We start from the raw sequence: 57,671 nt of genomic DNA, 5'->3' as shown, positions 1-57,671 counted from the left end.
AGAAGCCATCGGCAAACGACTCATGACAATCGACTTCAAATCGGACTTCCCCGACTTCCACGTCGCCGGAGACCATATGAAAAAAGACGCATTCTTAATCGAGGACACGTCGCGTGAGTCAATCGAGACGATAACGGAACGATTCGCGACCGTGAAGAAAGCGGACTTCTTGATTGGCCGTCAACTTCCGGCCGATGCGTCAATCCTCCAAAACGAAGCCGCGTTCCTCGCGCTCGTCGAGGACACGTTCAGCCGGCTCATGCCGATTTACCGTGACTTAGTCTTATAACCAAAACAAGGGCGGACCCATCTCGGGTCCGCCCTTCTGTTTATGACATCGATGCCTGTTCGGATGAGTCGCTCACTCGTGCCTCGCCGATGAAGGCGGCGAACGCCTCGTTGGCGAGCGGTAGCCCTGACTCGGTCAAGCGGACGTGCGTCTCCGTCGTCTCGATCAACCGTTTGGCTTCGAGTTCCGACAAGACGTGCCCGAATACTGAACGCATCGACACACCATACTTCGACTCGAACGTCGCAAACGACACACCTTGACGCATCCGGAGTCCGAGGAACAGTTCCTCTTCCATCTTCTCGAACGTCTCGAGCGTCGTCGTATTGCGCACCGGCAACCCTTCCGCTTTAATATAGTGCGGAATCGGGGCAATATTCGCCCGACGTTCACCGTTCAAATAACTGTGCGCGCCGGCGCCGAAGCCATAATACTCTTCATTGCGCCAATACACTTGGTTGTGACGGCTCTCCCGTCCTTCGAGGCTATAGTTTGAAATCTCATACTGTTTCAAGCCACGCCGTTCGAGCGTCTCCATCACTTTTAAATACATCGCGACTTCGATGTCTTCACCCGGAAGGCGCAGCTTCCCTTTTCGCTCCTGAATCGCGAACACGGTATGCGGCTCGAGAATGAGCGAATAGGAAGACACGTGTTGAATCGGAAGCTGGAACGCCAAATCGAGGTCGCGCTCGATTTGCTCGAGCGTCTGTTCCGGCAAGCCGAACATCAAGTCGATCGAGATGTTGTCGAATCGCTTCGCGGCCTCCGTCACGGTCGCGAACACGTCATCAGCTCGGTGTGTCCGGCCGATGCGCTCGAGTCCGCCGTCATCGAACGTCTGGACGCCGAAACTGACGCGGTTGACCCCTCCTTGTTTCATCGTGTCGAGTTTTTCCGCACTGACGAAGTTCGGATTCGCCTCGACCGAGTATTCTAAATTCGGGGACGCAAGCGGGAGCAGATGATGCGCGACCATATCCATAAGTCGTTTCATCTGCGCCTCATTGAGCGCCGTCGGTGTCCCGCCGCCGATAAAAATCGTCTCGATCGTATCGGTCGGGTATTGTTCGAGCGAGAGTTTGATTTCCCGTTCAAGTGCATCTAAATAGTCATCAACCGGTTGGTTCTTTAAGAACACCTTGTTGAAATCGCAGTAATAACAAATATGTTCACAAAATGGAATGTGAAGATATACGGCTTTAGCCATGGCGGCCACCCCTTTCTTCTCTTCCATTTATAACGCTTTTCACGCCGTGACGCCACTCTGCACGTTCAATCGAACCGATGAATGAACAGACCGCTCTTCAATTTCGGTTCGAACCATGTCGATTTTGGCGGCATTTGACCGCTCTCATCGGCGACACGCATCAGTTCTTCCATCGCCGTGGCGTGGCACGTCAACACGACGACGTCATCACGTTCAGCCAAGTCGGCGAGGCGCGCCGGGGCATCCTTGCCGCCGATGAAATCGATTCGTTTGTCCGTCCGCACGTCTTTGACATGGAAATACGGCTCGAGCACATCGCGCTGCAACGTCGCGACATCGAGCGCCGCTGTCACTTGCCGTTTTTTGAGCACGTGGTGTTCGCCTCGGTAAGACAAACCGAACGTGCCCCGCTCGTTCGGGACGTGTAAGGCAGGCATCGATTCGATCTCATATGAGAACGTCAAACCGTCAAGCAACGCTCTGACTTCTTCTGGCGCCACATCGTTCAGGATGCGATGGTACGGCAAAATTGTTAGCTCATCGCTCGGGAACAAGACGCCGAGAAAGTGGTCCCGCTCTTGTTTCGATTCCCCTTCATGAATCGGACTCCGGGCGACGACGGCAGCGGCTTTGGCCCGGTGATGCCCGTCGGCGATATAGATGGCCGGAATGCTGGCCCCGATCATGATGACGCGCGCTTGATGCTTGGATGGAACGGCAAAGCCTTCATGAAGCACACCTTGGCTGTCCTTAAAGGCGAACAACGCCTCTCCTGTCGTCGCGTCGTGCAAAATGCGGCGTAACCCTTCGGCCGGGGCGTGACTCATCAAAATGGGACCCGTGTGCGCTTTCGTCGCCGATACGTGTTCGACCCGTTCACGCTCTTTCACCTCACGTGTGTGTTCATGAATTTTGATCCGACCTGCCTCATAATCGGCGACTGAGAACGTCGCGACGAGTCCGGTCTGAACATGTCCGTGATCGGTGAGACGGTACACGTAAAATCCGTGGGTCCGCTCGGTCAACTCGCTCTCATAAAGCCGTTCGAGCTCATGACGGGCTCGTTGTCCCCACGCCTCGAGCGGCATGTCCGCCGTGAACAGTTCGGGTTTATCGACCGCAAGGAACGAGTCGGGACGCTGTTCGACGTCCTGACGTGCCTGTTCGACGCTGACGATATCGTACGGGTCGGCGGCGACCGCCTCAGGGTGTGTTGCCATATATGGGGCAAACGGTTTGAATACGACCATGGTCATTCCTCCTTAAAATTCGCGGACGCGCATGACGCCCTCGATGTCATATAGGGCGTGCACGGATAGTGTCTCATGTTTATGATTATCGATGTCAATCAATGTATAGGCCACATCGTTACGGCTCCGGTTGACCATATTATCGATATTGATGCCGTTCTCGGCGAGCCGGCTCGCGATTTGACCGACCATGTTCGGGACGTTCAAATGGAGTACCGCCAAACGTCGCTTCCCGACATACGGGAGTTCTGTGTTCGGGAAATTGGCCGAGTTACGAATGTTACCGGTCTCTAAGTACAGTTTGAGCGTATCGACGGCTTGAATCGCACAGTTCACCTCAGACTCGTGCGTCGACGCTCCGAGATGTGGGAAGGCGACGACTTGAGGATGACCGAATAGCGCCTGCTTTGGGAAGTCGGTGATATACGTCGCGACGTTCTCATCGAGCGCCTCGAGCAAATCAGAATCGTTCACCAGTTCACCGCGGGCAAAATTCAAGATGGTGACGCCCGGTTTCATTTGGTTGAACCAAGTCGCGTCAATCATGTGGCGCGTATCTTCGGTTAATGGCATATGAATCGACAGGAGATCGACGTCGGCGAGCAATTCGCTCAACTGCTTGGCCCGCTTCACTTGTTGCGAAATATTCCATGCGGCGTCGACCGATAAATGCGGGTCATAGCCGATGACATCGATGCCGAGGTGGAGCAAATCGTTCGCGAGCGACGCGCCGATCGCACCGAGACCGACAATCCCGACTCGTTTGCCCCTTAGCTCAGAACCGACGAAGCGCCGTTTCTCGTCTTCCATCGCCTGCTCGAGCGACGCCTGATCGGAAAATACATGAGTATTGACCCAGTTCGCCCCTTCTAAAATCGGTCGAACTGATAGCAACATACTGGCGAGCACGAGTTCTTTGACGGCGTTGGCGTTCGCACCCGGCGTATGGAACACGACGACCCCTTGACGGGCCAATCGCTCGAGCGGGATGTTGTTCACGCCGGCTCCGGCCCGGGCAATGGCCAACAAATAAGGCGGGATGTCCGCGTCGTGAACATCATGACTTCGAATGACCCAGGCGTCGGCTTGCTCCGCGTCATTGACGGCATATTCGCTTGGTTCGAAACGTCTTAGTCCGTCCTTGGCAATTTGGTTATACGTTTTTATATGAAACATCTTGTCCCTCCTGTTCAAACTCATGCATCACGTCGATGAGACGGTTCACGCCTTCGAGTGGCATCGCATTGTAAAGGCTCGCACGAAGACCTCCGACCGATCGATGTCCCCCGAGTTCAATCAACCCGCGCGTCTCGGCGAACTGTCGGAACGCTTCATCCGTCGTGTCATTCCCGGTCGTGAACGGGATGTTCGTCAGCGACCGCTCCTTTCCGGAAACGAGTGCATGAAACAATGATGACGTATCCAATGCGTCATATAACAGCTTGCTCTTCATTTCGTTACGACGTTCCATCTCCTCGACCCCACCTTCGGCCTCGACCCAGGCGAGCACACGCTCGGCGACGTATAGGCTAAACGTCGATGGGGTGTTGAGGAGCGTGTCGACGTGCTTGCTGTAGGCGAGGTATGACGGCAACTCACGGTCGACAATCAAATCGCGGCGGATGATGACGAGCGTCAATCCGGCCGGTCCGATATTTTTTTGGGCACCGGCGTAAAGCAATCCATAGCGCTTGACATCGATTGCTTCCGCCAAAATGTTCGACGAGATGTCAGCGACGAGCGGGACGTCCATGTCTGGGAACTCCGTATAGCGCGTCCCTTCAATCGTGTTATTCAACGTCACATGAAGATAGTCGACGTCTGAAATCGTATCAGGCCATGTGGGAAGTTCACGATAATTGACCGCTGCCGAACTGCCGGCGACGACGACGTCACCGAAGTGCTTCGCATCGGCAATCGCTTTTTTTGACCACGTTCCGCTGTCGAGATAGGCGAAGCGACCCGATTCGCAAAGATTCATCGGTATCATCGAAAATTGAAGCGTCGCTCCCCCTTGCAGAAACAGGACAGCGTAGTCGTCAGAAATATGCATCAATCGCCGCAGTCTCGTCTCGAGCTGCTCGACGATTGTCGCGAACGTATTGGAGCGGTGACTCATCTCAACGATGGACACCCCTTGTTTATAAGACAGAAACTCGGCTTGCACTTCTCGTAAGACAGGTTCCGGCAAGACACCCGGCCCTGCTGAAAAATTATACATCGGCACCGCCACTTCACTCCTCCTCTGTTTATCTGTAAGTGGGTACTATTCCGTACATGACGTGCCGAATCCTGCCAAATGACAAAAATCGCCCTTATCCGGAGATAAGGGCGACCGTTTATTCTTCGTCCATCGACAAGACGGACATGAACGCTTCTTGCGGCACTTCGACAGAACCAACCATCTTCATGCGCTTTTTACCTTCTTTTTGTTTCTCGAGCAATTTACGTTTCCGTGAGATATCGCCGCCGTAACACTTGGCGAGGACGTTTTTACGGAGCGCCTTGATTGTCGAGCGGGCCACGATTTTCGTCCCGACCGCTGCTTGGATCGGCACTTCGAACTGCATCCGCGGAATGAGCGCCTTCAATTTCTCGACGATGACTTTCCCACGTTCGTAAGCGAAATCTCGGTGCACGATGAAGCTCAAGGCATCGACAAGTTCGTTGTTGAGGAGAATGTCCATCTTGACGAGGCGTGACGGGCGATACCCAATCAAATCATAATCAAGTGATGCATACCCTTTCGTGCTCGACTTCAACTGATCGAAGAAGTCGTAGACGATTTCACTGAGCGGGATGTCGTACGTGATTTTGACACGCGTCGTATCAATATATTGCATATCGATGAAACTGCCGCGCTTCTTCTGGCAGAGCTCCATGATGGCGCCGACATAGTCGTTCGGTGTCATGATGGCCGCCTTGACGTAAGGCTCTTCAATCGACTCGACTTTTTGTTGTTCCGGCATTTTTGATGGGTTATCAACATGGACGACCTCGCCTGCCGTTGTCGTGACGTGATAGATGACCGATGGCGCCGTCGTGATCAAGTCGATCCCGAACTCACGCTCGATTCGTTCTTGAATGATTTCCATGTGGAGCATGCCGAGGAAACCACTACGGAAGCCAAAGCCGAGTGCTTGTGACGTCTCTGGTTCGAATTCAAGGGCCGCATCCGATAACTGGAGTCGTTCGAGCGCTTCACGCAAATCGTTATATTTGGCGGCGTCGATCGGGTACAGGCCACAGTACACCATCGGGTTCATTTTTCGGTAACCCGGGAGCTGTTCTGTCGAAGGGTTTTTAGCGAGCGTGATCGTATCACCGACACGGACGTCACCGACTGTCTTGATCGATGCTGATAGCGTACCGACATCTCCGACGTTCAACTCCTTGACCGAGACCGGTTTCGGTGTCGAGACGCCAAGGTCCGTCACGTCGAATGATTTGCCGGTCGACATCATTTGGACCTTGTCCCCGACTTTGACCGAACCGTTGACGATTCGAATCGAGGCGACGACGCCGCGATACGCGTCATAATACGAGTCGAAGATAAGTGCCTGAAGCGGTGCCGACGGGTCACCTGTCGGCGGTGGAACGAGTTCGACGACTTGCTCGAGGATCTCTTCAATCCCGATCCCTGCCTTGGCAGAAGCCGGTACAGCATCACTCGCGTCAAGCCCGATCACGTCCTCAATTTCTTGACGAACGCGTTCGACGTCAGCCGATGGCAAATCAATCTTATTGATGACCGGAATGATTTCGAGGTCGTTGTCGAGTGCGAGATACACGTTCGCGAGTGTCTGGGCTTCAATCCCTTGAGCCGCATCGACGACGAGGACGGCCCCTTCACATGCTGCGAGCGAACGTGACACTTCGTACGTGAAGTCGACGTGTCCCGGCGTATCAATCAAGTGAAGGATGTACTCTTCTCCATCTTTTGCGGTATAGTTCAATTTAACAGCGTTCAACTTGATCGTGATCCCGCGTTCCCGTTCAAGATCCATCGCATCAAGCGTCTGTTCTTTCATTTCACGCGCTGTGAGCGCACCGGTCTTTTCAAGAATCCGGTCAGCGAGTGTCGACTTCCCATGGTCGATGTGGGCGATGATGGAAAAGTTCCGTATTCTCTTCTGACGATTCTCTAATTCTTGTTTGTTCATATATGGGTTCACCTATCCTTCTCATGCATACCGTGTCATTATATCAAAATCCTAAGTTAATGTGTACGACCTACTACAACAATACCACATATAGTTTTCAGAATAATCATCAAGTGGTTGCTTTTCGAATAACCGTTTGCTACAATTGTGCTTGTTCTGTTGAATGATTACTTGAAGTAATGAGAACATACACTTTCTTGTTTCAGGAGGTGAAATAACATGGCAAATATCAAATCAGCAATCAAACGTGCAAAAACTTCTGAAAAGCGTCGCGTAGCGAACTCGCAAGAGAAAGCAGCAATGCGTACAGCAGTAAAACGTGTTGATACTCTCGTTGTAGAAGGTAACAAAGAAGCTGCTCAAGAAGCTTTCGTCCTCGCTACGAAGAAAATCGACAAGGCTGCAGCAAAAGGTCTAATCCACCAAAACAAAGCAGGTCGTGACAAATCACGTCTCGCAGCTCGCATCGCAGCTCTCTAATTAGAGACTAAAACGAAACAGCCGCCTCCATTAGGAGCCGGCTGTTTTTTTGGTTCTCATCACATAATGGGGTCCAACCCCTGGAATCTCGAACGCGTCACCAACCGTCACTAGGCCGTTCCGTTCATAAAATCGGACAGCGATGGCTCTGGCGTTGCACCACCACGAATTATTGACCGCTTCATGCAACGCCTGTAAAAAGGACGAGCCAATTCCTCGGCCAGAAAATGCCGGGTCCGTTGCCATCCCTCTGAGCTGATACGGCACCGTCTGACCGTCGAAGTCACGTCCCACTTCCATCACGGTCGCAATCGACACGACACGACCGTCTTCGACCCATGCATAGTGGCGTGTCGTCTCGGCGTCATCCCCTTCAAAATAACATGTCTCGACCGCCTGTCCCGGACGTAGCACTTCATGCCGGAGCGAAATCACGTCAACGAGCCTCACTTCCTGTAATCCCATGTCTTCACCTCACAGTAATGTCAATTGGCAGACGAGCGTATCGAAAACGATTTGCTTGTCGCCCCGTCCTGTCTTCATCGCTTCATCAGCGTCGGCGATCAACGTCAGCGCCCGACCGAGTTGGGCCTCCGAAAAATTCCGGCTCGCTTGTGAGGCCAGTTTCACTGTATATGGGTGTGCGCCGATTTTCGAAGCGATTTGCTTCTCGCCATACCCTTTCTCGGTCAACTGCTTGGCCAGATACATATTCCGATACTGCCGCGCGAGGAGCGACAATAAACCAATTAATTCTTGCCCTTGTTTCTCTAAATCCCGCACCAACCGAAGCGCAGCATCCGCACGTCGGGCAACTAAAAATTCAGACAGCTGGAACACGTTATCCTCGAGCGTGCGTGGAACCAAGTCGTTGACGATTTCAATCGGGATGTCGGCTCCGTCACTCGCATAAAGTTGTAACTTCTCAAGTTCTCGCACGAGTTTGCCCCAATCGTCCTGACAGAGGAACAACAGGCGCTCGACGGTCGCCCGCTCCATCTTTTGGCCGCGACGATTCAATTCGTCGCCGACGTAACGCATCAGTTCGGATTGGCTCGGTTTTTTCGCTTCGAGCACGATGGCCCGTTCTTTCAGTCGTTTGACGACTTTTTTTCGTTCATCGAGTTTTTCCGCTTCGATGACAAAGACGAGCACGGAGTAAGGCGCCGGTTGTAACGCATAATCCGTCAAGCGCTCGACATTTTGTTTCTGCTTTTCTTTCGCCCCCGTCAAGAACTGGGCATGTTTGACGATGACGGTCCGATACTCACTGAAAAACGGTACCGTCTCCGCTTCATCAAGCGCCGTGTCGAGTGACGTCTCGTGCAAGTCGAGCTGCATGACATCAAATTGGTCACCAGACGGGTTGGCGGCTTTGATGATTGCTCGTTCCCACGTCTCTAGTAAATATTTTTCTGTCCCGAATAGGACATATACGTTTGACAACTTTCCGTTATGCAGCCACGGTTCATTCAAAACACACACCACTTTCACAATTTATTCTTATCTAAACATAGATTATCCTCCGGTGATTCGCTATACTTAGGACGGAACCATTTCAAGGAGGGACTCACTATGCATATTAACTCTGTTCGCCCACAAAGCGAAAACCCGTTCGAGAACGACGTGCAATGCAAACGTAACGATGCCATCGATTCAGCAATCGGCTTCATCGTCCCGTTCGGCTTTTTCTTCACCATCTTCGCGATCGGTGTCCTCATCAAGTTCTTGAGCTTATAAGTCAGTCAGAAAGCGATTGCCCCGGGGGAGCAATCGCTTTTTTAGTTTATCATAGATTTCATGGAGTGACCCCTTTCGTTACAATCCCACGACAGCGATTCCCTTCACAAACGACCATCCCGTCTTCGTCCGTCCGCAATAACCGTCTACCCTCGATCCGATCTAGCGTGTCAGGGTGGGGGTGCCCGTATCGGTTGTTCGCCCCGACACTGACGACAATCCATTCCGGATCGATTCGCTCAATCAACTCACGACTCGAAGACGATTCCGCCCCGTGATGTCCGAGCTTAAACACATCGACGTCGACAGTCGGAATGCTTCCTTCCCTCGTGTCCGGTAAATCCCCGGTCAATAAATACGATAGCGCCCCGACGTTCATGAACAGCGACACCGAGTTCGCATTCTCATCATCACTCGACTCGTCCGGTGCGACGACCCACATCCATGGATACGGCCGGTCTCCGGCTGACAAGAGACGAACCGGTACGTCAAATTCGGCCAGGACGGCCAACAACTCGTCCCGCTTGTCACGATCAGCCACTTCCGCCGAGAGCCATACTTCCTCGACGGGCATCGCCTCGAGTAACCCGGTCAGTCCTCCGATGTGGTCATGGTCGGCATGGGTGAGCAGCAAAAAATCGAGACGGCGTTCCCCGCGCTTCCATATATACGGGGCGACGACGTCTGCTCCCGGGTCGTATGTGGAACGTTTTTGTTCATTCGGGTCTTGGTACACCCCACCGACATCGATGACCCCGGTCACCTCGCCATACTCGACGACGATGGCATCGCCTTGTCCCACATCTAAAAATGTGACACGGGGCTGCTCGGTCCATTCTAACGCGATGTGAAGAAGCAAAAGGGAGCCGAGCGCCAACGCCCACCCCGTCCACCGCTTCCATTCGAGTAAAATTAATCCGCCCCATAATACGATAGCGAGCGCCACAGCGTGCCATAACGTGAATTCGTGCAACGGGAACCATGGTTGCCAATCATGATGCAGTTGGAACGTACCATTCAAGCCATCAAGGACCGGATGCATGAGCGGTTCCGCACCTGGAACGATGTATATGAGAAATGCGAGCGGGATGATGACCCAGGCGATCAACAGCCCGACGAGCACGTTATAGACTGGTGCCAATATGGATAGAATCGATTGCACAGGCCATAGGAAAATGAGACCGAACCATTGCGCATAAACGGCCAATCCGAACGGTCCATTCCAAATCGACCGGGTCACGAGCAAGAACAACGTCATCACGATCGTCAATTGGAATCCCAAGTTCCATAACAAGTACGGTTGCATCGCGAGCAACATCGCGCCACACCAGCTAAGTAATCGAATCGGGTCACGGACGTAAATTCCGAACAGCGACAATCCGAGCAACAAATCGGCAACGAGTACGGCTCGTGCGACCGGCGGCGAAAACCCGGTCATCCAGCCGAACAGCGTAATTGCGGTGATGATGAGTTGTGTCTTCGTCTCCCGACGAAACGGCAAACCGCGCATCAGCCAACGGAACGCCAAAACGAGGAGCGCGATATGTGACCCGGAGATGACGAGCAGATGGAGCAGACCAGTGACCCGGTAAGAGAATGACGTCTCCTCGTCGAGCAAGCGGCTTTCCCCGAATAGGAGCGCCTCCATATAGAGTGCGACGTCCGATCTGTATGTTGCCTCGATTCTCGCAAGCTGTCGTTCTTTCCAGCGGATCATATGCCCGCTCACGTTGTCACTCGGACGACATGACTCGATGGCGACGTCACTCCCTTTGAACGTCAGACCGGCTCCGAGCGCCCACGCCGCCTCATTGAATCCGCCCGTATTACGCAGCGGTGCGAACGGGGTATGCGTGAACGTGACGAGACACGTCTCTCCGGGACGACCGAGCGCGAGGTCACGACCGGTCAACACACCTTCCCTTTCGTCGATTTGTCCATACAGCCGCACCGATTGGCCGTTGTCCCTCCGACTCTCGATGACGAACGTATATGGTCCGTCCGCCGGCAACGGTTCAGCGTCAGGATGCATGAATCCCCATAGGACGAGTAGGAGGACACCGACATGTGAATAGACGGATTGACCACGCCATGTCAAAGCAATCCCCACGGCGATCAAGATGCACAGGGCGACTGCACCGTTCATCCATGCGATTAGAAGGCTGATGGGCAACAATGGATAGAGTGGCATGTCACGGGACCAATAAATATCCTTTCATGCTCTCTAACGTCTTCTCCCCGAACCCTTTAACGTCACCGATAGCTTCGTATGACTCGAATGGCCCGTTCTGTTTCAAGTGATTGAGGATGGCTTCCGCTTTGGCCGGACCAATACCTGGTACGGTCATCAGCTCTTCTTTCGTCGCACTGTTGACATGGACTCCGTTCGTCCCACTGGACGTGTCCTCATCCGGTTGACTCACGAGCGTCTCGCCTTTTTTCGGGACCGTCACTTTCGTCCCGTCGACGAGCAATTGAGCCAAGTTCAATTGTTCAGGGTCGGCCTCATCCGTCAAGACAGCGAGTGACAATACGTCTCCGACACGGGCCCCTTGCGGCATCGTGTACATATCCGGTACCTCGACCGCCCCGGTCACGTAGACAACGATTTCCGTCACAACGTTTGGTTCGACTTCCGCTTCAGGCGTTACGACGAACTGATCGACCATCGGCGTCTCCGGTTCTTTCGAATAAAACATATAGCCCACCCCGATAAACAGTCCGATCAGCAGCACGACGATATACCGTTTCCCCTTTTCCATACGTCCCCTCCTCGAGCGAGTCTTTTCTATAGTATGAAGAAACGTTGGAACATGTGCCCGAGGCCGAATACGTCATTATACACGCGCCTATCGGACGAAGGCATGCGCTTCCCGTAAACAGTAAGACGACAAAAAAGAGACAAGCCGAAACTTGTCTCAGTGCTCTTCAAAATGTTGAACTTGGCTCGCGAGTGCCGCGGCTTGCCCTTCTAACTCTTGCATCAAGGCGAAAATCTGATCGAAGCTCGCTTGTTGTTCTTTCATCGAGGCTGCGACTTCTTCGTTCCCCGCCGCAAGTTCTTCGGTCACGCCGCTTACTTCCTCGACCCGTTTCAAGACGTTCGTCACTTCCGAACTGGACGCGACCATCTCACGTTCGATCGTGCTGACGAACGAGGCGACGTGGTCGGTACGGTCATGGATCCGGTTGAACGCTTGTTTCGTCATTCCGAATGCCTCGAGCTGTGCCGTCTGTTCCCGACTCGACTCTTCTACCATGTCCGTCAAGCGGACGACCTCGTCCTGAATCGTCTGGACGACACCAAAGATGGAGCGTGTCGCCACATTACTCTCCTCGGCCAATTTCTTCACTTCACTGGCGACGACTGCAAAACCTCGTCCAGCCTCCCCTGCTCGTGCGGCCTCGATGGCAGCATTCAAGGCGAGCAAGTTCGTCTGGGCGGCGACATCTTCTACGAGTTTCGCCATCTTTTCGATTTCTTCCGTCTTGCGGGCGAAATCATCCATCCGGTTGACGAGCGATGCGTTGCGCTCGCTCGAACGTGCTAAAATCGCTTCTTGGTCCGTCAACGTCTCGATGCCGGCCGCGACTTCGCGTGTCATCTCAGACGTCTGTTCGGTCGTCTGTTTCGTCTGGTTCAAACTCGTTTCGAATGAGGTCGCCATGAGGCCGACCGATTCGAGCGTCTCTTGTAATTCGGTCGCAATCGACTGGGCCCCATTTGCCATCTCATCGACCGCGTTCGTGATGTTTGATGTCGTGCTGACCACGGCTTCGTTCTCTGCGGCGGCCGTCTCTGTCATATCGTTCACTTTCATTGACGTGACACGAATTGAACCGATGACCGTTTGCAGCGACATCGTCATCTCGCGCATCGCTCGTTCTAACCGTCCGATTTCATCACGTCGCGTCGAATCCGGTAACGTGATCAATCGTCCGGCTGCGATTGCTTCCGCCGCCTCGACATTCCGTTCGAGCGGATGGGTAATCGAGCGGGCAAAGAAGAAATTGTATATACTGAGTGCGACGATGACGAAGACCGTCAACAGTACCGATACGAGCAGAAGACGATTCGTCTCGCTCGCCGCCTCGGCTTGTAGCGCCTCGTAGAATGTTCCATTTTTCAAGAGGAGCGTGTTCACATCGTTCAATACCCCTTCAAGCTTCGCCGCTTGAATCCGTGCGCCGATCCCGCCGGCCTCGGCCGTCTCAACCTCGGCTTCGATCCGCTCATACTTCATCGTCGCGCGCTCAAGATGATTGGCAAACTCAGGGATGAGATATGTTTGCTTCAATGTCGTGAACGTTTCCGTATTCGTCGTCCGAATCCGCTCGAGCTGCGTGAGCGTCGATTGGCTCATCTGCTCACCGAGCGATGTCCAAAGCGACTGTTCCTGCAAGAGCGACGTCTCGAGCTGAGACAATTCGATCATTTGCGTGCCGTATTGCTCGTTATATGTCTGCAGACGATTTAACGTCGATAAAACATAACTCATCATCAAGACAATCAACAAGACCGTGAACACGGTCGAAAAGATAAACCGTTTCCGTAAACTCATTTCAGCGTCCCCTCCATCAACTGTTTCTGAAACGCCTCGAATCGATTCGTCTCTTCGTCATCCCACTGGACACGACGAAGAGCGGCTAATCCGACACCGCCTTGATCGATACCGAGTTCGACGTGGGCGTTGAACGCCTTTTCTTCGACCCGGTCCGCAATCTCGACGATCGCCAAATCGACTTGTTTCAACATCGACGTGATGACGGCGTCTGGCGCGATCATCGATTGGTCGCTGTCGACACCGATCGCCTTGACCCCATTCCGTTCAGCCGTCTCTAAGACACCGACACCAGTCAGTCCTGCAGCCGCGTACAAGACGTCCGCTCCGGCTTCAATCTGCTTTTCCGCCAATTCGCGTCCAATTTCAGGTGAAGCGAAGTCATTGGCGTAATCGACGAGCATCGTCACGTCTTCATTTACGCTCTTCGCTCCGAGTTCGAAGCCGGTCTCGAATTTTTGAATCAGTTCGTTGTCGACACCCCCGATAAAACCGATTTTGTCCGATTCCGTCTCAAGACCCGCTACTGCCCCGGCGAGCGCACTGCCTTCCGCCTCTTGGAACGTCACCGACATAACGTTTGGTAACGTCGAGACTGCGTCAATCAATGCGAACTGTTGTTCCGGGTGTTCGGCCGCTACCGCTTCCAAGTCCGTCTGACAGGCGAACCCGAGACCGATGATGACATCATGTCCGTCCGCAACGAGCTGTTCGAACCCCTCTTTATATGTCTCCGTCTCTGCAAGTTCACGATAGTCGACGAACCATTTCCCCGTCTCACGTAGTTGCCCCATACCGCGCATTGCCGCGTCGCTGAATGATTGGTCCCCGAGACCAACATCGGACAAGACGACGCCCATTGATTGGCGTGCTTCAACGGTTTGTTCCGGTTGATCGATGACAGACTGACAACCCGGCAACCAAGTCACACAGGCGGCCAACAAGCCGATGATGAGTGATTTCTTCATAATAGCTACTTCCTCTCTCTAATGGTCTGACATCTCCCTTATCGTCAGAAATCACTCGAGTTTGAAGTCTTTGATTTTAAATTTAGGGGAATCCGTAAGAAACAAAAAAAGCCACAGACGACGATTGTCTGCGGCTCCAAACTTATTCTTCCGTAGCAGCGAACGTCGACTCGCTTAATTCGCGATTCGTATTCGGCTGAGCATTGCCTTTTCCGGCAAAGTTGTCGAGTAAGTCTTTCATGTCGATTCCTGACGACGCTTTGAGCGTCTGTTGGAGTGAAGCCATCAAGTCTGTGGCGTAACCCGTGACTTTGCCGGCTCCGCCGTCTTTGCCGCTACCCGTATCGACGACCGTGATCTTGTCGATATTGCCAAGCGGTGCCGCTATCTGCTTCGCGTAATCCGGAAGCATCTTGACGACCATGTCGAGAATGGCGGCTTGACCATACTGCTCGAACGCTTCGGCGATCTTTTGTTTCGCTTCGGCTTCGGCGAGACCCGTTAAGCGGATAATCTCGGCTTCCGCTTCCCCTTTAGCTCGTTCCGAGTCGGCTTCGGCCACACCGGCGAGACGGACGCGTTCAGCGTCGGCTTTTGCTTCCGCTTCGATGCGGTACTTCTCAGCGTCGGCTGAAGCGATTTGACGTGCCTTGTCTGCTTCGGCTGACTGCTCGATCGCATAACGGTCGGCGTCGGCTTTCTTCTTCACTTCAGAATCATACTGTTTCTCACGACGCATAATCTCTTTCTCTTCGAGTTCGATTTGCTTTTGACGCTCGATGATTTGGACTTGCATCTGTTGCTCGGTGACTTCTTGCTTGGCACGGGCTTCTTCAAGTTCATACGCTTGGTCGGCCCGGGCTTTGGCGACGTCTTGCTCGCGACGATAAGCGGCGATGCGGAGCTGGTTCTCTTTCTCGGCTTCTGCGATTTCTGAAGCCCGCTCGAGTTCTGCTTTCTTCGCGTCTTTCATCGCTTCCGCTTGTTTGATCCGTGTTTCTTTGTCCGCTTCAGCCGTCGCGATATCAGCATCCCGTTTCACTTGCGCGATGCGCGGCTTCCCGAGCGATTCGAGGTAGCCGTTTTTGTCGCGAACGTCTTTGATTGTGAATGACACGATGACGAGACCCATCTTGGCCAAGTCTTGCGAAGCGACGCGTTGGACTTCTTGTGAGAACTTGTCGCGGTTCTTATAAATCTCTTCGACCGTCATCGAACCGAGAATCGAACGGAGGTGACCTTCGAGTACTTCCTTCGCCTCGTTCTCGCGTTCGATTTTCGGCTTACCGAGGAACTGCTCGGCCGCCGTGGCGATCTCGCTGATTGAGCCACCGATTTTGATGATGGCCGTCCCGTCTGCCATGACCGGTACACCTTGCTCCGTATACACTTCCGGCGTCGTCACTTCAAGTTTGCTTGAGAGAAGACTGAGCGGTTCCGCTTGCTGGAATACAGGTAAGACGAACGTCCCGCCCCCGCGAATGATTTTTACGCGATTGCCTGATGCATCGCTATGGACGTTCTTTTTACCCAAATAGCTACCTGTGACGATGAGCGCCTCATCCGGGCCGACCGTACGATATTTCAAGACGAACACGAAAATCAAGGCGAGTAAAATCACCCCGACGATAATACTGGCTAAAATGGCTGTGCTCATAAGTTAAAACCCCTTTCGGATTGTCGGCTCGTCATATTCCATGACGACCGCAATGTTTCGTTCGACTTCGATGATGATGACACGTCGATCACTCGGGATCGCCTTGCCGTCCACACTTTGAGCGGTCTTTAAAATCGAACCGATGACCGATTCGACGAGCACTTCGCCGTATCCGCCTTCAGGAACCGGGACGGTCAACCGTCCGACGAGTCCGACGAGCGACTCATCGGTCATGCCGATCGATTCTTCGGCGTTCGATAACGGCAACAGGACGAATAAATACAGGAGCGTCGTGAGTGCGAATGAACCGACGAGGGCAACGGCGAGTCCAATCATCGGGGATACATGGGCGAGCGCGTTCAAAATCAGACCGATACCCGCACCAAGCGCTAAAAATGACAGGATAACGGCGGGATTGAACCACCCGTCGAATAAATCGAATGCATCTGAAAATAACATGTACAAAAAAGTACCGAGACCGGCAATGATGAGTACCCACCAATACAGCTGATCTAACGATTCCATTACCACTCCTCCTCGGCGCGACGCTGTCGTTCATAGGAAAGAACACGGCGCAAATGTTCGACTTCGAGTGCGAGTGCTTGCTCGATCGTGTCCCATTCTGACAAAGGCCGGGTCGGTTGCTCGACCGATTGTCGCACACGTCCTAACGTCTGTTCGAGACGTAAGCGATCGTAGCGATCGACCGCTTCCGAACGTTCTTGTCGCAATAGTGATAAATAATGATCGACTTCCGCTTGTAGCGCAATGATTTGTTCGGTCGCCGCGACCGACGATTCTTGCATCAGCAGGCGACGCACCCTGACTTGATGGGCGATCAGCTTAGCAATCCTGGCCTCTAGCTCGAGAATATGTTTATAGAGAGATTCCGCCTCATCTTCATCCGTGTCATCGCGCCACCACATCTCCGACTCACCTCACTTCTTTCTTTACTCACTCCTCTATACGTTTAGAGCGAAACTTTGGTTTCAAAATATCTAAAAAAAATGTAAGATGGATTTGCTAGAGTTAGAAAGGAAGTGCTCACGTTGGGCAATCAAGTCATCAAATTGTCGACCGCGGCCCAAGAACAACTCATTGCGAGTTACCGGGTGCATGCGGTCAATCCTCCGCCACACGCGCGGTTTAGCGCCAAGACACCTCAGTGTGTGATTACGGTCTATAATTCGGGTAAAGTCATGTTCCAAGGTCGCGATGCTGAAAACGAGGCCGCCAAATGGGGAACGAGTATTAAAAAAGAACCGAGCACGCCAAAAAACGTGTTGCCGGACGGTTTCTCGGACTGGTCCGTCATCGGGAGCGATGAAGTCGGAAAAGGGGACTATTTCGGACCGCTCGTCGTCGTTGCCGCATATGTACCAAAAGAAAAAATCGCCCTCGTCAAAGAGCTCGGGGTGAAAGACTCAAAACTGTTATCGGACACAGAAATCTTCCGCATCGCAAAAGACCTGCACGTCACCATCACGTATCAGAAGGCAACGTTACACAATCCGGCGTATAATAAGATGCAACGGACGATGACCCAAGGTAAAATGACAGCGATTGCGCATAACGCCGCCTTATCCGCCTTGTTACAAAAACTTGACGCGACGCCGGACGCGATTTTAATCGATCAATTCGCTGAAAAAAGCGTCTATTATAACCATTTACGATCTGAAAAGGCGGTCGTCAAAGACGACGTCTATTTCTCGACGAAAGCGGAAGGACTGCACGTCGCTGTGGCCGCCGCCTCGATTCTTGCCCGCGCCTTGTTCTTAAAAGAAATGGACAAGTTAAGCGCAACACTCGGGGTCACGTTACCGAAAGGCGCCGGCGCCAAAGTCGATCAAGTCGCTGCTGAGTTGATTATCCGCCATGGTCAGGAACGTTTGAATGAGGTGGCGAAAGTGCACTTCGCCAATACGAAAAAAGCAATCCGGTTGAGTGAGCTGAAACGATAGTCCTCACTTCGAAGATATGGTATATTATTTTTAGGGTTTAATGAACTTAAAAATTTTTGGGGGATAGCGTTCATGTTGCATTATAAAACGTACACATTAAGCGACGACCACCCTTGGGTCATCTTCATCCATGGCGCAGGTGGCAGTCTGTCGCATTGGTATCGTCAAATTCGGCCGTTCAAAAAAAAATATAACGTGCTCTTGCTCGACCTTCGCGGACACGGCGGCTCATACGACGCCGAACAGTCGTTGAACCAACCGCTGAACGCGTATACGCTCGACGTTGTCGTCGAAGACGTCGTCGAGGTCATGGACCACTTGAACATCGAAAAAGGACATATGGTCGGCTTGTCGCTCGGGACGATTGTCATTCAGGCGATGTTCGAGCATCATCCGGAGCGAATCGCTTCCGTCGTTCTCGGTGGAGCCATCGTCAAATTCAACGTCCGCTCGACGTTGTTGATTCGCCTCGGTAGTCTCGTACAAAGCTTCGTGCCGTACATGTGGCTATATCAGCTGTTCGCATGGATTTTGTTACCGAAGAAGCGTCATAAAAAATCACGTATGATGTTCGTCCGCGACGCGGCCAACCTTTGCCAGCGCGAGTTTATCCGCTGGTTCAAAATGACCGAAAATATGAATCCGTTGCTTCGTCACTTCTCGTCAATTGAGACGAACGTACCGATCCTCTATATTATGGGTGATGAGGACTACATGTTCCTCGAAGCCGTCGAACGGACCGCGAAACATCAACCGACCGCTCGGGTCCAGGTCGTCTCGGACTCAGGTCACGTCGTCAATGTCGACCAACCCGATCGCTTCAATTCGATCTCGATGGCGTTCATCGATCAACAAGTCGGCTCGCTCGCGGCCAGCACATCTTAATCGAAGACGTCCCTTCATCGGGCCGTCTTTCTTTTTTATCGGTTTTCAATTTTTTTCAAATAAATTTTCAGAAAATATTGATTATTGAAAATTATCGTGTTACTCTTAGACAAATCTTAACAAGCGGAGGAGCTGGCACTGATGAAAACCCATGCACAACACGGCCTACTGATTATTATTCGACTGAGGGACTGAAAATCGACTCGATAACCGAGACGAATTTTTGGGCCCTTGTTTCGATGGTTTCGGACGAGGCGCTCATGATTTGACCGACGCGCCTATCCAATCTGGATAGGTTTTTTTATTGGATTGACACACATAGAGGAGATGATGGAAGTGAAACAGTACGCAATGGATCGAATGATCAAAATATCAGCAGGAATGGCAAGCGCCGTCCTCGTCACGCTCGGGGTCGGACTCTTGATTGAAACGATTGGGAAGATGGCCGGGATTGAGACACTCGTCTTGATCGGGCAAGTCGCGAAGTCATTACTCGCCCCGGCACTCGGTGCCGGTGTCGCTTACCAGCTCGGCGGCAATACGCTTATTTTGTTCAGCTCGATGATTGCGGCAACCGTCGGTGGTGCGGCGCTCCAAGCGACCGAGAGCGGACTCGTGCTCGTACCCGGTCAACCAATTAGCGCCTTGATTGCAGCTGCGGCTGCGGTATGGTTAGGCAAACGTGTTCTCGGCAAGACGAAATTTGACATGATGGTCGTCCCGGTCACAGCCGTTCTCGGCGGCGGCATCGTCGGAGTCGGCGCAGCCGCCGTCACGACGCCGCTCATCAACTCGATCAGCGCGAGCATCACCGCCTCGGTCAATACGTCACCGATTGCGACATCACTTGTCATCGCGCTCGTGTTCAGTGTCATGCTCATGTCACCGGCTTCATCGGCCGCACTCGCCATCGCACTTCAGCTCGACCCGGTCGCCAGCGCCGCTGCATTGATCGGATGTACGGCCCAGTTCGTCGGCTTCACACTCATGGCGTATCGTCAAACGGATCCGGGCGGTTTGGTCGCCTCGTTCTTCGTCACACCGAAAGTGCAGTTCCCGAACGTCGTCAAAAACCCTCGAGTCCTTATGCCACCGTTCATCGCGGCGATGGTTAGCGCACCGATTGCAACACTCGTCTTCTCTCTCGAAGTCCCATACGAGATTGCGGGACTCGGGCTCAACTCGTTGATCGCGCCGCTCAACATCCTTGCCGCGCAAGGAATGGACGCGTTCCTCATCTTCGTCGGAACAGGAGTCGTCCTTCCAGCCGTCATCACGCTCGTCTTGTATAAAGTGACTTGCCTTGTCGGTTGGACAAAGTTCGGCGATTTGGCACTCGAAGTCCAGTAATCACAAAAAAGCGGTGTCCACGTAAAAGGGACACCGCTTTTTGAGTTATGCGCGAACTTCCGCACCATGGGCCGCTTGAACGGCAGTGAGAATCGCTTCATAGGACGCCGTCACTTCTTCATCCTGAAGTGTACGGGTCGGGTCTTGATACTTGAGCGAGAAGGCGATCGACTTTTCATCGTCTCCTACGTTTTCGCCGACATACACATCGAACAAGGCGAGATCGATCAAAAGCGGTCCGGCCGCCTGTTTGATCGTCGCTTCGACTTGACCGGCCGGGATGCCCCGCTTCAAGACGAGCGCCAAGTCGCGTGAAATCGACGGGAAACGCGGCACGTCTTCATAGACGAGTTGGGTCGTTTCATTCAATACGTCCAAGTCGAGCTCGAATACGTACACTTCTTTCAATCCATACACGTCCTTCGACACACCCGGATGGACTTGACCGACGTAGCCGATGACACGCCCGTCAACGAGGACGTTCGCTGTCCGGCCCGGATGCATGTCCGCAATCGTCGCCGCCTCATATGTCGCCTCGATGCGAAGCGTATGCAACAGCGTACCGACGATTCCCTTGGCGACGAAGTAGTCGACCGGGACACGTGTGCCTTGTGAACGATGGTCATACCAAAGCCCCGTCAACACACCGGCGACACGTTCTGTTTCACGTGGCAACGTCTCTCCTTGCTCCACATAGACGCGTCCTGTTTCATATAACCGCACGTTCGCTTGTTGGCGGGACGTGTTGTATCGTGCCGCTTCTAAGAGACCTGGGACAAGTGACGTTCGGAGCACTGAGCGCTCTTCGCTCATCGGCATCGCTAAGTTGACTCGACCCGAACCTTCTCCACTGAAGCGTGAGGCGTGCCCGACGCTCGTGAGCGAATACGTGATCGCTTGCGACAATCCTGCGCCTTGAAGGACACGACGGACACGACGGCGCAACACGTTTTCTTTCGGGAGGTACCCTTTCGAATATGATGCTGGAAGGCTCGAAGGAAGACTGTCATAGCCATAGAGGCGTGCCACTTCTTCCGTGATATCGGCTGGTAACTCCAAGTCAGGACGGCGTGACGGTACGTGAACCGTCAATGCCTCGTCTCCAGTCACCTCGAGACCGAGACGCTCTAAAATGCGGACGATCGTCTCTTGCTCGAGGTCCATTCCGAGTCGATGGTTGATATAAGCGACCGAGACGTCAATCGTCCGGGCTGCTGACTCTTTGTCCCCAGCGACGACGATGTCGCTAATTGTGCCACCGCTCACTTCGACGATGAGTTCGGCGGCACGGTCGAGGGCCAATTGCAACCGTTCCGGGTCGACCCCTTTTTCAAAGCGGGCACTCGAATCCGAGCGTAAACCGAGCGTACGGCTCGTCTTACGGACCGATGCCGGTGCGAAGTAGGCCGACTCGAGGATGATACTCGACGTCGTCGCATCGACTTCGGTGTTCGCTCCACCCATGACGCCAGCGATGGCGACAGGATGCTCGCCGTCCGTGATGACCATCATCGAGGTATCGAGCGTACGCGTCGCATCGTCGAGCGTAACAATCTCTTCGCCGTCATGTGCTTGACGGACGGCGATTGTCGTCCCGAGTTTCACCGTATCAAACGCGTGGAGCGGCTGGCCGAGCTCGAGCATGACGTAGTTCGTCACGTCGACGACGTTGTTGATTGGACGTACACCTTCAGCAATCAAGACGTTCTTTAACCATTGCGGCGAGTCTTGAATCGTCACATTATCGATGCGCCGTGTCGCATAGTATGGACAGTTGTCTGTCTCGAGACGAACGCTGACCGTGTTCGGTACATCTGTTGTCACATCTGCCGTCGGTAACGTATACGGCCGCTCGAGAATCGCCGCGACTTCATGGATGATTCCATAGAGGCTCAAGCAATCCGAGCGGTTCGGCGTCAATCCGAGCTCGATGACTTCGTCGTCAAGATCGAGTAAGCTGATGACGTCCGCACCGACCTCGACCGATTCGCGGAACGTGTGAATCCCGTCCTGTTCATCTTCACGAATTTGTTTCTTCTCGAAACCAAGTTCTTCGAGGGAACAAATCATCCCTTGCGACTCGACACCACGAAGTTTTGCTTTCTTGATTTTGAGTCCGGGGAGACGAGCACCTACCGTCGCCACGATGACGTGTTGACCGGCAGCGACATTCGGTGCGCCACAAACGATTTGGACTGGACTCTCGGCACCAATATCGACTGTCGTCACGTTTAACTTGTCTGCCTCCGGATGTTTCTCGCACGAGAGGACATGGCCGACGACGAGTCCCGACATCCCTTCGGCGCGGCTGACGACGCTCTCGACTTCGATTCCATTTTTCGTAATCAAGTCACCGAGCACTTGCCCGCTCAAATCCGATACATCAATATATTGATTCAACCATTTTTTCGATAATAACATATGTGATCCCCCTTAGAATTGCTCGATGAAACGTAGATCGTTTGTATAGAAGTGGCGAATATCATCCACCCCATGTTTTAACATCGCCATCCGTTCGACACCAATCCCGAACGCGAAACCAGACATTTTCGTCGAATCATAGCCAGCCATCTCAAGAACACGTGGATGGACCATCCCGCCTCCGAGAATCTCAATCCAGCCCGTCCCTTTACAAACGTTGCAGCCTTTACCGCCGCATTTGAAACAAGAGATATCGACTTCGACGGATGGTTCCGTGAATGGGAAGAAACTCGGACGAAGACGAATTTCGCGCGTCTCACCGAACAATTGTTTAACGAACACTTCGAGCGTACCTTTCAAGTCGGCCATCGAGATATGCTCATCGACGACGAGGCCTTCGATTTGCATGAACTGATGCGAGTGCGTCGCGTCATCCTCGTCGCGGCGGTACACTTTCCCCGGGCAGATGATACGAATCGGCTTACCGTCTGCTTGGAGCATCGTCCGCGCCTGAACCGGCGACGTGTGTGTCCGAAGGAGCGTCTCGTCTGTGATATAGAACGAGTCTTGCATGTCACGTGCCGGATGGTCTTTCGGTAAATTGAGCATCTCAAAATTGTAGAGGTCTGTCTCGACTTCCGGACCTTCAGCAATCGTATAGCCTAGACCGACGAACAAATCTTCCATCTCATCGACGATTTGTTGGAGCAAGTGGGTATGACCTGGCAGTGACGTCCGACCTGGGAGCGTGACATCAATCGTCTCAGCCGCGAGCTTCGCTTCGAGCTCGACTGCCTTCACTTCCTCGATCCGTGCCTCTAACGTGTCTTGGATTGTCGTCCGGACCGTGTTGACGAGTTCACCCACGACTGGTCGTTCTTCAGGAGACAGTTTCCCCATCCCACGAAGCACCTCGGTCATCGGCCCTTTTTTCCCTAAATATTTGATGCGGACATCGTTCAACTCTTTTTGTGACGACGCCGCTTGAATCTCCTGCAGCGCCTCTTGCTGTAATTGTTCTAACTGTTCTTTCATCCTTATTTCCTCCTCTACAAAAAAAGTCCCTCCAGTCGATGACTGAAGGGACGAATAATCGCGGTACCACCCTACTTGGCCGAAATCGGCCCACTTGAGAGCATCGGTATCGGGATGCTACCCCGGTGTTGTCTCCAACACGACTCGAGAGTGAATTCGGCGCCGACCAAGGCATCGGCTCGCAGTCTCGGCCCATGCTCCCTGTACTCGTTCGGTAGTTCGCGTACTATGCTCTTTCAACGTCTATTCGATATGTTGTTCGATGTTATAAACCTATCACGATTCAGCGGGGCTGACAAGATTATTGTAATGCGATCCGATACATGAGGATGCCGGCCGCGACAGCTGCGTTCAACGATTCAGCATCGCCGAGAACCGGGATATGGACACGGGTGTCGCATAGGTCGAGCACGTCGTTGTGGACGCCTTGGGCCTCGTTGCCGATGACGAGCGCGACTTTATCCTTAAAATCGACTTGTTCGTATGACGTCGCTTTTGCGAGCGCGGTTCCATACACATGGAACCCTTCGCTCTTCAATTCCGGCAACGTCTCGAGCAAGTCGACCGCGCGTACGTTCACGTGGAAGAGCGAACCTTGTGTCGCTCGGACGACTTTGGCATTGAACGGGTCGACCGTCCCTTTGCCGAGGAGGACCGTGTCAAATCCGGCCGCGTCCGCCGTGCGAATCATCGTTCCAAGGTTACCCGGGTCTTGAATCCGGTCGAGGACAAGCACATGCTTCATCTTCCGTTCAACGGGAGCCATCTTGACGACCGCGAAGACACCTTGCGTCTTCTCCGTTTCAGATAACAGGTCGGCCACATGGTCCGATAGTTCGAGGACAGGCATCTCATCGAGACGCCACGAACCTTTCGGAGAATACGATTCGCCCATAATCAGCTGAACGAGTCGTCCGGCGCGAATCGCCTCATCGACCAAATGCTCGCCTTCGACTAAAAATTGTCCGGACTCTTGTCTGCCTTTTTTCGTCATCAATCGCTTTAAGCGTTTGATCGTCTCACTTTTCGTAGACGTGATTTTCGTCATATTATCCCTCTTTCAACCATTGAACCGTTTCATGGTCGAGTCGTTTCGTGAGCGCTACGACCAAATCGACGGCTGCTTCATAATCTGCTTTGTGAATGATTGAGACATTCGTATGCAAATAACGGACCGGTACCGTGAGTGCGACGGCCGGCATCCCGACTCCAGACAAATGGAAGCGGCCTGCGTCCGTTCCGCCGCCCGGCGTCAAATCCAATTGGTACTTGATGTCGTTCTCTTTCGCCACTTCGACGATTAAATCGATGAGGCGTGGGTTCGTGATGGTCGTCGCATCGAAGAAGATGACTTGAACGCCTTCCCCGAGTTTCGACAATCCTTCTGCCGGTGTCATCCCTGGTGTATCTCCAGGAATACCTGTATCGACGGCGATGGCGACGTCCGGTTTGATCAAGTTAGCGGCCGTGACGGCACCGCGTAACCCGACTTCCTCTTGAACTGTCGCACCTGTGAAGACGACTCCTGGTGCGGCATCGTCTTTCAAGCGTTTTGCCGCTTCGATGGCGATGGCACAACCGATTCGGTTATCCCACGCTTTCGCCATCAAGAAATCTTCATTTTTCATGATTGTGAATTCACAGTGCGGGACGACCGTATCGCCCGGGCGAATGCCCCACTCCGCGACTTGATCTTTCGACGTCGCACCAATATCGAGGAACATATCTTTAATCTCGACAGGTTTCTTGCGCGCCTCGAGCGGAAGCACGTGCGGCGGTTTCGCTCCGATGACACCAGGGATTTTTTCGCCTGAGCGTGTGACGACGTCCATGCGTTGCGCGAGCAATACTTGGTTCCACCAGCCACCGAGCGCTTGGAAACGTAAGAAGCCACCTTCTTCGATTCGTGTCACCATGAAGCCGACTTCATCCATATGGCCAGCAATCATGACACGTGGGCCGTCTGCCTTGCCCGTCACTCGTCCGAACAGACTGCCTAGTCCGTCTTGTTCGAACGTTTCGACGTGTGGTTCTAAATACTCACGCATGAGTGAGCGGACTTCTCCTTCATTTCCAGGGACACCTGTGGCATCCGTCAAGCGTTTCAACATATGTAATGATTCGTTCATGGGGCATCGCTCCTTCACTTCGATTAGTAACCTTGATTTTGTCGCTCATGGTTCTTTTCATTTTTCGCCATATACGCCATGACCATCAACTCTTCATTGATGCCGAGCGTATAGCCAAGTTCGAGATAAGCCGCCATCAGCGTCTCGTACATCGGTTCCGTCTTCGACAAACCAAAGTTCGTCACTTTGCGGAACACGTCTAAAAAAGCGTCAGTCGCGTCAAGATACGAGCTACCAGCCGGGAACGAATCACGTTCATACCCGAGGGCAAGACCGAGCGACAATAAGAAATGAATGCCGTCGACATACTCTTCTAAGATCACGTCTTGAGGCGACGGGCCCTTCGTTGACCAAAATTTAAAACTACGGGTCTCATTGGCGAGTTCACCAAGCTCGACGAGCAAAGCAAGCAAACGCTCATCAAATTGGTTCCCGGATAGTTGATGTTCTTCTTTGATCCGCTCATCTAATTCACGTTGCCGATCAAACAATGTTGTCCAGTTCACCGGTTGCTCCTCCTATTCTCCATTCAAAGCAGTACTAAAATCATTAAAGACCAGCCGACTGCCAAAATCAATACTTGTATTTGAACACGTTTTGGGGCATGAACCGCCTTTTTACGCGTCAAATGAAGCCCGAACAAAGCACCGATGGCACCGCCGGCATAAGCATACAAGACGTTGAAATCACCTTCTCCGAGCGTGTAGCGTTTCGCCTGCAAGTACGTGTAGACGTTCAAGACGATGAGTGCCAGCGCGACAATGGCTAAGACTGATTGATCCATGGGACGTCCTCCTTATCTTAAGTCTAAGGAATTTATCAGAAAAAAGAAAGCGCCGAGATAAGGTCTCGGCGCTGTCGATTGAACGATTACGCGTTCAATTTTGATTTAGCTGTATCAGCAAGTGACGCGAATGCTTGTGCATCTGTCACAGCAAGCTCAGCAAGCATCTTACGGTTGATGTCGATCCCTGCGAGCTTGAGGCCGTGCATCATACGGCTGTATGAAAGACCGTTTGTGCGTGCTGCCGCATTGATACGTGTGATCCAAAGACGACGGAAATCACGTTTCTTTTGACGACGGTCACGGTAAGCGTACATGAGTGACTTCATGACTTGTTGTTTTGCTACTTTAAATAGAATGTGTTTCGAGCCAAAATAACCTTTGGCAAGCTTGATTTGCTTTTTACGACGTTGACGAGTCGTATAACCGCCTTTTACGCGTGGCATATGGTTTCCCTCCTAAATTCTTTCTGTATTACTTCGCGATCATGTTGCGAATGCGTTTGAAGTCTCCAGCTGAGACGATAGCACCTTTACGGAGCTTACGTTTCGCTTTAGTCGATTTGTTACCAAACAAGTGACTTGTGTAAGCGTGTGAACGCTTGAGTTTACCTGATGCAGTACGTTTGAAACGTTTAGAAGCACCACGGTGCGATTTCATTTTCGGCATGAGTATTTCCTCCCCACTATGACTCGATGATTAATCTTCTTTCTTCGGAGCCAGCACTAAGAACATGCTGCGTCCTTCCATCTTCGGCTTTTGCTCAACTGTTGCCAAGTCGGCACATTCCGCCGCCAATTTTTCCATGACGCGTCGGCCGATTTCCGAGTGTGTGATGGCGCGTCCGCGGAAACGGATCGACGCTTTCACTTTGTTACCATTTTCAAGGAATTTGCGAGCGTTACGCAATTTCGTTTGGAAATCGTTTTCCTCGATTGTCGGGCTGAGGCGCACTTCTTTCAATTGGATGACCTTTTGGTTTTTACGCGCTTCTTTCTCCTTTTTCTGGAGTTCGAAACGGTATTTCCCATAGTCCATGATTTTAGCGACCGGTGGGTTAGCTTTGTCGGCGACCAAGACGAGATCGAGTTCAGCCTCTTCTGCTAAACGTAATGCTTCATTACGCGATTGCACACCGAGTTGTGCACCGTCCGCTCCAATTAAGCGAACTTCACGGGCACGAATGTTTTCGTTGATAAAGAGCTCTTTGCTAATGGTTAGCACCTCCATCGTGCGGTTGCACGAGTTTTAGATTGATAAGACAACATGGCAATAAAAAAAGCGTCGGCAGTTTCCCGCCCACACATCATTTCGGAGACAGCAGAGACCAAGGCTCGACTGCTTCACGTACATGATGGACCTGACCGAATCTGTTCGGACGAGGTGAGAAGCGGGCGCTTCTGCTTTGTTGTATTTAATCACTATGTCATCTTAACACCAATAGGATTAAGATGTCAAGAATTCGCGCATGAATAATTGGTAGCTCACACTTTTATGATGATAACAGTCATTTCGCTGTTTCGCAACACCTTTTCCAAGGGAATAAAATAAAAAAGGAGGGATGGACCGTGTCTTGGAGAAAGCAAGTGAAAGACGACCATGATTATCACGACCAAATCAAACACATCGTTCAAGAGACGATGCGCCACCATGAGGTGAGTGATGCCAAGCTCGAAGCGATTTTGACGGACTTATTAGAAGAAATGAACCGAATCACCTTGAAGATTGTCGACGACCATGAGTCCGCTCGCGACTATATCCATAAACGATGGTATTGAAAAAAGGGCGCTCGCCCTTTTTTCAATACCATTTGTCACGTGGTCAACGTCGATCAATTCGTTAATGACTTGAAGAAATTGCTGAGTGCTTCGAACAAGCGGGCGAAGAAGCCTTGGACTTCCTCGGTCTCGAGGAACGCCTGGACGTCTTGTCCGGCCCCTTGTAGCCCGTTGCTGATCGCTCCCCAGTCCAGGTTCGCTTGTTGCATGTTCTCGAACAGCGTCGTCAATTGCGTCAACTGCGAATCAGACAATTGGACGTTGTTTTGATTCAACACTTGGATGACGATGTCGCGAATCTCGATGTTCGTCTCAGGTGCCTTGTTCGCAATCTCGGCTTTGATCTCGTTCATGAGACCGGCCACATCTTCTTGACCGACTGTCTTCCCGATTTCAGACGTGACAGCCAGTTCTTCCTGCGCCAAGTCTTTCCGCTCTTCGGACAATTGGATGCCTGTCTCTTCCGCTGTCTGATCGTACGCTTTCATGATGCCCGTCAACGCCGACGTCCCGGTGACACGAATCGGAGATGTGATGTATATGTCGGCATCGGTGACACCAGCGGTCACGAGCGCATTCGCATACATATCTTCGGTGACCCACGTCACGTTTTCCGTTTTGATATCGAGTCCAGTCCCGTCAGTCAATTTGATGCGGGCTGATGAATACATACCCCCGCCGCGCTGTGCTTGTGGGATGGCATCCCCTAAGTACTTATCTTCATCGGCCGCAGTCGTGATGATCGGTTCAATTCCAGCCGGTGCCTCAACTCGTTCGAGCACCCAATCCCGTTGGCTGGCTGATAATGATTCGCCGAGTGTGACAATCGTATCATCGACGATGGCTTCTGCGTTTACTTTTGGAATCATGCTTGTCGCGACGACCGAACCGATCGTCAACGCCACTAATGGTTTCATATAATTCAAAATGAATCACTCCTTTCTTCTACCTTACGTTTCCATCATCCGTTCCGCATCCGTCTTGAGACCGAAAAAAACGACCACCCTTCCGGCGAAGGATGGTCGACCGATTAACGTGAACGGTTCGCGATTTCTTCTGTGAGGGATGCCAAGAACGCATCGAGTGTGGCCGATACTTGTTCTTGCTGTCCGTAGCGGCGGATGTTGACCGCACGCTCATCGCGCTCTTTATCACCGAGGACGAGTGTCATCGGAATCTTCTTCATCTGTGCTTCTCGGATCTTATAGCCGAGCTTCTCATCACGGAGGTCCGTTTCGACACGGACACCGCGCTTGACGAGCTCTGCCTTCACTTCTGCGACATATTCGTCGTGAACGTGCGAGACAGGAATCAATTTGACTTGAACCGGGGCGAGCCATGTCGGGAACGCTCCTTTGTACTCTTCGATCAAGTAAGCGACGAAACGTTCCATCGTCGAGACGACTCCACGGTGAAGGACAATCGGGCGATGATCTTTGCCGTCCGGTCCTGTGTACGTCAAATCGAACCGCTCAGGAAGCAAGAAGTCGAGTTGGACCGTCGACAACGTCTCCTCTTTGCCGAGCGCCGTCCGGACTTGGACGTCAAGCTTCGGTCCATAGAACGCCGCTTCCCCATCCGCTTCGAAATACGGGAGTCCGAGTTCATCCATCGTCTCTTTCAACTGACGCTGGGCTGTTTCCCAAATCGCGTCGTTGTCGAAATATTTCTCTTTATCGGCCGGGTCACGGTATGACAAGCGGAAACGATAATCCTTAATCCCGAAGTCGGCGTACACTTCTTGAATCAAGTGGACGATATCTTTGAACTCTTGTTTCATTTGTTCTGGCGTGACGAACGTGTGCCCGTCGTTCAACACCATGTAACGGACGCGTTGGAGGCCTGTGAGCGCCCCTGACATCTCGTAACGGTGCATACCGCCGAGCTCAGCGATGCGAAGCGGGAGTTCGCGGTATGAGCGCGGCTCATGTTTATAGATTGTCATGTGGTGCGGGCAGTTCATCGGACGAAGGACGAGTTCTTCGTTGTCCATCTCCATTTTCGGGAACATATCGTCTTGATAGTGATCCCAGTGCCCAGATGTTTTATAAAGATCGACCGAACCGAGGACCGGTGTATAGACGTGCTGATACCCAAGCTCGAGCTCTTTGTCGACGATATAACGTTCGACCGTACGACGAATCGAGGCACCTTTCGGGAGCCACATCGGCAAACCTTGTCCGACTTCTTGCGACACGAAGAAGAGGTCGAGTTCTTTCCCGAGCTTGCGGTGGTCACGCTCTTTCGCTTCTTCTAACAAGCGCAAGTGTTCTGCGAGCTGTTCTTTTGTCGCGAACGCCGTCCCGTAAATGCGCTGAAGCATTTTATTATCTGAGTCACCGCGCCAGTATGCACCGGCCACGCTCATCAATTTGAACACTTTCAACTTCGAAGTCGACGGGACATGCGGCCCACGGCACAAGTCGAAGAATTCGCCTTGATGGTAAATCGTGAGCGTCTCGCTCGCTGGGATGTCTTCAATCAATTCGATTTTAAGCGGGTCCCCGAGCGCTTTATAGCGTTCGAGCGCTTCGTCGCGTGACACGACCTCACGAGTGATGTCCAAGTTTTCGTCGACGATTCGTTTCATCATCTTCTCAATCTCCGGGAGATCTTCTTCGTTGATGCGGCGGTCCATCTCGATATCGTAATAGAAGCCGTTCTCGATCGTCGGTCCAATCCCAAGGTAGATGCTACCTTCTTCGCCGTATAACCGTTTGATGGCTTGGGCCATCAAGTGGGCCGACGAATGGCGCATCAAATCGATGCCGTCTTCCGAATCCGGCATAACGAGCTCGATTTTGCCGTCCTGTTCAATCGGACGACGATAATCGATCATCTCGCCATCGATTTTCGCGGCGATTGCTTTTTTACGGAGTCCCGGACTGATCGAACCCGCTACTTCTTCTGCTGTGATCCCGGCCTCAAACTCTTTGACGGCCCCATCTGGAAATGTCAATTGAATCATGTGTCAACTTCCCCTCTCTACATTTAAAAGAAAATAAAAAAAGCCCATCCCTATGAAAGGGACGAGCTTTGATTCTCGTGGTACCACCCTCGTTCCCAAGCGATCCGCTTGGCTCGAACACACGATAACGAGTGTGAATCGCCGCACGATTGACCCGTACGGTGCTCTGAGGGAGTAAGGCGATCGGCGTGTTTAGGAAGCTCTCACCAGCCTTCCCTCGCTTTGAAACCCGTTACGACGTCTCATGTCCTCTTCGATGCATCGGTTATATGCTTATTAGTATAGTCAACTCGTTCCAGAAATACAATCCCTTTACCGCCGTCGATTCTCACCTTTTAACTCGATTTGCGTCGTCGTCGTCGAGATGCGCTGCATGAGCCGCTGCGCCTTCATTTTGTTCTGTGGCGAACCGTCGATCGAGAAGTGGGTCTCGAGCTCTTCTCCGCTAAAGTTCGAGCTGTAAAGCGTCGGCAAGCGATGCATCATGCGATACTGCAAAATGATCCCGAACAGTTCATCCCGCACCCATGGACTGATCGCCTCGGCCCCGATGTCATCAATCAATAACACCGGCACGTGTTGGAATGACGTCAAAAACGAATCGAACGAGTCGGTCCGGATTTTCCGTTTCGCTTCCGAGACGAATCCCGGGGCATGGACGAGAATCGTCTCGATGTCCGCCACTTTCAGCTCATTGGCGATCGCCGCGAGCAAGTACGTCTTTCCGACGCCGAAGCTACCGTGAAGGTATAAGCCGTTCACTTTTTGACGGGTCTTCATGCCTGAGACGAACCGCATCGATTCACGGAGTGCGATTTTTCGGGCGTCATCCGACCAGTCGAACGATTCAAAGCTCGCCTCACGGACCTCTTCCGGTAAGAATAGGCTCTTGAACTTCCGGTCCATCTCTTTTTGCCGGCGTGCTTGACGGTGCTTGACCGTCTCTTCATAGCGGATGGCGATTTGTCCGAGGTCGACATAGAGCATCGGTTGATGACCCGGGATGACGGCTTGCTCGTCGATGAGTTTCTTCCCGTCCATCTGCTCCGCATATTCGCTGAGCTTCGTGAAGCCGGCCTCGATTGCCGTCTCGTCTAACTCCGGATGTGCCTTTAAAAAGGCGACGACTTCTGGATGTTCGAGGGTGCGCCGGCGAATCGATTCGTACGCTTCCCGTACTTCTTTCCGGTTCATCATTTGGGCGAGCGTTTGATTGATGCGTTCCATGTCCCTCATCCTTTCTCTTTCAATTCATTTAACAGCTTGACGAGTTCCGCATCGTCCGGGACCGATGCCTCGAGCTCTTGTTTTCGTTTTTGATCGTATGTGCGCTGTTCTTTCGCCTCGTCCTCGAGCCATTTCGGCATCTCGGTCTTATCTTTGCGTCTCGAGCCGACGGTCGTCCGCTGTTGCACATTCTCCCGCTTCTGCTGTTTCTTCTCGATGAGCGCGTCTTGCGTCGCTTCTTGTTCTAAGGCGTCCTTGGCGTTCAAATAGCCCGCCGTCTTCCAACTCGTCGCGATGCGCATGACGTAGTTCTCACTGAGCCGTGTCTGTTTCTTCACTTCGATACAGTAATAGAACAACGCGTTGATGACGCTAGGCGCGAGCCCGAGCGTATCGACGAGGTCGATGATGAGTTGCTCGTCGCTCTTCGACAGTTGCGGCGTCTTCCGTAACGTCGACACGTACTGATGCGGATGCGCCTCTTCCATGACCGTCACATCATGCAAGTCACCGATTTCTGCCTTTACTGTCACATCCGACTTCACTTTCCGATGCCGTGTCTGTTTCTTCTTCAACTGCAACACCATCTGGCGGCAACCGTCGCGCTTCTCTTGCTCGCTGAGCGGAAGATACGCCTCGTGGACGAAATACTCTTTCAACATCTCTGCCATCGTCTCTTCGTCGATTTGTGAGACATAGGCAAGCTTCGTGATCGTCTCATCGAGTTTCTTCGTGAAGAAGCCGACGGGAAAGTTCGTCAATTTTTTGACAATTTCCATGTCGAACGTATAGTTGATTTCAATTTTGGCGCGGTCGGGCTTCTCATAATTTTTTTGCGTGAACGCCATATGATTCACACCTTTGACGTCAAATACTTCATTAAAGTCTTTCGTCACCTCGATAATCCCGGCTGGCAATGGATCGATCGTGAATCGTCCCTGCAACTGTTTGAAGCGGACTTCCCCGACTTTATAGAAGAGGAAACTCGACAACAGCCCGTCATTCAAGAACGTATGGGGCGCGAGTGGGACGCGCAATTGATACACGTACTGCGTCAATCGCTCGTCCTTTGTCTTATACGTCCGGACGAGACCGATCGCCTCGAGCCGGAACAGACAATCTGTCAGCTCGTTGATTGAGTAATCGAGCATCTCACAGAGCGCGCTATGCGACATATAGTTCGATTTCATCTTCCCGGGCTTCAGCTCGCTCCAAAGCGTCTGATACATCGCGAGCGCCTTGACTCCGATGACCGGCTGATATAAATGATACAACGACTGATACGACTCGCGATCGATGAGCCCGGTGCTCATAATCAACAGTTCGTCAGTCCCGTACAGGATTCGTTCTTTTTCCATGGTTGGTCTCCCCTGAAAAAAGGCGACCAGCAGGCCGCCCGTTTAGTTGGTCGATTTTTCTTGCTTCATTAAATCTTCAAGTTCTTTAAAGAATACAGAGATATCTTTGAATTGGCGATAGACGGAGGCGAAACGGACGTATGCTACTTCATCGACCCGGGCGAGCTCATTCATGACGAGCTCACCGACTTGTTCGCTCGGAATCTCCGATTGGCCGAGTGCTCGTAGCTGCTGTTCGACTTTCGTGACGACACCTTCGAGTTGTTCGAGTGTGACCGGGCGTTTTTCACACGCCCGAATGATTCCACGAAGCACTTTCTCTCGGCTAAACTCTTCACGATTGCCGTCTTTCTTGACGATGATGAGCGGCGTCTGTTCAACCGTCTCGAATGTAGTGAATCGATAGCCGCACTCCTCGCATTCGCGGCGGCGGCGAATTGAATAGAAATCTTGTACTGGCCGGGAGTCGAGCACTCTCGTTCCGTTATGATCGCATTTAGGACAACGCATGCTCAGCCCTCCTTATCGTTCGACAGATTGATTCCCGATGGCGCGGAGCGGGAACTTCAATTGTAGCGCCTCATAATATGTGGTGACGATTTGACCGAGGTCCGGTCCGAGCATCTGATCACGGTTCAATGTGAAATCGACGGCTGTACGTCCTCCATCCACTTGAATGACGGTCGCCAATGCATCCCAACCGGTACCGTTAAATGCCACTTCGCCCCGGTCCGGATCGACACGGCGAACTGTTTGGCCTTCTGCCTGAATCCGTTCGCGGAGCCATGTGAGCACGGCACTTGGCGATGCTGCCACGTATCGTGTGCGTAACGCCTCATTTTTATGCGAATCGTCCGTCTGGACATGTGTTTGAAACTTATCCAATAATCCCATTATCCACCTCGACACCTTATTTATATAGGTTAAGCATATCAAAATTAAGCGGTTAACAAAACAATTAAAAGGGCTGACCGAAAATCGGCCAGCCTCAAAAGGTCAATCTGATTATTTGCTGATTGCAACTTGTGCTTCAGGAACACGAATCGGTCCCATTCCACGGTCAAGTTTCACATCTTCACGAACTTTCGCTTCCAAGCCTTCTGCAATGTACTGCGAGGCTGTAGCCGGATCGATTCGGTCCCCACATGTGAACACATCGACTGATGCGTAGCCATGCTCTGGGAAACTGTGAATCGTTAAGTGTGATTCTGAAATGATGACGACTCCACTTACACCGTGCGGCGCAAATTTGTGGAAAGCGACTTCGCGGACTTCAGCGCCCGAACGAAGTGCTGCATCGACGAACAAGCGCTCGATGTAGTCGATATCGTTTAATTTGTCGGGATTGCACTCCCAAAGTTCTGTAATAATGTGACGTCCCATAGTATCCATATTAGTGGATCCCCCTTTACATCAATGGTCTCAAAGTAGTTGATGATCACTCACTTTGTGCCTGAATCGCCCACAACCACGGGGGCAAGTTAGTCCTAAGAGGTCCTAACCCTTTAAGTTGCGTTTGTCAGACCAATTGAAGTTCACGAGTTAGAGTGTATCGCGTTTGGGACATCGTTACAAGACATTTGTTTGAATTCATCAAAAATATTTTTGAGTAAATATATTTTTTTAGACGTGGGTTTCTTGTTGTCCGATTTGCAAGTAGCTCGCGACCATATCCAACAAGTCGACGACACGGCACGAGTAGCCCCATTCGTTGTCGTACCAGGCGAGTACTTTGACGTGATTGCCCCCGAGCACCATCGTCGAATCAGCATCGATGATTGACGAACGCTCATCCCCGTTGAAGTCAATCGAAACGAGCGGTTCATTCGAGACGCCGAGGATGCCTGTCATCTCCCCGTGCGCCGCGCGCTCGAACGCCTGATTGACTTCATCGACCGTCACATCCCGACGCAACTCGACGACGAGGTCGACGAGTGAGACGTTCGGCGTCGGTACCCGCAGTGCCATCCCGTTCAATTTGCCTTGCAGTTCCGGCAAGACGAGCCCGATTGCTTTCGCGGCCCCTGTCGAAGTCGGTATAATGGAACTACCACAAGCACGGGCACGCCGTAAATCTTTATGCGGATTATCGATATTGTTTTGGTCATTCGTGTACGCATGTACCGTTGTCACGAGCCCCGTCTCGATCCCGAACGTCGAATCGAGTACTTTGACGACCGGACCGAGACAGTTCGTCGTACACGAAGCGTTCGAGATGACGTGATCGTGGTCCGGTAAATAATCACGATCGTTCACCCCCATGACAATCGTCCGCAGCTCACCTTTCCCTGGCGCTGTTAAAATGACTTTCTTCGCACCGGCCGTCAAATGTTTTTTTGCCCCGATATCAGAATTGAATTTCCCCGTCGCCTCGATGACGATTTCGACCCCGAGCTCCGCCCATGGCAAACGCTCCGGATTGCGCTCGGACACGAGCATGACACGTTTACCATCAACTTCAAGCGCATCCCCATGCGCCCTCACCGTCAGTGCGAACGGCCCGTGGACCGTATCGTGCTTAATCAAATGGGCGAGCGTCTCTGCCGGATAACTTGCATTGATGGCGACCACGTCGTGACGCCCTTCAAGCATCAATTTTCGAAACACCATTCTGCCGATTCGTCCAAATCCATTGATTGCAACTTTCGTCCCCATGTAAAATCCCCCTTTTTCTACGTTACGACATCATTATAACGGAAAATTGGAAGCGTTTTCACTATGAATCTTCACATTTCTTTCACTTTTTTACAGTTTCAGATTTGAAAAAGAGGGAAATTTGGTGTAGAGCTTGGAAAGGAGCTAATACTACATGTTTGATTGGACCGATATAGACAAATTTATCATTTCGTTTTTCATCATCTTACCGATTGTGACGATTATCCACCAATTCGGTCACTTTTTCTTCGCGAAGCTGTTTGGGGGTTCGCTTGATATGGAGATTGGAACTGGAAAAAAATTGTTTAAAGTCGGACGCCTTCAATTCAATCGCGTCTACTTCTATGACGCCTGGTGTCAATTCAGCGACTTGAAGTACAGCAACCGCCTGACGCGAAGTATCGTCTATGCGGGCGGCTCGCTTTTCAATTTAGCGAGCATCTTAATTGTGAATGGATTCATCTTGACCCGCGAGATTGAACCGACAATTTATACGTATCAGTTCGCCTATTTCTCGTTTTATTATATCTTCTTCTCGCTCTATCCGATTTATTATTCGAACGGGCACCCGAGCGACGGGCGCGCCATCTTCGATACGTGGAAAAAAGGGAAACCTGATTCCGATCCACTCAATTGAACAAAAAAAGAAGGCGTCGTCAGTCGCCTTCTTTTTTCATGTCTTCAAATTGTTCGACGAGGCGGACCACTTGGGCCGACAAGTCGCCTAACGCACCGTTGTTGTTGATTAAAAAATCAGCCTGTTGTTTCTTCTCCTCGATCGGCATTTGCGCATGGATCCGAGCGAGTGCTTCTTCTTTCGTCAACCCGTTGCGCTCCATGAGGCGCATCAACTGAATCTCTTCCCGGCAATAGACGACGACCGTATAGTCGACGAGGTCCCGCATCGTCCCTTCGAACAAGAGCGGGATGTCGAACATGACGACTGTCTCTCCTGCCGCCGCGTAGCTTCGCATCTCCTCGAGCATCTCTTCCCGGATGGCCGGGTGCATGAGCTGATTGAGCAACTGTCGTTTGGCATCATCATGAAAGATTTCACGACCGAGCGCCTGGCGGTTTAAGTCATCGCCCGTGAAACATTGCGGGAACGCCTCGCGGACGCCCGCGAACGCCTTGCCGCCAGGCTCGATGACGATCCGTGCCATCTTGTCGGCATCGATGATCGGGATGCCTCGCTTTCGGAACAGTCTGGATACGGTCGACTTCCCTGTCGCAATTCCACCTGTCAAACCAATCTTCAACATCATGTCCACCTCTTACTGTTGGCAGTGCGGACAGTAATGGGTGCCCCGTCCGCCTAATTTCATCTTCTCAATCGGTCGCCCGCATCGCTTACACGGCTCCCCGGTTTGTCCGTATACGTACAGCGTCTCTTGATACGTCCCGCTCGCTCCGTCCGGATTCGTATAGCTTCGGATCGTGCTCCCGCCTCGTTCGATGGCTTCTGTCAATACGGCTACGGCTTCTTGGTGCACTAAACGCACCTCGTCAAGCGAGAGCGATGCCGCCGGACGAGTCGGATGGACGCCGGCGCGATATAACGTCTCGTCGACATAAATATTGCCGAGCCCGACAAAAATCGATTGGTCGAGTAGCGCCGTCTTGATCGCACGGACGTTCATCCGCTTCAGACGGCTATGAAGCGTTTCCGCTGTCACTTCAGGATCGAACGGCTCGAGCGCGAGCAGCGACAATGGCGGCGTCACATACAAGTCTTCATTCGTCTTCAGTTCCATCGTCCCGAACTTTCTGACATCATTGTAATGAAGCGTCGTGCCGTCCGTGAATGTGAAGACGACATGCGTATGTTTGACCGGACTGACCATTTCGTCATGCGGGAAGAATTTTCCTTCCATCCGCAGATGCGAAACGAGATAGCCGTTCGTCAACTTGAATAAAATAAATTTACCACGTCGCTCGACGTCTTGAATCATCTCGCCGAGCAACTGCTGTTTCCAAATCTCCGGTTCATGGCCCCGAATGATTTTTGCGTCGAGCACTTCGACATTTGCAATCGTTTTTCCTGAGACGAACGGCCGTAATCGGCGACAGACCGTCTCCACTTCTGGTAATTCTGGCATATCAATTTCCTTTCTCGATCTTATTTCGTATCAAACCACGTCTCACCGAACGAACCGTCCGCACGGAGCGGCACGTCCAAAGTGACCGTATGTTCCATCGCTTGTTTCACGATTGTCTCGAGCGCATCCATTTCTTCTTTAGGACCTTCAAAGATGAGTTCATCGTGGACTTGAAGCAATAGTTTTGACTGAAGTCCCGACTCCCGGAGCGCCACGTCGACATCAATCATCGCCTTTTTGATGATGTCAGCGGCTGTCCCTTGAATCGGCGTGTTGATGGCTGTCCGTTCCGCGAATCCGCGTAAGTTGAAGTTACGAGACTGGATGTCCGGGATATTGCGGCGGCGCTTCAACATCGTCTCGACATACCCGTGTTCCCGGGCCCGCTCGATGGCGGCATCCATGAACCGTTTCACACCTGGGAACTGTTCAAAGTACGTATCGATGAACGTCTGCGCTTCTTTTCGGCTAATGCCGAGGTTTTGTGACAACCCGTAATCGCTAATGCCATAAATGATGCCGAAGTTGACCGCTTTTGCTTGACGACGCATGAGCGACGTCACTTCTTCTTTGGCGACTCGGAATACGTTAGCCGCTGTCGACGTATGGATATCCTCGTCATGGAGGAACGCCTCGAGCATCTTCTCATCTTGAGACATATGGGCCATGATACGGAGCTCGATTTGTGAATAGTCGACTGCATACAGCATCCAGTCCGACTCGCTCGCGGTGAACGCCTTGCGAATGCGACGTCCTTCTTCCAAGCGGATCGGGATGTTCTGTAAGTTCGGGTTGACCGAGGACAACCGTCCGGTCTGCGTCAACGTCTGCGTATAGCGGGTGTGGATCTTCCCGTCGTCTTTGATGACTTTTTGCAAGCCTTCGACGTATGTCGATTGCAACTTGCCGAGCTCACGGTAATGCATAATATGTTCGACGATCGGATGGAGCGGCGCGAGTTTCTCGAGCACGTCCGCTGCCGTCGAGTAGCCGGTCTTCGTCTTTTTGACCGGTGGCAACGCCAACTTCTCGAATAGGATGACGCCGAGCTGTTTCGGCGAGTTGATATTGAACGTCTCACCGGCGAGACTGTGAATCTCCGCCTCGAGTTGAAGTAACCGTTCCCGCAAATCGTCTTCCATCACTTTCAGCGTCGCCACGTCGACGTGAATCCCGGCCCACTCCATCTCGGCGAGCACCGAGGCGAGCGGTCGTTCCAAATCTTCGTAGAGCGATGTCTGTTCGTTTTGGTCGAGTTCTTTGCCGACGTTTACGAACAGCGTCAAAATCGCCATCGCCTTCTCGCCGAGATGTTGCTCGAGCACGTCCTGTTCCGGGACGTGCAGCTTCGCACCCTTGCCATAAACCGCCTCGTCTTCCGGTAACGTGTAATCGAAATGAGCAGCAATCGAATCGAGTGTCGTCCCGCCCGACAGGTTCAGCAAATATCCGGCGACGAGCAAATCGTCATAGCCTCGGAGCGTGATGCCGTGGCGTTTCAATTGAACGATTGTCTGCTTCGCATCGAGACAAATCGTGGCATGTTTCTCGTCGGCCAACCAATCTCGTACAGCCGGGACGTCTAAGAGCGACACATCTCCGACCGTCACGCCCGCTTTCGAGGCGATGGCCACACCGATGACCGGTTCTTCGAAATAGTCGTCACGGAGTTGCTCGAGGAACAGGACCGCTTCCGTCAAATCTTGCTCGTCGACCCCGATACGATTCACTTCACGCGCTTCGACTGTTTCCTCGCTCGACGCTTCAAGGTTCAGTTTGCTAAGAAGTGATTTGAACTGGAGGCTCATGAATAACGGCTTCACTTTTCCAGCGTCATACGGATGGAACGTCAGCTCGTCCGTGCTAATGTCGATTGGGACGTCCGTATAGATTGTCGCCAATTGTTTCGACATGAGCGCTTCCCGCTCGTTCGCCTCGACTTTCTCTTTTTGTTTCCCTTTCAGTTCGTGCGTATGTTCATACAGGCCTTCAACAGAGCCGTAAGCCGTGAGCAGTTTGAGGGCCGTCTTTTCACCAACGCCAGGAATGCCCGGGATATTATCCGACTTATCCCCCATCAGCCCTTTCAAATCGATCATTTGGAGCGGGGTGAGTCCGTCATAGCGCTCTTTGAACGCCGCTGCGTCCATCGTCTCGACGTCGGTGATCCCACGTTTCGTCAAATAGACGGTGACGCGGTCGTCAATCAGTTGCAGTAAATCTTTATCTCCGGTGACGACCGTCACTTGGTCGAATTCGGTATTTTTTGATAGTGTCCCGATGATGTCATCGGCCTCATACTGGTCGAGTTCGAGCACCTTGATGCCAAACGCCTCACAAATCTCGCGGACGATCGGGAACTGCTCACGGAGTTCCCCTGGGGTTTTCTGCCGCCCACCTTTATAGTCGGCGTACGTATCGTGTCGGAACGTCTTTTTCGATGCATCAAATGCGACGGCGAAATGCGTCGGTTGTTCATCTTCCATCAACTTTAACAGCATCATCGTGAACCCGTACACGGCGTTCGTGTTGCGGCCGCTCGCATCCGTCATCGGAGGTAGCGCGAAAAACGCACGGTAGGTGAGTGAGTTTCCATCAAGAAGTAGTAGTTTATTCATTGGTCAACCTCCATTCTATCTGGTTCCATCATATCATACGGGCACATGCGTTCGAAAAAAAAGACCCTTTTCTAGGTACTAGAAAAGGGTCAATCTTCCTGACCGAGTGGAGATGAGCACCGGCCGGGACACGAGATGATGAAGAGGTCTCGTCTATAGAGTAGCACCGCTTTGTAAAGCCGGTATGAACCCGGCATGAATTCCATGTTAAGCGAGCGGGAACTTGATGGTGAACGTCGTCCCCATCCCCTCCACACTGTCCACTTGAATCGTCGCGTGATGTAAATCGATGATATGCTTGACGATGGCGAGGCCGAGACCGGTCCCTCCCGAGTTCCGGCTTCGTGCTTTATCGACCCGATAGAATCGTTCAAAGATTCGGCTCACTTCTTTCGGCGCGATGCCGATGCCATTATCTTTGACAATCAAGTAAGAACCGTCCCCTCTCTTTTCGACCGCAATCTCGACGCGGCTGCCTTCCGGCGAATAGTTGATCGCGTTGGCAACAAGGTTCAAAATGACTTGCTTGATACGGTTCATGTCCGCTTGCAACACGACTTCCCCGTCGTGGCGTGATTCCAATTGAATCGATTTCCCTTCCGCTTTCTGGCTCAACACGAGGCAGACTTCCTCGACGAGCTGATTGAGCTGGACCGGAGTGAAATCCAAATGGAAATCTTCTCGTTCAAGCCGCGACAGCTCGAGCAGGTCCTCAACGAGCATCTGCATACGCGTCGCTTCTTTTTGAATGATATCCAAGAACTGATCGCGCAACTCAGGCACTTCTTTCGCCCCGTCGAGGAGCGTTTCACTGAATCCTCGAATCGACGTGAGCGGTGTCTTCAACTCATGGCTGACGTTGGCGACGAAATCTTTACGCATCTTCTCGAGTCGTTTCAACTCGGAAATATCGTTAAAGAGAAGCGTCGTCCCGCGTAACATGCCCGTGTCGCTGAAAATCGGCGCGGCTGATACCATATACGTCTTTTGGTTAAATCCAGTTCGAATCGATAATTGCCGACGATGAGGTTCTTCTGTCAAATAGACGTCCTCAATCAATGTCTCGACGTCTGGGCTCGGCAAAATACCGTGATAAAATTGGCCGATCATCAAATCGTCGTATTGGAACATGTCGCGATACGATCGGTTGACGAGTGTCACGATGCCACGCTCGTCGACAAGCAGTAACCCTGCTCCCATATACTCGATCAGCGACTCGAGTCTGGCGCGTTGCACGGATTCGCCAAGGGAAATCGTTTCAAGGTTGCGGGCGAGGACGTTAATCGACCCGGCCAAGCTTCCCGTTTCTTCATCGTTACGCAATTCGTACACACGGGCCCGATAGTTTCCGTCGGCAAGTTCACGTAACACGATCGTCGCCTCATCAATCGGTCGGATGAATTGATTCGTCAAGTTATGCAATACAAAAAGAATCAAAAAGAACGAGAACATCAAGGCCAACGCAATCGTCAACCAAATCCGGTTATAGACACCCTCTAAATCGGAGACGTAGCGAATGAAACTGAGATACACCGTGTCGCCTGATGACAGTTCAATCGGTTTTGTGAACTGAATCAAATCATCGCGCGTCTCGTTCCCGAACGTCCCGTCATCCGGGATCGTCGACGCATCCATCCGAAAATCGAACGATCCGACTCGAAACGGCGTCCCGGCGATCACTTCCATCCGACGATTCAGGAGCAGAATATCGAAACTGCTCTCGTCGTCGATTTGCCGGACATAGTCTTGAATCGCCTCGAGCTCGCCACCCTCCAAATACAGGGCGGCGAGCTCCGTGTCCTCTTTCAAACGATCGCGTTCAGAGTCCAAGTAGAAGTCTTTGAACAATTGACCAAGCACGATCCCGAGAGTCAGTAAGACGCCCGTCACGAGCAGGATGAGCGTCGTCAAAAAACGCGAGCGGTACGTCTTCATTCGGGCATCGGCTCTTCCATCTTATAGCCAAGGCCACGGATCGTTTTAATATAAGTCGGCTTTTTCGTCACCGGCTCAATCTTTTCCCGAAGGTGGCTGATATGGACGTCGACGATGCGTGTATCGCCAACGAAGTCGTAATTCCAAATGGCGGATAGAAGTTGGTCACGCGTCAAGACACGGCCTTTGTTTTTAGCGAGATAGGCCAACAGTTCGAACTCTTTCGGAGTCAACTCAAGCCGTTCCCCGTTCTTGAACACTTCATAGTTTGAAGCGATGATTTTCACGTCACCAATCTCAATGACGTCCGCGTCCGTCGCGGGTACCTCTTGCGGGGCCGAGCGTCGTAAAATCGCTTTGACCCGAGCCACGACTTCGCGTGGACTGAACGGTTTCGTCAAATAGTCATCGGCACCGAGTTCAAGTCCGAGCACTTTATCGAACTCATCGTCTTTCGCCGTCAACATGAGAATCGGTGTGTTCACTTTCTGTTGGCGGAGTCGCTTGCAGACCTCGAGTCCATCCATCTCAGGCAACATCAAATCGAGGACGATCAACACCGCGTCCTGCTTCTCGGCGAGTTCGAGTCCGGTCTTTCCATCATGCGCCGTCTCGACTTCGAATCCGGCTTGCTCTAAATTAAACTTTAATAACGTCGCAATCGATACCTCGTCATCGACAACAATTACTTTTTCGGCCACGCTTAGTTCCTCCTCTAATCTATCTGTTCAGTCATGTACACTACCTATTCTACAAATCAATGCCACATCCGACCAACCCCAAAGCAAATCTTTACAAAAACAAAACAAATCCACGTTCTACTTTCAGTGTAGCACGCGTCCGTCAAAAACCAAGCCTACAAAAAACCTCGCCTGCTCAAGCAGGCGAGGTGAGGAATCAGTTAAGGACGTTCAAGACGGAGCGTACCGAATCAGCCGAACGCTCGAGTGCGGCCGCTTCTTCTTCCGTCAATTCAAGTTCGAGCACACGTTCAATCCCGTTCGCACCAAGAATCGTCGGCACACCGAGATACAAGTCGTGGAAACCGTACTCACCATCGAGATAGGCGATGGCCGGTAAAATACGTCGTTGATCTTTTAAAATCGCTTCGACCATCTCGACGATGGCCGCTGCCGGCGCATAATACGCAGAACCGTTTCCGAGCAGCTGGACGATCTCACCGCCACCTTTACGAGTCCGATTGACAATCGCTTCGACCCGATCACTCGGTAACAATTTCTCGAGCGGGATACCACCCGCGTACGAGTAGCGAATGAGCGGAACCATGTCATCCCCGTGCCCACCGAGCACGAATCCAGACACGTCTTTCACGGAGACGTTCAATTCCGCTGCAACGAACGTCCGGAAGCGAGCCGTATCGAGGACGCCCGATTGACCGATCACTCGCTCTTTCGGGAAGCCCGATTCTTTGAAAGCCGCATACGTCATCGCGTCGACCGGGTTCGTCAAGATGATCAAAATCGCATCGGGTGAATAACGGGCCACTTCTTTCGTGACCGTCCGCATCACCTTGGCGTTCGTCGAGACGAGGTCGTCTCGGCTCATGCCTGGCTTGCGCGCGATTCCCGCTGTGATGACGACGATATCCGATTCTGCCGTGTCGGCGTAATCCGATGTCCCCGTGATCCACGAGTCAAATCCTTGAATCGGCGCCGCCTCTTGCATATCGAGCGCTTTTCCCTTCGTCGGATTCTCGTTCTCTTTAATATCGAGTAGTACGACGTTACCGAGTTCTTTTTGAGCCAAATACAGTGCCGTCGTGGCCCCTGTGAATCCGCTACCGATCACCGAAATCTTATTGCGACGAATCATTGTGCTCTCCCCCTTGGTTTAACTGATGAATTACATGTTTTTGATTAGTTCATCTGCAAACTCTGAACACTTCACTTCTGTCGCGCCGTCCATGAGGCGGGCGAAATCGTATGTGACGACTTTCGAGGCGATCGTCTTCTCCATCGAGTTGATGATGAGGTCAGCCGCTTCGTTCCAGTTCATATGACGAAGCATCATCTCACCTGACAAGATGACCGATGACGGGTTGACCTTGTCGAGGCCGGCATATTTCGGTGCCGTACCGTGTGTCGCTTCGAAGATGGCATGGCCCGTCACGTAGTTGATGTTTGCCCCTGGCGCAATCCCGATTCCGCCGACTTGGGCAGCGAGCGCATCCGAGATGTAGTCCCCGTTCAAGTTCATCGTGGCCACGACGTCGAACTCACGCGGACGTGTCAAAATCTGTTGCAAGAAGATGTCAGCGATCGAATCTTTTACGATGATTTTGCCTTCCGCTTCCGCTTTCGATTGCGCTTCATTCGCAGCCGCTTCGCCTGACTCTTCTTTGATACGGTCATACTGCGCCCATGTGAAGACTTTGTCGCCGTACTCTTCTTCTGCGAGCTCATAACCCCAGTTTTTGAAGGCGCCTTCTGTGAACTTCATGATGTTCCCTTTGTGGACGAGCGTGAGCGACTTACGGTTGTTCGCGATCGCATATTCGAGAGCCGCACGAACGAGGCGTTTCGTTCCTTCAGACGAGATTGGCTTGATGCCGATTCCAGACGTTTCTGGGAAACGGATTTTGTTGACGTTCATCTCTTCTTTCAAGAACGAGATCAATTTCTTCACTTCGTCGCTACCTGACGCGTACTCGATTCCTGCGTAAATATCTTCTGTGTTCTCGCGGAAGATGACCATGTCTGTATCTTCTGGGCGTTTGACTGGTGAAGGGACGCCTGTGAAGTAACGGACCGGACGTAAGCACGTATACAAGTCAAGTTCTTGACGGAGTGCGACGTTGAGTGAACGGATTCCACCGCCGACCGGTGTCGTCAATGGACCTTTGATGGCGATCAAATATTCACGAATTTCATCGAGCGTCTCGTTTGGAAGCCATTCACCTTTTTGGTTGAAGGCTTTCTCCCCAGCGTACACTTCCATCCATTCGATTTTCTTCTCGCCGCCATATGCTTTTTCGACAGCCGCATCAAAGACGCGCACGGAAGCGTTCCAAATATCAGGACCTGTGCCGTCGCCGATGATAAATGGAATCGTCGGTACGTTCGGCACATTTAATACACCGTTCTCAACTGTGATTTTTTCGTTTTGTGTCAACATAATAAATCCCCCTAAGTACATTTATGTAGGCCGACGCGAGCGCCGACCTACGTCAATTGTTAGTTTACCAAAGTTTATGTCTAAATTGTGACTCGATCTTCTCGTATCGCGTCAATTAACGCTCATTCACCGGGACGTAAGACCGGTTTGTCTCTCCGACATACTCGGCGCGAGGACGAATCAAGCGGTTGTCCGCATATTGTTCAAGGATATGGGCAATCCATCCTGACATGCGCGAGACGGCGAAGATTGGCGTGAACAACTCTTCTTCGAGGCCGAGCGCATAATACGTAGAGGCCGAATAGAAATCGACGTTCGGTTTCAAGCCTTTTTCCGTCTCGACGAGATGATCGATTTTCTCAGACATCTCGTACCATTCTGGTTCGCCGATTTGGGCCGTCAATTGGCGGCTCATCTCTTTCAAGTGTTTCGCGCGCGGGTCGCCGTCCTTATAGACACGGTGACCGAAGCCCATAATCTTCTCACGGCGTTCGAACTTGCCGCGGACGTAGTCTTCGACTTTGTCGACCGATCCGATTTCATGAAGCATCTTCATGACCGCCTCGTTGGCACCACCGTGGAGCGGGCCTTTAAGGGCGCCCATCGCCGCCGTCACACCTGAATAAATATCCGACAATGTGGCGACGCAGACGCGGGCCGTGAACGTCGAAGCGTTCAATTCGTGATCGGCATGAAGGATGAGCGCCTTGTCGATCGTCTTCTCGGCGACTTCGCTCGGTTCTTCTCCATTCAACATATATAAGAAATTGGCCGCATACGACAAACCAGGCTTCGGCGCAACCGGTTGTTCACCTTTACGAAGACGAGCAAACGCCGTCACGATCGTGGCGACTTGCGCTTGGAGACGGATCGCCTTGCGCATGTTCGCTTCTGTGCTCATATCTTCAGCCTCTTCATCATAAAGCGCGAGCTGTGAAAGGGCCGTCCGAATCGTCGCCATCGCATTGGCCGACTTCGGCGCCCGCTCAAGCGTCGCGATCACTTCTTCTGGCAATTTGGCTTCTTTCACGAGCGCTTCGGAGAGCTCAGTTAATTCGTCAGCTTTTGGAAGACGGTCGTTCCATAGTAGGAAAACAACCTCCTCAAATGTGGCGTGGTCCGCCAAATCGTCGATTGTGTATCCTCCATAAGTCAATTGTCCGTCAATAATCGAACTGACTTTTGAGGCTGCTGCCACAATTCCTTCTAAACCTTTTGTCGTTGACATCAATAACTCCCCCTCAATCTTTAAAAGTGATTGACCGCATCATACAGTCTCTTGTGTAGGGAATAAGGGCGGGAACTCGAACACTTTCCCCAATCCGTTTCGAGCTCGCTCCACCCTGTCCTTTATCTAGTATAAACAATTTACTGAAAAAAAGAAATGTAAGCGTATCCAGCCGTCAAAAAATGTCAGAACCACTTTTCAATCAGGCTAAATCCACCTAAAATCAAGGCGGCGATACCGGCTCCGACGAGCGGCCCGACCGGAACGCCTTTCATGAAACCGACGGCTAGAATGGTCCCGGCGAGGAGTGCCGTCGTCACGACGGGATCAACCCGCATGAGTTGAACTCCTTGAGCCGCAGCGAGCGCGACGAAGATTCCTGAACTGAAAGCGATGATGCCGACCGGCCCTTTAATACTATTCCACAATTCTCTAAAACCGATGTCTCCGGTCGCAATCGGGACGAGGACGGCAATCGTGATAATCGTCACGCCCCAATGGATGCCTTTTGAAGCGAGCGTCGGGAATAGCTGATCGCCGAACCCGACGGCTTTAATAATCAATAAGACGCTGCTAGCGATGATGACCGATTGATTATGGGAGATCACACCAATCAACACGAGCAGCAATAAGAACAAATATGCACTCATCATACACTCTCTTTCTGAATGGAAAAAGAACCGACTCATAAGAGAGTCGGTTCGATTGACATTCGATTACGCGTTGTAGATTTTACCAGTAAGTGGGTCGATTGAAATCATCTGACCGTCGCGGAACGTTGATGTCGCAGCTTCGACACCGACGATGACCGGTTTACGGAGTGATGGTCCGACGATGCCGGCATGGCTCGTCAATCCACCGTCTTCTGTAATGATTCCAGCCGCTTTTTCAATCGCTGGCATCATTTCTTTATCTGTGAATGGCGCGACGAGGATCATGCCCTCTTTCGCTTTCGCATTCGCTTCGTCTGCATTGTTCGCAATGACGACTTCACCGACGAGACCACGCTCACCGATGCCGCGTCCGTTTGCGAGGGCGTGACCGACGATATGAACTTTCATCATGTTCGTCGTACCCGCAGTCGCAGCCGGGATACCAGCCGAGATGACAACGAGATCACCGTCTGTGACGAATCCAGCGTGACGAGCTGCTTCTGAAGCTTGTACCAACATCTCATCCGTGTTGTTCGGCATCGTGTCAGCCACGATTGGGTACACGCCCCAAACGAGGTTCAATTGACGTGCCACACGCTCTGACTCTGTGACCGCGATGATGTTCGCCTCTGGACGATACTTCGCTGTACGAGCAGCCGTGTAACCTGATTGTGTCGGTGTCAAAATCGCTTTCGCGTTCAAGTTGATTGCCGTGTGGGCAACCGCTTGTGAGATTGCATCCGTTACCGTGTGCTCACTGCGCTTCTGACGATCTTTGAGCAAGTTTTTGTAGTCGAGCATTTGCTCAGTACGAACAGCGATCGCTGCTTGCATTTGAACTGACTCGATTGGGTAGTCCCCTGCTGCCGTCTCACCTGAAAGCATGACCGCATCCGTACCATCGAGGATGGCGTTGGCAACGTCAGATGCTTCCGCACGTGTTGGACGCGGGTTGCGTTGCATTGAATCAAGCATTTGTGTAGCCGTGATGACCGGTTTCCCGAGGTCGTTACACTTCTTGATCAATTCTTTTTGAACTGGTGTGACTTCTTCTGTTGGGATCTCGATTCCGAGGTCACCACGAGCGACCATCAAACCGTCAGAAATCGCCAAGATTTCGTCGATGTTGTCGACACCTTCTTGGTTTTCGATTTTTGGATAGATTTTGATGTGTGACGCGTTGTTGCGCTCGAGAAGTTGACGAATCTCAACGACGTCAGACGCACGACGGACGAACGATGCCGCGATGACATCGATGTCTTGTGAAATACCGAACTCGATGTCGGCGATGTCTTTGTCTGTAAGGGCAGGAAGGTTCACTTTGACGTTAGGCAAGTTGACACCTTTCTTCGTCTTGATGACGCCTTCGTTTTCGATGACGCAACGAAGGTCACGGTTCGGGAGCTTCTCAACGACAAGGAGACCAATGAGTCCGTCGTCGAGCATGATGCGTGAACCGACTTCAACGTCTTCGTACAAGCCTTCGTACGTGACTGAGAAACGATCTTTCGTTCCGACGATTTCTTCTGTCGAGACGATGATGACTTCTTTACCTTTTTCGAGGAGTGCTTTTCCTTCTTCAAACGTATGTGTACGAATTTCAGGACCTTTCGTATCAAGAAGAACTGTCACAACTTTGCCGGCAGCTTTTGATGCTTCACGGATGTCGCGAATACGCGCGCCGTGCTCTTCATAGTCACCGTGTGAGAAGTTGAGACGTGCGACGTTCATTCCGGCTTCAATCATTTCCGGAAGACGTTTCTCTGAAGCTGGTCCAATCGTACATACAATTTTCGTTCTACGCATAAATAAAAACCTCCTAGGGGATGTATTACATTTACACACAGAAAACGGGGGGTCGTCCGACCTGATCCCGTCTCTGTGGAGTTCACTGGTACTCGTTAAATCGAAAGTTGGTTCGAAAGATCGATCAACTGCATATCGATCGTGTGCTTGTTGTTGTCAAGCGCTTCATCGATATCGAGATCCATCATCTTACCGGCACGAATGCCGACGACACGTCCTGCCTTGCCTTCGAGTAAAATCTCGACAGCATAAGCTCCCATACGGCTCGCAAGCACACGGTCAGCAGCAGTTGGGGAACCACCGCGTTGGATGTGTCCAAGAATCGTCACGCGTGTCTCTGAGTTTGTTTTCTCAGCGATCATCTTTCCGACTTCCTCGGCACTACCGGCACCTTCGGCGACGACAACGATCGAGTGTTTCTTACCTCGAGCCACACCATGGTTGATACGTTCCACGATCGCGCTCAAGTCTTCAGGACGTTCTGGGACGAGAATTGACTCAGCACCACCGGCAAGACCGGCATAAAGTGCGATGTCACCTGCATCGCGGCCCATCACTTCAATGACATACGTCCGTTCATGCGAAGACGCTGTGTCACGGATTTTGTCAATCGCATCAAGCGCCGTGTTGAGCGCCGTGTCGAATCCGATTGTCGCATCTGTACCAGGGATATCGTTATCGATCGTTCCTGGGAGACCGATTGTTGGGAAACCAAGTTCCGTCAACTTTTGGGCGCCACGGTATGAACCGTCTCCACCAATTACTACAAGTGCGTCGATGTTGAATTTCTTCAATTGTTCGACCGCTTTCGCACGACCCTCTTCCGTTCTAAACTCAGGGCAACGGGCTGAACGTAAGAATGTTCCTCCACGTTGAATGATGTCGCCGACCGAACCAAGGTTCAACTCCACGAGATCTCCTTCGATTAGACCTTGATAGCCGTTATACACACCGTACACTTCAAGACCTTCGAAAATTGCTTTTCGGGTCACGGCACGGACTGCAGCGTTCATTCCAGGGGCATCTCCCCCACTTGTCAATACCGCAATACGTTTTAAATTCACGTCACTCACCTCTTATGTGTTTTAACGAAATCTGAAAATAAAATACCATGTCTGACCTTTGTTTTACAACACAAGTATGTGAAAAAAAAGCATGGGGTATGCTCCAAAACAGTCAACCCGTGAGTGAATGAACGTGAACGCGAAGCGGTTGTTAACGTTTTCACGAGCCAATTGTGCCAATTTGATGATATTTGGCGGCCCGCCCTTGCAACAACTCATTTTGAGTCCGGCCTCGCAACTCCGTCATGTGTTGTGCTAATACAGGCTTTAAGAGTGATGACTGTAATGACACATCGATATGAGCCCCACCGAACACCTCGGTGACGACCTCATCGACAATCCCTAAATTCAGCAAATCTTGTGCCGTAATCTTCATCGTTTCAGCTGCACGTTCTGCGAGCTTGGCGTCTTTCCACAAGAGCGCTGCTGCGCCTTCCGGTGAAATAACCGAATACGTACTGTTCTCTAACATAAGCAGACGGTCACACACACCAATCCCGAGCGCCCCACCCGAACCACCTTCTCCGATGACGATCGAGATGATTGGTACTTTCAACGTCGCCATCTCGAACAGGTTGCGCGCAATCGCCTCGCTTTGTCCACGCTCTTCAGCCGCTTTTCCAGGATAAGCGCCTTTCGTATCGATGAACGTGATGACAGGACGATTGAACTTTTCTGCTTGCTTCATAAATCGTAGCGCTTTGCGATAGCCCTCTGGGTGAGGCATACCAAAGTTACGGTGCATGTTCTCTTTCGTGTTCCGACCTCGTTGATGTCCGATAATCGTCACCGGTATCCCGTCAAATGTCGCCAGTCCCGAAATAATGGCAGCATCATCATAACCATGACGGTCACCATGCAACTCAATGAAATCTGGAAACAGTTGGGCGATATAATCGAGCGTCGTCGGCCGTTTCGGGTTTCGCGCCAATTGTACGCGATCCCACGGTTTCATATTCCCATAAATGTCTTTTTCTAATCGATGAAGCTTCGCTTCGAGATGACGGATTTCCCGAGATAAGTCAATCCCTTTCGTCTCCGCCGTCTCGCGTAACTTCTCGAGCTGTTCGTTTACTTCTTTGATTGGATCAAACATGATGAACCTCCCCGCCGTGTAACTCGATCATCTTCTTCAAGAACGAACGCATCTGTTCACGATGAACGACGGCGTCCAGTTGACCCGCTTCTAACAAGAACTCGGCAGTTTGGAAGTTGTCTGGCAGTTTCTCACGAATCGTTTGTTCGATGATGCGCCGTCCGGCAAAGCCGATCAACGCCCCAGGTTCAGCGACGTTCACATCCCCGAGCATCGCAAAACTGGCTGACACCCCGCCTGTCGTCGGGTGCGTCAAATAAGCGACGTACAATAGACCGGCTTCATCGTGTTGTTTTAACGCAATCGACGTATTAGCCATCTGCATCAAGCTGACCATGCCTTCTTGCATGCGGGCACCACCCGAAGCAGTAAACAGGACGACCGGCAAACGTTCTTTCGTCGCGGTCCGGACGGCTGAAGCGATCGCTTCTCCGACATACGCCCCCATCGATCCCATGCGGAAGCGGGCGTCCATGACGCATACGACGACAGCGAGTCCGTCAATCTTCGCTCTACCACAGACGATGGCTTCTTCGATTCCAGTTCGTTCCCTGTCTTTTTTCAATTTATCTTCATAATCTGGAAAATCAAGCGGGTTTTCTTTCACGAGCGGTCCCGCAAATTTTTCAAACGATTGACCGTCGACCAACATATGAATCCGCTCATCTGCACTGAGCGGGAAATGATAGCCACAATCACATACTTTATGATTTTCGTTTAACTGTTTCGTATAATGCATATATTTACAGGATGGACATTTTGTCATCAAGCCTTGTGGTGCGTCAATTTTCGGTTCTCGTTGACGCAAAGGCATATATCGTTTCGGTTTCTTGAAAAAAGCAGTCATCGCTTCCCCCTCGTTCATTCCGGCATCCCCGCCCCACGCCACATCTCCAACAATCGTCTACGTTCGTCTTCCGTATACAGGTCGCCCGCTTCCGTCCCATCATAAAACCGGTTCACTTCACTCCAAATGCGAATGAACAGTTCATTCTTCAAACCGAAGATGAGGTGCTGCCGGAAGGCACGGTCCGTCTGTACGTTCGCTTCGAGCAACGCGACGCGTTCCGGCGTCGGTTCGACTTCCGTCAACGCCAAGCGTTCGAGCAGTCGCAACATATCGACGATGTCCGACGCCTTTGTCTGTTTCGTGACGATGAATTCAGACAAAATCTCGATGTATCGATGGCGATCTTGCTCGCATAAAAACGTGCCACCACCGTGTCTCGTCTCAACGATTCCAAGGAAGCTGAGTGCCCGCAACGCTTCACGGACTGAGGCACGGCTGATGGACAGCGTCTCGGCGAGCTCCCGTTCTGACGGGAGACGATCGCCCGGCTCAAGCGCTGCTTGGACGATCAACGTTCTGATTTTAGAAATGTTTTCGTGAAAAGAGGATGCGTGTTTTCCATGCATCTGACCGTTCAACTCCCTTTTTGGATGGCATTTTCTCTAAAGTGGTCAGACCAATTAAACAGATTATACCACTTTTTATGACTTGGTACTAGTTTTCGTACCGGGCAATTTCGAGTCGACCCGTTTCAACACGACATCCGTTTCACCGAACCGTTGTTTCAGTGCCAAGAGCAAGGACTCTGTCGGATTGACCGCATACGCCGAGGCCAGTTGCTTCACTTCTTTTGAATCTGAGAACCGACAAACGACCGGCACATCCCCTTTAGACGTATGAAGCAGCTCTTCAAGGTCAGCGAACGACTCCAAACGCAGACGGATGAAGAGGGCTAGACCGTGGAGTGGCCGGACCCGCTCGACGACGAGTTGACGCCTTCCGTCCCGCTCATTCGGATGCACTTCAAGCAAGAGGACGTTCCCGACGTAAAGTGAGCGCTTAAATTGTGAAAACACGCGGGGGAAAATGACGACCTCGTCTTGGGAGACACCGTCATCGACCATGACGACACCCATCTCCTCGTTCTTCTTCGTCTTGAACGTACGAATCGCATCCACGTAGACGACGATGAATCCGCGTTCGCCATGCAACACTTCGTCAATCGTCACCGTCTCGATCGAGAGCGGCGCGACCGTCGTCAGTGGCGAATGCACAATCCACGTCCCGAGCGCTTCTCGTTCTTCTTCGGACCAATTCGGCTCGATCGGCGCGGACCGTTTCAATCCGAGCGCGGATAACTCGTCCGGGAGCAGGTGCGTCTCCGTCTCTTCACGAAGCCGTTCGACCGCCTCGAAGGCACGACGGCGATCACCGTGGTACATCCGGTCCAACGCTCCCGCCGCGAGTAGACGTCTCAGTTTCATATGGTCTTTCGTTCCCCAGCCCATGAGTTCGAGAAGACGCTTCACGTCGGCGAACTCGGTATGATACTCAATCAACCGCTCAACGTCACGTTTCGTCAAACCTTGGACCGCTTTCAAACCGAGTCTTACACCCGGCCCTTCTAAAAAAGCACCGGCTTGACCGTGCAAGACGTCAGGCGGATAGACCGGAATCTTACCTTTCCGCAACATGCGGACAAGCTCGTTCGTCTTGTCGTACGTCACGAGATAGAAAATCCGTTCAAAGTGTGCTTTCACATAAGCCAAACGATAACTGATCAAACTATAAGCGACGGCGTGCGAACGGTTAAACCCGTAGCCCGCAAACTTTTCGATCCACGAGAACACTTGTCGCATCGAATCATGATCGAACCGGGCCGATGAACGTTCTAAAAACCGAGTCTTCTCGACATCAATCGCCGCGACGTCTTTCTTGGCGATGGCGCGGCGAATCAAGTCGGCCTCGGCATACGAGTAGCCAGCGAGCTCTCGCAACAAACGCATGACTTGTTCTTGATAGACGAGCACCCCGTTCGTCGTCCGCATGATGTCACCGACGACGGGATGAAACGGTTGATACGGCATGCCGTGCTTGCGCTTCGCATACGTGTCGATGAACTGCATCGGCCCCGGCCGATAAAGTGACATCGTCACGACAATATCCTCGAACTCAGTCGGCTTCACTTGCCGAAGCGCTTGTTTCATCCCTTCCGATTCGAATTGAAAGATCCCATCTGTGTCACCCCGGGCAAGCACACGTAACGTCTTAGCGTCATTCAGTGGAATCGTCTTCAACGAGAACAGTTCGTCCGTCTGTCGAATCAGCGCCTCCATCTGCCGGAGCCTCGTCAAGTTGCGCAAACCGAGCAAGTCGATTTTCAACAGGCCGAGCGCTTCAAGATCTTTCATATTATATTGGGTCACTTGTTCCCCTGTCGTCGGTTGCAGCGGTGTGATTGCATCGAGCGCTTCCCGGCTGAGCACGAGTCCGGCCGCATGAACCGAGGCTTGACGCGGTAACCCCTCCAACTCGGTGGCGATTTTCAAGAGTTGCGACCGCTTTTGACTGCCGGCAAACCATTTCACTTTCGATGGGTTGGCCAAAATCCCGGCCAGTCCGTCATCTTTCACTTGCTTGCTCGCCGCCTGTCCCTCTTCAAGCGTCAACCCGAGCGCCCGCGCGACATCTCGCAACGCTGCTTTCGCACCGAACGTGGCGAGCGTACCGATTTGGGCCGCATGGTTTTGACCATACTTCTCCAACACGTAACGAACGACCTCGTCGCGTCGTTCATCTTCGAAGTCCAAATCGATATCTGGCATCGTGATTCGTTCGGGGTTCAAAAATCGTTCGAACAATAGGCCGAATCGTACCGGATCGACCTCGGTGATGTGAAGCGCGAAACTGACGAGCGACCCTGCCGCCGAACCACGACCTGGTCCAACCTCAATCCCCTGTTCTTTCGCATAGCGAACGATATCCTCGACGATGAGGAAATAAGAAGCGAAACCCGTTCGTGCGATGACGTCAAGTTCATAACGGGCCCGCTCGATATAATCTTCGTGGAACAAATCGAGCGCCTTCAACCGATCGGCGACGAGGCGCTTCAAGCGGTCGACGGCCCCTTCGAACTCCGGGATGGAGGTCGTCGCTTGCGGCAACCGGGTGACGGACACGAGCGTTTCGAATCGGTCGAGCGCCTCGAGTTCGACGGGCTCGAACCAATCGTTCATCTCGCTCGGCAGACGGACGTATCTCCCTTTCTGATGCACGTCCTCTTGGGAGATGAGCTCCCCTTCGCCGATGGCGATGATGGCGCGATACGCCTCGAAATCTTCCGGTCGCATGTAACATGTTTCCGGGGCCGGGACGAGTTTTGTCCCGAGTTCGTCCCGCATCTCGCGGAGTTGTCTGAGCAACAACACCTGTTCCGTCGTCTGCGGTGCCGGCAATCCGAGCCATAGTCTATCTTCGTTCACGTAACCGAGTAGATGGTTATATAAACGGCGCCTGTGAACCGGGTCGTTCGTCTTCCAGTTCTCCGGTAAGATGACTACCGCCAGTTCGGTCGCCTCGATCAATCCGTCGGCCTGAACAAGACGATATAACTCCGGTAACTGCTCCTCGGTCAACGCGTAGACGAGGACCGACACGTCAAATCCGTCCATCCGCAATTTTGTCCGCAACCCGATAACGGGTTTAACCGCATAGCGTTCGCATAATCGGACGAACTGCGGCAAACCGTATAACGCGTCGTCGGCAAGCGCGACGGCTCGGCTTCCCCGCTCGGCCATCAGCGCGACGTATTGTTCAAGTCGGACCGTGCTCTGCATCAAACTAAAAGCCGATCGTACATTTAAGTGGATCACAAGACCCCCCCTTTCTTTTTTCACAATTGTCAAACTCATTTCGGCACTTGTCTGATACAATAATTATAGACAAAACTTCTCCTAAAAGGGGGTATAAACAGCATGATTATTAATCGAGGTAAAATCGCACGCGATAAGCTCGAAAATTTACAGAACGGACAGACCGTTTTCGCCGACAGTCCAGAGATTATCGACCGACTCCGCCGCTATATCACCGAGTATCAACTCGACGTCGTCGAGGACGTGACCGACCGTGGCACATGGTTCATCCCACAAGATCAGGATAAAAGCTGAAGAGAGCTGACCAACGGGTCAGCTCTCTTCAGATTGTTGACTAACAGAATGTTTTCGCTCATCCTCTTGGCGCCTCCGCTTTCATAGGGGCGAGCAGGGAGCCGCATCGCGACGTTGTCGCTGCTGGGTCTCCCTCCGCTCGCTGATCCCTCAGGAGTCTCCGGCGCCGTCGGATGAGCGCCGTGAGAGGCCGCCCCTGGGTGGCCTCTCG

55 protein-coding genes (1 of these 55 running past the window's edge) are annotated in these 57,671 nt (G+C 52.1%); 9 read left to right on the top strand and 46 right to left on the bottom strand.

The window, feature by feature from the left end:
- On the top strand, positions 1–289 hold the 3' end of the coding sequence (locus EVJ33_RS12000; protein ID WP_131437430.1) for a DUF1054 domain-containing protein. 317 nt of this gene lie to the left of the window's left edge; the window shows 289 of its 606 coding nt (coding positions 318–606); its start codon lies beyond the left edge, outside the window; the stop codon is at positions 287–289.
- Positions 290–329: 40 nt separating this feature from the next.
- Here the strand turns inward: EVJ33_RS12000 and hemW are convergent, their stop codons facing one another.
- The 5 genes from hemW to lepA form a co-directional block, all read right to left on the bottom strand.
- Entirely contained in the window at positions 330–1,499 is a 1,170-nt protein-coding gene (gene hemW, locus EVJ33_RS11995) for a radical SAM family heme chaperone HemW (protein ID WP_131437428.1), read from the bottom strand.
- Between the two features lie 65 nt (positions 1,500–1,564).
- Positions 1,565–2,749 carry a DUF1015 family protein gene (locus EVJ33_RS11990; protein WP_131437426.1) on the bottom strand — a complete coding sequence of 395 codons (1,185 nt, stop codon included), beginning with the start codon at positions 2,747–2,749 and terminating at the stop codon, positions 1,565–1,567.
- A 12-nt stretch (positions 2,750–2,761) separates the two neighbouring features.
- A complete protein-coding gene (locus tag EVJ33_RS11985; protein WP_131437424.1) occupies positions 2,762–3,925 on the bottom strand; it encodes a 3-phosphoglycerate dehydrogenase family protein in 1,164 nt (387 codons plus the stop codon).
- On the bottom strand, positions 3,903–4,970 hold the full coding sequence (gene serC, locus EVJ33_RS11980; protein WP_131437497.1) for a 3-phosphoserine/phosphohydroxythreonine transaminase: 1,068 nt from the start codon (positions 4,968–4,970) through the stop codon (positions 3,903–3,905). Before serC ends, EVJ33_RS11985 begins: the two co-directional genes overlap by 23 nt.
- Before the next feature lie 118 nt (positions 4,971–5,088).
- Positions 5,089–6,912, bottom strand: a complete 1,824-nt coding sequence (lepA, locus tag EVJ33_RS11975; RefSeq protein WP_131437423.1) for a translation elongation factor 4 — start codon at positions 6,910–6,912, stop codon at positions 5,089–5,091.
- A 219-nt stretch (positions 6,913–7,131) separates the two neighbouring features.
- Here lepA and rpsT point away from each other — a divergent pair, with 219 nt between their 5' ends.
- Complete coding sequence (gene rpsT, locus EVJ33_RS11970; protein WP_034778152.1) at positions 7,132–7,392, top strand: 30S ribosomal protein S20; 261 nt, start codon at positions 7,132–7,134, stop codon at positions 7,390–7,392.
- Between the two features lie 30 nt (positions 7,393–7,422).
- Here rpsT and EVJ33_RS11965 read toward each other — a convergent pair whose 3' ends face one another.
- Together EVJ33_RS11965 and holA are read right to left on the bottom strand one after the other, a co-directional pair.
- On the bottom strand, positions 7,423–7,857 hold the full coding sequence (locus tag EVJ33_RS11965) for a GNAT family N-acetyltransferase (protein ID WP_131437421.1): 435 nt from the start codon (positions 7,855–7,857) through the stop codon (positions 7,423–7,425).
- A 9-nt stretch (positions 7,858–7,866) separates the two neighbouring features.
- Complete coding sequence (holA, locus tag EVJ33_RS11960) at positions 7,867–8,877, bottom strand: DNA polymerase III subunit delta (protein ID WP_236634615.1); 1,011 nt, start codon at positions 8,875–8,877, stop codon at positions 7,867–7,869.
- A 90-nt stretch (positions 8,878–8,967) separates the two neighbouring features.
- Between holA and EVJ33_RS11955 the strand changes: the two genes are divergently transcribed.
- On the top strand, positions 8,968–9,132 hold the full coding sequence (locus tag EVJ33_RS11955) for a YqzM family protein (protein WP_016508105.1): 165 nt from the start codon (positions 8,968–8,970) through the stop codon (positions 9,130–9,132).
- Positions 9,133–9,190: 58 nt separating this feature from the next.
- Here EVJ33_RS11955 and EVJ33_RS11950 read toward each other — a convergent pair whose 3' ends face one another.
- The 7 genes from EVJ33_RS11950 to EVJ33_RS11920 form a co-directional block, all read right to left on the bottom strand.
- Positions 9,191–11,323, bottom strand: coding sequence for a ComEC/Rec2 family competence protein (locus tag EVJ33_RS11950; protein ID WP_131437417.1), 2,133 nt, complete (start codon positions 11,321–11,323; stop codon positions 9,191–9,193).
- 1 nt (position 11,324) lies between these two features.
- Positions 11,325–11,894: a helix-hairpin-helix domain-containing protein gene (locus EVJ33_RS11945; RefSeq protein WP_131437416.1), complete on the bottom strand. Its 570-nt coding sequence runs from the start codon at positions 11,892–11,894 to the stop codon at positions 11,325–11,327.
- 156 nt (positions 11,895–12,050) lie between these two features.
- Positions 12,051–13,694: a methyl-accepting chemotaxis protein gene (locus EVJ33_RS11940; RefSeq protein WP_131437414.1), complete on the bottom strand. Its 1,644-nt coding sequence runs from the start codon at positions 13,692–13,694 to the stop codon at positions 12,051–12,053.
- On the bottom strand, positions 13,691–14,662 hold the full coding sequence (locus EVJ33_RS11935; RefSeq protein ID WP_131437412.1) for a BMP family lipoprotein: 972 nt from the start codon (positions 14,660–14,662) through the stop codon (positions 13,691–13,693). The genes EVJ33_RS11940 and EVJ33_RS11935 overlap by 4 nt, the downstream gene beginning before the upstream one ends.
- Positions 14,663–14,804: 142 nt before the next feature.
- Positions 14,805–16,319: a flotillin lipid rafts scaffold protein FloT gene (locus EVJ33_RS11930; protein ID WP_131437410.1), complete on the bottom strand. Its 1,515-nt coding sequence runs from the start codon at positions 16,317–16,319 to the stop codon at positions 14,805–14,807.
- 3 nt (positions 16,320–16,322) lie between these two features.
- Positions 16,323–16,844, bottom strand: a complete 522-nt coding sequence (locus tag EVJ33_RS11925) for an NfeD family protein (protein WP_131437408.1) — start codon at positions 16,842–16,844, stop codon at positions 16,323–16,325.
- Positions 16,844–17,245 (bottom strand): hypothetical protein, encoded by a 402-nt coding sequence (locus EVJ33_RS11920; RefSeq protein WP_131437406.1) that lies wholly within the window; start codon positions 17,243–17,245, stop codon positions 16,844–16,846. Before EVJ33_RS11920 ends, EVJ33_RS11925 begins: the two co-directional genes overlap by 1 nt.
- 123 nt (positions 17,246–17,368) lie before the next feature.
- Here EVJ33_RS11920 and rnhC point away from each other — a divergent pair, with 123 nt between their 5' ends.
- The 3 genes from rnhC to EVJ33_RS11905 all read left to right on the top strand — a co-directional run bounded on the left by rnhC (position 17,369) and on the right by EVJ33_RS11905 (position 20,515).
- Positions 17,369–18,280 (top strand): ribonuclease HIII, encoded by a 912-nt coding sequence (rnhC, locus tag EVJ33_RS11915; protein WP_131437404.1) that lies wholly within the window; start codon positions 17,369–17,371, stop codon positions 18,278–18,280.
- Positions 18,281–18,352: 72 nt separating this feature from the next.
- Positions 18,353–19,165, top strand: coding sequence for an alpha/beta fold hydrolase (locus EVJ33_RS11910; RefSeq protein ID WP_131437402.1), 813 nt, complete (start codon positions 18,353–18,355; stop codon positions 19,163–19,165).
- Between the two features lie 327 nt (positions 19,166–19,492).
- The gene (locus EVJ33_RS11905) at positions 19,493–20,515 is read left to right on the top strand and encodes a PTS sugar transporter subunit IIC (RefSeq protein WP_131437495.1); all 1,023 of its coding nucleotides are present in this window, start codon (positions 19,493–19,495) and stop codon (positions 20,513–20,515) included.
- A gap of 45 nt (positions 20,516–20,560) precedes the next feature.
- Here the strand turns inward: EVJ33_RS11905 and pheT are convergent, their stop codons facing one another.
- The 9 genes from pheT to infC all read right to left on the bottom strand — a co-directional run bounded on the left by pheT (position 20,561) and on the right by infC (position 28,114).
- A complete protein-coding gene (gene pheT, locus EVJ33_RS11900; RefSeq protein WP_131437400.1) occupies positions 20,561–22,936 on the bottom strand; it encodes a phenylalanine--tRNA ligase subunit beta in 2,376 nt (791 codons plus the stop codon).
- Positions 22,937–22,948: 12 nt separating this feature from the next.
- On the bottom strand, positions 22,949–23,971 hold the full coding sequence (gene pheS, locus EVJ33_RS11895) for a phenylalanine--tRNA ligase subunit alpha (protein ID WP_131437398.1): 1,023 nt from the start codon (positions 23,969–23,971) through the stop codon (positions 22,949–22,951).
- Between the two features lie 301 nt (positions 23,972–24,272).
- The gene (locus EVJ33_RS11890) at positions 24,273–25,019 is read right to left on the bottom strand and encodes a TrmH family RNA methyltransferase (protein ID WP_131437396.1); all 747 of its coding nucleotides are present in this window, start codon (positions 25,017–25,019) and stop codon (positions 24,273–24,275) included.
- Between the two features lies 1 nt (position 25,020).
- Positions 25,021–26,100 carry a M42 family metallopeptidase gene (locus tag EVJ33_RS11885; protein WP_131437394.1) on the bottom strand — a complete coding sequence of 360 codons (1,080 nt, stop codon included), beginning with the start codon at positions 26,098–26,100 and terminating at the stop codon, positions 25,021–25,023.
- A 23-nt stretch (positions 26,101–26,123) separates the two neighbouring features.
- A complete protein-coding gene (locus EVJ33_RS11880; RefSeq protein ID WP_029595195.1) occupies positions 26,124–26,606 on the bottom strand; it encodes a dUTP diphosphatase in 483 nt (160 codons plus the stop codon).
- Positions 26,607–26,629: 23 nt separating this feature from the next.
- Complete coding sequence (locus tag EVJ33_RS11875) at positions 26,630–26,884, bottom strand: hypothetical protein (RefSeq protein ID WP_034778195.1); 255 nt, start codon at positions 26,882–26,884, stop codon at positions 26,630–26,632.
- An 86-nt stretch (positions 26,885–26,970) separates the two neighbouring features.
- On the bottom strand, positions 26,971–27,330 hold the full coding sequence (rplT, locus tag EVJ33_RS11870; protein ID WP_021065642.1) for a 50S ribosomal protein L20: 360 nt from the start codon (positions 27,328–27,330) through the stop codon (positions 26,971–26,973).
- Between the two features lie 28 nt (positions 27,331–27,358).
- On the bottom strand, positions 27,359–27,553 hold the full coding sequence (gene rpmI / locus EVJ33_RS11865; RefSeq protein ID WP_021065641.1) for a 50S ribosomal protein L35: 195 nt from the start codon (positions 27,551–27,553) through the stop codon (positions 27,359–27,361).
- Positions 27,554–27,583: 30 nt separating this feature from the next.
- Complete coding sequence (gene infC / locus EVJ33_RS11860) at positions 27,584–28,114, bottom strand: translation initiation factor IF-3 (RefSeq protein WP_021065640.1); 531 nt, start codon at positions 28,112–28,114, stop codon at positions 27,584–27,586.
- Positions 28,115–28,452: 338 nt separating this feature from the next.
- Between infC and EVJ33_RS11855 the strand changes: the two genes are divergently transcribed.
- Positions 28,453–28,662 (top strand): hypothetical protein, encoded by a 210-nt coding sequence (locus EVJ33_RS11855; RefSeq protein WP_021065639.1) that lies wholly within the window; start codon positions 28,453–28,455, stop codon positions 28,660–28,662.
- Between the two features lie 53 nt (positions 28,663–28,715).
- On the opposite strand, the gene EVJ33_RS11850 is transcribed toward EVJ33_RS11855, so the two are convergent.
- The 8 genes from EVJ33_RS11850 to EVJ33_RS11815 all read right to left on the bottom strand — a co-directional run bounded on the left by EVJ33_RS11850 (position 28,716) and on the right by EVJ33_RS11815 (position 36,870).
- Positions 28,716–29,579 carry a DUF1002 domain-containing protein gene (locus tag EVJ33_RS11850; RefSeq protein WP_131437493.1) on the bottom strand — a complete coding sequence of 288 codons (864 nt, stop codon included), beginning with the start codon at positions 29,577–29,579 and terminating at the stop codon, positions 28,716–28,718.
- Positions 29,580–29,692: 113 nt separating this feature from the next.
- On the bottom strand, positions 29,693–31,630 hold the full coding sequence (gene thrS, locus EVJ33_RS11845) for a threonine--tRNA ligase (RefSeq protein ID WP_131437392.1): 1,938 nt from the start codon (positions 31,628–31,630) through the stop codon (positions 29,693–29,695).
- 312 nt (positions 31,631–31,942) lie between these two features.
- The gene (dnaI, locus tag EVJ33_RS11840) at positions 31,943–32,857 is read right to left on the bottom strand and encodes a primosomal protein DnaI (protein ID WP_131437390.1); all 915 of its coding nucleotides are present in this window, start codon (positions 32,855–32,857) and stop codon (positions 31,943–31,945) included.
- A gap of 5 nt (positions 32,858–32,862) precedes the next feature.
- A complete protein-coding gene (locus EVJ33_RS11835) occupies positions 32,863–34,215 on the bottom strand; it encodes a DnaD domain protein (RefSeq protein WP_131437388.1) in 1,353 nt (450 codons plus the stop codon).
- 42 nt (positions 34,216–34,257) lie between these two features.
- The gene (gene nrdR, locus EVJ33_RS11830) at positions 34,258–34,725 is read right to left on the bottom strand and encodes a transcriptional regulator NrdR (RefSeq protein WP_021065634.1); all 468 of its coding nucleotides are present in this window, start codon (positions 34,723–34,725) and stop codon (positions 34,258–34,260) included.
- Positions 34,726–34,737: 12 nt separating this feature from the next.
- Positions 34,738–35,109 carry a hypothetical protein gene (locus tag EVJ33_RS11825; protein ID WP_131437386.1) on the bottom strand — a complete coding sequence of 124 codons (372 nt, stop codon included), beginning with the start codon at positions 35,107–35,109 and terminating at the stop codon, positions 34,738–34,740.
- A gap of 111 nt (positions 35,110–35,220) precedes the next feature.
- Positions 35,221–35,607, bottom strand: a complete 387-nt coding sequence (gene speD, locus EVJ33_RS11820) for an adenosylmethionine decarboxylase (RefSeq protein WP_029595188.1) — start codon at positions 35,605–35,607, stop codon at positions 35,221–35,223.
- Positions 35,608–35,838: 231 nt separating this feature from the next.
- Positions 35,839–36,870: a glyceraldehyde-3-phosphate dehydrogenase gene (locus EVJ33_RS11815; protein WP_131437384.1), complete on the bottom strand. Its 1,032-nt coding sequence runs from the start codon at positions 36,868–36,870 to the stop codon at positions 35,839–35,841.
- Positions 36,871–37,024: 154 nt separating this feature from the next.
- On the opposite strand from EVJ33_RS11815, the gene EVJ33_RS11810 reads away from it, so the two are divergent.
- The gene (locus tag EVJ33_RS11810) at positions 37,025–37,507 is read left to right on the top strand and encodes a site-2 protease family protein (protein ID WP_131437382.1); all 483 of its coding nucleotides are present in this window, start codon (positions 37,025–37,027) and stop codon (positions 37,505–37,507) included.
- 19 nt (positions 37,508–37,526) lie between these two features.
- Here the strand turns inward: EVJ33_RS11810 and coaE are convergent, their stop codons facing one another.
- The 15 genes from coaE to dnaE form a co-directional block, all read right to left on the bottom strand.
- Positions 37,527–38,132, bottom strand: a complete 606-nt coding sequence (gene coaE / locus EVJ33_RS11805; protein ID WP_131437380.1) for a dephospho-CoA kinase — start codon at positions 38,130–38,132, stop codon at positions 37,527–37,529.
- Between the two features lie 12 nt (positions 38,133–38,144).
- Positions 38,145–38,969 carry a DNA-formamidopyrimidine glycosylase gene (mutM, locus tag EVJ33_RS11800; protein WP_131437378.1) on the bottom strand — a complete coding sequence of 275 codons (825 nt, stop codon included), beginning with the start codon at positions 38,967–38,969 and terminating at the stop codon, positions 38,145–38,147.
- A 20-nt stretch (positions 38,970–38,989) separates the two neighbouring features.
- Complete coding sequence (polA, locus tag EVJ33_RS11795) at positions 38,990–41,587, bottom strand: DNA polymerase I (protein ID WP_131437376.1); 2,598 nt, start codon at positions 41,585–41,587, stop codon at positions 38,990–38,992.
- A gap of 207 nt (positions 41,588–41,794) precedes the next feature.
- Complete coding sequence (gene pnpS, locus EVJ33_RS11790; protein ID WP_131437374.1) at positions 41,795–43,522, bottom strand: two-component system histidine kinase PnpS; 1,728 nt, start codon at positions 43,520–43,522, stop codon at positions 41,795–41,797.
- The gene (locus tag EVJ33_RS11785; RefSeq protein WP_131437372.1) at positions 43,519–44,223 is read right to left on the bottom strand and encodes a response regulator transcription factor; all 705 of its coding nucleotides are present in this window, start codon (positions 44,221–44,223) and stop codon (positions 43,519–43,521) included. The genes pnpS and EVJ33_RS11785 overlap by 4 nt, the downstream gene beginning before the upstream one ends.
- A 196-nt stretch (positions 44,224–44,419) precedes the next feature.
- On the bottom strand, positions 44,420–45,355 hold the full coding sequence (mdh, locus tag EVJ33_RS11780; RefSeq protein WP_131437370.1) for a malate dehydrogenase: 936 nt from the start codon (positions 45,353–45,355) through the stop codon (positions 44,420–44,422).
- A gap of 30 nt (positions 45,356–45,385) precedes the next feature.
- Positions 45,386–46,654: an NADP-dependent isocitrate dehydrogenase gene (gene icd, locus EVJ33_RS11775; RefSeq protein ID WP_131437491.1), complete on the bottom strand. Its 1,269-nt coding sequence runs from the start codon at positions 46,652–46,654 to the stop codon at positions 45,386–45,388.
- A gap of 118 nt (positions 46,655–46,772) precedes the next feature.
- Entirely contained in the window at positions 46,773–47,885 is a 1,113-nt protein-coding gene (gene citZ / locus EVJ33_RS11770) for a citrate synthase (protein ID WP_131437368.1), read from the bottom strand.
- A 185-nt stretch (positions 47,886–48,070) separates the two neighbouring features.
- A complete protein-coding gene (locus EVJ33_RS11765) occupies positions 48,071–48,535 on the bottom strand; it encodes a DUF441 domain-containing protein (protein WP_131437366.1) in 465 nt (154 codons plus the stop codon).
- Between the two features lie 66 nt (positions 48,536–48,601).
- Complete coding sequence (gene pyk / locus EVJ33_RS11760; RefSeq protein WP_131437364.1) at positions 48,602–50,344, bottom strand: pyruvate kinase; 1,743 nt, start codon at positions 50,342–50,344, stop codon at positions 48,602–48,604.
- 95 nt (positions 50,345–50,439) lie between these two features.
- Positions 50,440–51,408, bottom strand: a complete 969-nt coding sequence (gene pfkA / locus EVJ33_RS11755) for a 6-phosphofructokinase (RefSeq protein ID WP_131437362.1) — start codon at positions 51,406–51,408, stop codon at positions 50,440–50,442.
- A 160-nt stretch (positions 51,409–51,568) separates the two neighbouring features.
- Complete coding sequence (locus EVJ33_RS11750; protein WP_131437360.1) at positions 51,569–52,504, bottom strand: acetyl-CoA carboxylase carboxyltransferase subunit alpha; 936 nt, start codon at positions 52,502–52,504, stop codon at positions 51,569–51,571.
- Positions 52,497–53,351, bottom strand: a complete 855-nt coding sequence (accD, locus tag EVJ33_RS11745; protein ID WP_131437358.1) for an acetyl-CoA carboxylase, carboxyltransferase subunit beta — start codon at positions 53,349–53,351, stop codon at positions 52,497–52,499. The genes EVJ33_RS11750 and accD overlap by 8 nt, the downstream gene beginning before the upstream one ends.
- Before the next feature lie 14 nt (positions 53,352–53,365).
- Positions 53,366–53,920 carry a FadR/GntR family transcriptional regulator gene (locus EVJ33_RS11740; RefSeq protein ID WP_131437356.1) on the bottom strand — a complete coding sequence of 185 codons (555 nt, stop codon included), beginning with the start codon at positions 53,918–53,920 and terminating at the stop codon, positions 53,366–53,368.
- Positions 53,921–53,995: 75 nt separating this feature from the next.
- Positions 53,996–57,166 (bottom strand): DNA polymerase III subunit alpha, encoded by a 3,171-nt coding sequence (gene dnaE, locus EVJ33_RS11735; RefSeq protein WP_236634612.1) that lies wholly within the window; start codon positions 57,164–57,166, stop codon positions 53,996–53,998.
- 102 nt (positions 57,167–57,268) lie between these two features.
- Between dnaE and EVJ33_RS11730 the strand changes: the two genes are divergently transcribed.
- On the top strand, positions 57,269–57,460 hold the full coding sequence (locus EVJ33_RS11730) for a YtzJ family protein (protein WP_131437352.1): 192 nt from the start codon (positions 57,269–57,271) through the stop codon (positions 57,458–57,460).
- The last annotated feature ends 211 nt before the right edge of the window (positions 57,461–57,671 follow it).

This window comes from Exiguobacterium sp. SL-10, from assembly GCF_004337025.1.
GTDB lineage: Bacteria > Bacillota > Bacilli > Exiguobacteriales > Exiguobacteriaceae > Exiguobacterium.
The sequence above is the reverse complement of the archived record's forward strand: the minus strand, read 5'-3'. Positions and strand labels throughout refer to the sequence as shown.

Coding starts and splice junctions, on each gene's coding strand:
- pyk (WP_131437364.1), bottom strand. CDS start 50,344: ATGCGTAGAACGAAAATTGTATGTACGATTGGACCAGCTTCAGAGAAA.
- speD (WP_029595188.1), bottom strand. CDS start 35,607: ATGGATACTATGGGACGTCACATTATTACAGAACTTTGGGAGTGCAAT.
- thrS (WP_131437392.1), bottom strand. CDS start 31,630: ATGATTCAATTGACATTTCCAGATGGGGCCGTCAAAGAGTTTGAGGCC.
- coaE (WP_131437380.1), bottom strand. CDS start 38,132: ATGTTGAAGATTGGTTTGACAGGTGGAATTGCGACAGGGAAGTCGACC.
- EVJ33_RS11765 (WP_131437366.1), bottom strand. CDS start 48,535: ATGAGTGCATATTTGTTCTTATTGCTGCTCGTGTTGATTGGTGTGATC.
- EVJ33_RS11925 (WP_131437408.1), bottom strand. CDS start 16,844: ATGGAATCGTTAGATCAGCTGTATTGGTGGGTACTCATCATTGCCGGT.
- EVJ33_RS11750 (WP_131437360.1), bottom strand. CDS start 52,504: ATGTTTGATCCAATCAAAGAAGTAAACGAACAGCTCGAGAAGTTACGC.
- polA (WP_131437376.1), bottom strand. CDS start 41,587: ATGAATAAACTACTACTTCTTGATGGAAACTCACTCACCTACCGTGCG.
- EVJ33_RS11905 (WP_131437495.1), top strand. CDS start 19,493: ATGATGGAAGTGAAACAGTACGCAATGGATCGAATGATCAAAATATCA.
- EVJ33_RS11990 (WP_131437426.1), bottom strand. CDS start 2,749: ATGGTCGTATTCAAACCGTTTGCCCCATATATGGCAACACACCCTGAG.
- dnaI (WP_131437390.1), bottom strand. CDS start 32,857: ATGGAACGCATCAATCAAACGCTCGCCCAAATGATGAACCGGAAAGAA.
- rpsT (WP_034778152.1), top strand. CDS start 7,132: ATGGCAAATATCAAATCAGCAATCAAACGTGCAAAAACTTCTGAAAAG.
- EVJ33_RS11850 (WP_131437493.1), bottom strand. CDS start 29,579: ATGAAACCATTAGTGGCGTTGACGATCGGTTCGGTCGTCGCGACAAGC.
- EVJ33_RS11930 (WP_131437410.1), bottom strand. CDS start 16,319: ATGAGCACAGCCATTTTAGCCAGTATTATCGTCGGGGTGATTTTACTC.
- EVJ33_RS11890 (WP_131437396.1), bottom strand. CDS start 25,019: ATGACGAAAATCACGTCTACGAAAAGTGAGACGATCAAACGCTTAAAG.
- pnpS (WP_131437374.1), bottom strand. CDS start 43,522: ATGAAGACGTACCGCTCGCGTTTTTTGACGACGCTCATCCTGCTCGTG.
- EVJ33_RS11740 (WP_131437356.1), bottom strand. CDS start 53,920: ATGCATGGAAAACACGCATCCTCTTTTCACGAAAACATTTCTAAAATC.
- pheS (WP_131437398.1), bottom strand. CDS start 23,971: ATGAAAGAACAGTTAGAACAATTACAGCAAGAGGCGCTGCAGGAGATT.
- EVJ33_RS11985 (WP_131437424.1), bottom strand. CDS start 3,925: ATGTTTCATATAAAAACGTATAACCAAATTGCCAAGGACGGACTAAGA.
- EVJ33_RS11950 (WP_131437417.1), bottom strand. CDS start 11,323: ATGCCACTCTATCCATTGTTGCCCATCAGCCTTCTAATCGCATGGATG.
- EVJ33_RS11730 (WP_131437352.1), top strand. CDS start 57,269: ATGATTATTAATCGAGGTAAAATCGCACGCGATAAGCTCGAAAATTTA.
- accD (WP_131437358.1), bottom strand. CDS start 53,351: ATGACTGCTTTTTTCAAGAAACCGAAACGATATATGCCTTTGCGTCAA.
- infC (WP_021065640.1), bottom strand. CDS start 28,114: ATGGAGGTGCTAACCATTAGCAAAGAGCTCTTTATCAACGAAAACATT.
- EVJ33_RS11945 (WP_131437416.1), bottom strand. CDS start 11,894: ATGGAAAAGGGGAAACGGTATATCGTCGTGCTGCTGATCGGACTGTTT.
- EVJ33_RS11810 (WP_131437382.1), top strand. CDS start 37,025: ATGTTTGATTGGACCGATATAGACAAATTTATCATTTCGTTTTTCATC.
- citZ (WP_131437368.1), bottom strand. CDS start 47,885: ATGTCAACGACAAAAGGTTTAGAAGGAATTGTGGCAGCAGCCTCAAAA.
- EVJ33_RS11935 (WP_131437412.1), bottom strand. CDS start 14,662: ATGAAGAAATCACTCATCATCGGCTTGTTGGCCGCCTGTGTGACTTGG.
- EVJ33_RS11965 (WP_131437421.1), bottom strand. CDS start 7,857: ATGGGATTACAGGAAGTGAGGCTCGTTGACGTGATTTCGCTCCGGCAT.
- pheT (WP_131437400.1), bottom strand. CDS start 22,936: ATGTTATTATCGAAAAAATGGTTGAATCAATATATTGATGTATCGGAT.
- EVJ33_RS11955 (WP_016508105.1), top strand. CDS start 8,968: ATGCATATTAACTCTGTTCGCCCACAAAGCGAAAACCCGTTCGAGAAC.
- rpmI (WP_021065641.1), bottom strand. CDS start 27,553: ATGCCGAAAATGAAATCGCACCGTGGTGCTTCTAAACGTTTCAAACGT.
- lepA (WP_131437423.1), bottom strand. CDS start 6,912: ATGAACAAACAAGAATTAGAGAATCGTCAGAAGAGAATACGGAACTTT.
- EVJ33_RS11825 (WP_131437386.1), bottom strand. CDS start 35,109: ATGGGATTATTGGATAAGTTTCAAACACATGTCCAGACGGACGATTCG.
- hemW (WP_131437428.1), bottom strand. CDS start 1,499: ATGGCTAAAGCCGTATATCTTCACATTCCATTTTGTGAACATATTTGT.
- EVJ33_RS11835 (WP_131437388.1), bottom strand. CDS start 34,215: ATGGAAAAAGAACGAATCCTGTACGGGACTGACGAACTGTTGATTATG.
- serC (WP_131437497.1), bottom strand. CDS start 4,970: ATGTATAATTTTTCAGCAGGGCCGGGTGTCTTGCCGGAACCTGTCTTA.
- rplT (WP_021065642.1), bottom strand. CDS start 27,330: ATGCCACGCGTAAAAGGCGGTTATACGACTCGTCAACGTCGTAAAAAG.
- mdh (WP_131437370.1), bottom strand. CDS start 45,355: ATGATTCGTCGCAATAAGATTTCGGTGATCGGTAGCGGATTCACAGGG.
- EVJ33_RS11940 (WP_131437414.1), bottom strand. CDS start 13,694: ATGAGTTTACGGAAACGGTTTATCTTTTCGACCGTGTTCACGGTCTTG.
- EVJ33_RS11920 (WP_131437406.1), bottom strand. CDS start 17,245: ATGTGGTGGCGCGATGACACGGATGAAGATGAGGCGGAATCTCTCTAT.
- mutM (WP_131437378.1), bottom strand. CDS start 38,969: ATGCCAGAATTACCAGAAGTGGAGACGGTCTGTCGCCGATTACGGCCG.
- EVJ33_RS11885 (WP_131437394.1), bottom strand. CDS start 26,100: ATGAACGAATCATTACATATGTTGAAACGCTTGACGGATGCCACAGGT.
- EVJ33_RS11815 (WP_131437384.1), bottom strand. CDS start 36,870: ATGGGGACGAAAGTTGCAATCAATGGATTTGGACGAATCGGCAGAATG.
- EVJ33_RS11910 (WP_131437402.1), top strand. CDS start 18,353: ATGTTGCATTATAAAACGTACACATTAAGCGACGACCACCCTTGGGTC.
- nrdR (WP_021065634.1), bottom strand. CDS start 34,725: ATGCGTTGTCCTAAATGCGATCATAACGGAACGAGAGTGCTCGACTCC.
- EVJ33_RS11875 (WP_034778195.1), bottom strand. CDS start 26,884: ATGGATCAATCAGTCTTAGCCATTGTCGCGCTGGCACTCATCGTCTTG.